Annotated in this window: 51 protein-coding genes, 6 tRNA genes and 1 other RNA gene (2 of these 58 cut by a window edge); 31 read left to right on the top strand and 27 right to left on the bottom strand. The window is 44.6% G+C overall.

Annotated features, from left to right (window positions below; all coding sequences use genetic code 11):
• From HFN16_RS15830 to ilvN, 6 genes are all read left to right on the top strand, one after another.
• Positions 1–2,081: the 3' portion of an EAL domain-containing protein gene (locus HFN16_RS15830; RefSeq protein ID WP_247648359.1), read on the top strand. Its footprint begins 34 nt before the window's first position; 2,081 of the gene's 2,115 nt are visible here — the last part of the coding sequence; its start codon lies off the left edge, out of view; its stop codon occupies positions 2,079–2,081.
• Positions 2,082–2,114: 33 nt separating this feature from the next.
• Positions 2,115–2,297, top strand: coding sequence for a hypothetical protein (locus HFN16_RS15825; protein ID WP_168891675.1), 183 nt, complete (start codon positions 2,115–2,117; stop codon positions 2,295–2,297).
• Between the two features lie 197 nt (positions 2,298–2,494).
• Positions 2,495–2,911, top strand: a complete 417-nt coding sequence (locus tag HFN16_RS15820) for an Hsp20/alpha crystallin family protein (protein ID WP_168891674.1) — start codon at positions 2,495–2,497, stop codon at positions 2,909–2,911.
• 16 nt (positions 2,912–2,927) lie between these two features.
• Positions 2,928–5,411 carry an ATP-binding protein gene (locus HFN16_RS15815; RefSeq protein WP_168891673.1) on the top strand — a complete coding sequence of 828 codons (2,484 nt, stop codon included), beginning with the start codon at positions 2,928–2,930 and terminating at the stop codon, positions 5,409–5,411.
• A 695-nt stretch (positions 5,412–6,106) separates the two neighbouring features.
• On the top strand, positions 6,107–7,783 hold the full coding sequence (gene ilvB, locus HFN16_RS15810; protein WP_168891672.1) for an acetolactate synthase large subunit: 1,677 nt from the start codon (positions 6,107–6,109) through the stop codon (positions 7,781–7,783).
• Positions 7,776–8,054: an acetolactate synthase small subunit gene (gene ilvN / locus HFN16_RS15805; protein ID WP_168891671.1), complete on the top strand. Its 279-nt coding sequence runs from the start codon at positions 7,776–7,778 to the stop codon at positions 8,052–8,054. Before ilvB ends, ilvN begins: the two co-directional genes overlap by 8 nt.
• Before the next feature lie 88 nt (positions 8,055–8,142).
• On the opposite strand, the gene HFN16_RS15800 is transcribed toward ilvN, so the two are convergent.
• On the bottom strand, positions 8,143–9,168 hold the full coding sequence (locus HFN16_RS15800) for a glycosyltransferase (RefSeq protein ID WP_168891670.1): 1,026 nt from the start codon (positions 9,166–9,168) through the stop codon (positions 8,143–8,145).
• Between the two features lie 162 nt (positions 9,169–9,330).
• Between HFN16_RS15800 and HFN16_RS15795 the strand changes: the two genes are divergently transcribed.
• Positions 9,331–10,170 carry a flagellin gene (locus tag HFN16_RS15795; RefSeq protein WP_168891669.1) on the top strand — a complete coding sequence of 280 codons (840 nt, stop codon included), beginning with the start codon at positions 9,331–9,333 and terminating at the stop codon, positions 10,168–10,170.
• A 66-nt stretch (positions 10,171–10,236) separates the two neighbouring features.
• Here the strand turns inward: HFN16_RS15795 and HFN16_RS15790 are convergent.
• From HFN16_RS15790 to HFN16_RS15770, 5 genes are all read right to left on the bottom strand, one after another.
• Positions 10,237–10,312 (bottom strand) — tRNA-Thr (locus HFN16_RS15790).
• Positions 10,313–10,380: 68 nt separating this feature from the next.
• Positions 10,381–10,457 (bottom strand) — tRNA-Pro (locus HFN16_RS15785).
• Positions 10,458–10,566: 109 nt separating this feature from the next.
• Positions 10,567–10,642 (bottom strand) — tRNA-Thr (locus HFN16_RS15780).
• Between the two features lie 239 nt (positions 10,643–10,881).
• Positions 10,882–10,957: transfer RNA gene (locus tag HFN16_RS15775), tRNA-Thr, on the bottom strand.
• Between the two features lie 68 nt (positions 10,958–11,025).
• Positions 11,026–11,102: transfer RNA gene (locus HFN16_RS15770), tRNA-Pro, on the bottom strand.
• A 297-nt stretch (positions 11,103–11,399) separates the two neighbouring features.
• Here HFN16_RS15770 and HFN16_RS15765 point away from each other — a divergent pair.
• Entirely contained in the window at positions 11,400–11,942 is a 543-nt protein-coding gene (locus HFN16_RS15765; RefSeq protein WP_168891668.1) for a chemotaxis protein CheW, read from the top strand.
• A 70-nt stretch (positions 11,943–12,012) separates the two neighbouring features.
• Here HFN16_RS15765 and HFN16_RS15760 read toward each other — a convergent pair whose 3' ends face one another.
• Positions 12,013–12,741 carry a Smr/MutS family protein gene (locus HFN16_RS15760; RefSeq protein WP_168891667.1) on the bottom strand — a complete coding sequence of 243 codons (729 nt, stop codon included), beginning with the start codon at positions 12,739–12,741 and terminating at the stop codon, positions 12,013–12,015.
• 161 nt (positions 12,742–12,902) lie between these two features.
• Between HFN16_RS15760 and HFN16_RS15755 the strand changes: the two genes are divergently transcribed.
• From HFN16_RS15755 to HFN16_RS15740, 4 genes are all read left to right on the top strand, one after another.
• Positions 12,903–13,661, top strand: a complete 759-nt coding sequence (locus HFN16_RS15755) for an ABC transporter ATP-binding protein (protein WP_168891666.1) — start codon at positions 12,903–12,905, stop codon at positions 13,659–13,661.
• Between the two features lie 17 nt (positions 13,662–13,678).
• Positions 13,679–14,839, top strand: coding sequence for a SufD family Fe-S cluster assembly protein (locus tag HFN16_RS15750; RefSeq protein WP_168891665.1), 1,161 nt, complete (start codon positions 13,679–13,681; stop codon positions 14,837–14,839).
• A 200-nt stretch (positions 14,840–15,039) separates the two neighbouring features.
• Complete coding sequence (locus HFN16_RS15745; protein ID WP_168891664.1) at positions 15,040–15,627, top strand: TetR/AcrR family transcriptional regulator; 588 nt, start codon at positions 15,040–15,042, stop codon at positions 15,625–15,627.
• A gap of 16 nt (positions 15,628–15,643) precedes the next feature.
• The gene (locus tag HFN16_RS15740) at positions 15,644–16,099 is read left to right on the top strand and encodes a metal-dependent hydrolase (RefSeq protein ID WP_168891663.1); all 456 of its coding nucleotides are present in this window, start codon (positions 15,644–15,646) and stop codon (positions 16,097–16,099) included.
• 119 nt (positions 16,100–16,218) lie between these two features.
• Here the strand turns inward: HFN16_RS15740 and HFN16_RS15735 are convergent, their stop codons facing one another.
• Complete coding sequence (locus HFN16_RS15735; RefSeq protein WP_168891662.1) at positions 16,219–17,277, bottom strand: glycosyltransferase family 4 protein; 1,059 nt, start codon at positions 17,275–17,277, stop codon at positions 16,219–16,221.
• Between the two features lie 12 nt (positions 17,278–17,289).
• Positions 17,290–19,368: a succinate--CoA ligase subunit alpha gene (sucD, locus tag HFN16_RS15730; RefSeq protein ID WP_168891661.1), complete on the bottom strand. Its 2,079-nt coding sequence runs from the start codon at positions 19,366–19,368 to the stop codon at positions 17,290–17,292.
• A 143-nt stretch (positions 19,369–19,511) separates the two neighbouring features.
• On the opposite strand from sucD, the gene HFN16_RS15725 reads away from it, so the two are divergent.
• On the top strand, positions 19,512–20,285 hold the full coding sequence (locus HFN16_RS15725) for a hypothetical protein (protein WP_168891660.1): 774 nt from the start codon (positions 19,512–19,514) through the stop codon (positions 20,283–20,285).
• 8 nt (positions 20,286–20,293) lie between these two features.
• On the opposite strand, the gene HFN16_RS15720 is transcribed toward HFN16_RS15725, so the two are convergent.
• The 3 genes from HFN16_RS15720 to HFN16_RS15710 form a co-directional block, all read right to left on the bottom strand.
• Positions 20,294–20,695 carry a response regulator gene (locus HFN16_RS15720; RefSeq protein ID WP_168891659.1) on the bottom strand — a complete coding sequence of 134 codons (402 nt, stop codon included), beginning with the start codon at positions 20,693–20,695 and terminating at the stop codon, positions 20,294–20,296.
• Between the two features lie 18 nt (positions 20,696–20,713).
• On the bottom strand, positions 20,714–21,625 hold the full coding sequence (locus HFN16_RS15715; protein ID WP_168891658.1) for an exopolyphosphatase: 912 nt from the start codon (positions 21,623–21,625) through the stop codon (positions 20,714–20,716).
• A 114-nt stretch (positions 21,626–21,739) separates the two neighbouring features.
• Positions 21,740–22,849 (bottom strand): tRNA nucleotidyltransferase, encoded by a 1,110-nt coding sequence (locus tag HFN16_RS15710; protein ID WP_168891657.1) that lies wholly within the window; start codon positions 22,847–22,849, stop codon positions 21,740–21,742.
• 27 nt (positions 22,850–22,876) lie between these two features.
• Here HFN16_RS15710 and HFN16_RS15705 point away from each other — a divergent pair, with 27 nt between their 5' ends.
• From HFN16_RS15705 to HFN16_RS15695, 3 genes are all read left to right on the top strand, one after another.
• Positions 22,877–23,791, top strand: a complete 915-nt coding sequence (locus tag HFN16_RS15705) for a biotin--[acetyl-CoA-carboxylase] ligase (RefSeq protein ID WP_168891656.1) — start codon at positions 22,877–22,879, stop codon at positions 23,789–23,791.
• A gap of 82 nt (positions 23,792–23,873) precedes the next feature.
• Entirely contained in the window at positions 23,874–27,575 is a 3,702-nt protein-coding gene (locus tag HFN16_RS15700) for a pyruvate carboxylase (RefSeq protein ID WP_168892391.1), read from the top strand.
• A 361-nt stretch (positions 27,576–27,936) separates the two neighbouring features.
• Positions 27,937–31,539: a PEP/pyruvate-binding domain-containing protein gene (locus tag HFN16_RS15695; protein ID WP_168891655.1), complete on the top strand. Its 3,603-nt coding sequence runs from the start codon at positions 27,937–27,939 to the stop codon at positions 31,537–31,539.
• 66 nt (positions 31,540–31,605) lie between these two features.
• Here the strand turns inward: HFN16_RS15695 and HFN16_RS15690 are convergent, their stop codons facing one another.
• From HFN16_RS15690 to HFN16_RS15680, 3 genes are all read right to left on the bottom strand, one after another.
• Positions 31,606–32,223 carry an NAD(P)H-dependent oxidoreductase gene (locus tag HFN16_RS15690; protein ID WP_168891654.1) on the bottom strand — a complete coding sequence of 206 codons (618 nt, stop codon included), beginning with the start codon at positions 32,221–32,223 and terminating at the stop codon, positions 31,606–31,608.
• A 13-nt stretch (positions 32,224–32,236) separates the two neighbouring features.
• Entirely contained in the window at positions 32,237–32,533 is a 297-nt protein-coding gene (locus HFN16_RS15685) for a hypothetical protein (protein ID WP_168891653.1), read from the bottom strand.
• Positions 32,534–32,681: 148 nt separating this feature from the next.
• The gene (locus tag HFN16_RS15680) at positions 32,682–33,077 is read right to left on the bottom strand and encodes a flagellar protein FlaG (RefSeq protein WP_168891652.1); all 396 of its coding nucleotides are present in this window, start codon (positions 33,075–33,077) and stop codon (positions 32,682–32,684) included.
• A 271-nt stretch (positions 33,078–33,348) separates the two neighbouring features.
• On the opposite strand from HFN16_RS15680, the gene HFN16_RS15675 reads away from it, so the two are divergent.
• Genes HFN16_RS15675 through HFN16_RS15660 form a run of 4 tightly spaced genes read left to right on the top strand, consistent with a single transcriptional unit; the run spans position 33,349 to position 36,779 of the window.
• Positions 33,349–34,470 (top strand): FapA family protein, encoded by a 1,122-nt coding sequence (locus HFN16_RS15675; RefSeq protein WP_168891651.1) that lies wholly within the window; start codon positions 33,349–33,351, stop codon positions 34,468–34,470.
• Positions 34,471–34,473: 3 nt separating this feature from the next.
• Positions 34,474–35,229, top strand: a complete 756-nt coding sequence (locus HFN16_RS15670; RefSeq protein ID WP_168891650.1) for a MotA/TolQ/ExbB proton channel family protein — start codon at positions 34,474–34,476, stop codon at positions 35,227–35,229.
• 23 nt (positions 35,230–35,252) lie between these two features.
• Entirely contained in the window at positions 35,253–36,017 is a 765-nt protein-coding gene (locus HFN16_RS15665; RefSeq protein WP_168891649.1) for a flagellar motor protein MotB, read from the top strand.
• A 12-nt stretch (positions 36,018–36,029) separates the two neighbouring features.
• Positions 36,030–36,779, top strand: a complete 750-nt coding sequence (locus HFN16_RS15660; RefSeq protein ID WP_168891648.1) for an OmpA family protein — start codon at positions 36,030–36,032, stop codon at positions 36,777–36,779.
• A 97-nt stretch (positions 36,780–36,876) separates the two neighbouring features.
• Here the strand turns inward: HFN16_RS15660 and HFN16_RS15655 are convergent, their stop codons facing one another.
• The 6 genes from HFN16_RS15655 to HFN16_RS15630 all read right to left on the bottom strand — a co-directional run bounded on the left by HFN16_RS15655 (position 36,877) and on the right by HFN16_RS15630 (position 43,032).
• Positions 36,877–39,459, bottom strand: coding sequence for a response regulator (locus HFN16_RS15655; protein WP_168891647.1), 2,583 nt, complete (start codon positions 39,457–39,459; stop codon positions 36,877–36,879).
• A gap of 40 nt (positions 39,460–39,499) precedes the next feature.
• The gene (locus tag HFN16_RS15650; RefSeq protein WP_168891646.1) at positions 39,500–40,507 is read right to left on the bottom strand and encodes an ABC transporter substrate-binding protein; all 1,008 of its coding nucleotides are present in this window, start codon (positions 40,505–40,507) and stop codon (positions 39,500–39,502) included.
• 503 nt (positions 40,508–41,010) lie between these two features.
• Positions 41,011–41,394, bottom strand: a transfer-messenger RNA (tmRNA) gene (gene ssrA, locus HFN16_RS15645).
• Positions 41,395–41,517: 123 nt separating this feature from the next.
• Positions 41,518–41,982: a Cys-tRNA(Pro) deacylase gene (ybaK, locus tag HFN16_RS15640; RefSeq protein ID WP_168891645.1), complete on the bottom strand. Its 465-nt coding sequence runs from the start codon at positions 41,980–41,982 to the stop codon at positions 41,518–41,520.
• Between the two features lie 88 nt (positions 41,983–42,070).
• Positions 42,071–42,147 (bottom strand) — tRNA-Met (locus HFN16_RS15635).
• 93 nt (positions 42,148–42,240) lie between these two features.
• A complete protein-coding gene (locus tag HFN16_RS15630; protein WP_168891644.1) occupies positions 42,241–43,032 on the bottom strand; it encodes an undecaprenyl-diphosphate phosphatase in 792 nt (263 codons plus the stop codon).
• Between the two features lie 126 nt (positions 43,033–43,158).
• On the opposite strand from HFN16_RS15630, the gene HFN16_RS15625 reads away from it, so the two are divergent.
• The 3 genes from HFN16_RS15625 to HFN16_RS15615 are packed head-to-tail and all read left to right on the top strand — an operon-like array spanning position 43,159 to position 45,654.
• Positions 43,159–43,365, top strand: a complete 207-nt coding sequence (locus tag HFN16_RS15625; protein ID WP_168891643.1) for a hypothetical protein — start codon at positions 43,159–43,161, stop codon at positions 43,363–43,365.
• Positions 43,349–44,524, top strand: a complete 1,176-nt coding sequence (lptF, locus tag HFN16_RS15620) for an LPS export ABC transporter permease LptF (protein ID WP_168891642.1) — start codon at positions 43,349–43,351, stop codon at positions 44,522–44,524. The genes HFN16_RS15625 and lptF overlap by 17 nt, the downstream gene beginning before the upstream one ends.
• A complete protein-coding gene (locus HFN16_RS15615; RefSeq protein WP_168891641.1) occupies positions 44,521–45,654 on the top strand; it encodes an LptF/LptG family permease in 1,134 nt (377 codons plus the stop codon). The genes lptF and HFN16_RS15615 overlap by 4 nt, the downstream gene beginning before the upstream one ends.
• A gap of 18 nt (positions 45,655–45,672) precedes the next feature.
• Here HFN16_RS15615 and yihA read toward each other — a convergent pair whose 3' ends face one another.
• Entirely contained in the window at positions 45,673–46,323 is a 651-nt protein-coding gene (yihA, locus tag HFN16_RS15610) for a ribosome biogenesis GTP-binding protein YihA/YsxC (RefSeq protein ID WP_168891640.1), read from the bottom strand.
• 39 nt (positions 46,324–46,362) lie between these two features.
• On the opposite strand from yihA, the gene HFN16_RS15605 reads away from it, so the two are divergent.
• The 4 genes from HFN16_RS15605 to HFN16_RS15590 all read left to right on the top strand — a co-directional run bounded on the left by HFN16_RS15605 (position 46,363) and on the right by HFN16_RS15590 (position 50,461).
• A complete protein-coding gene (locus tag HFN16_RS15605) occupies positions 46,363–46,824 on the top strand; it encodes a type II 3-dehydroquinate dehydratase (protein ID WP_168891639.1) in 462 nt (153 codons plus the stop codon).
• A 44-nt stretch (positions 46,825–46,868) separates the two neighbouring features.
• A complete protein-coding gene (gene efp / locus HFN16_RS15600; protein ID WP_168891638.1) occupies positions 46,869–47,426 on the top strand; it encodes an elongation factor P in 558 nt (185 codons plus the stop codon).
• A gap of 88 nt (positions 47,427–47,514) precedes the next feature.
• Complete coding sequence (locus HFN16_RS15595; protein ID WP_168891637.1) at positions 47,515–49,755, top strand: DNA translocase FtsK; 2,241 nt, start codon at positions 47,515–47,517, stop codon at positions 49,753–49,755.
• Positions 49,756–49,768: 13 nt separating this feature from the next.
• Positions 49,769–50,461, top strand: a complete 693-nt coding sequence (locus HFN16_RS15590) for an outer membrane lipoprotein carrier protein LolA (RefSeq protein ID WP_168891636.1) — start codon at positions 49,769–49,771, stop codon at positions 50,459–50,461.
• On the opposite strand, the gene HFN16_RS15585 is transcribed toward HFN16_RS15590, so the two are convergent.
• Positions 50,458–51,213 (bottom strand): pseudouridine synthase, encoded by a 756-nt coding sequence (locus HFN16_RS15585; protein ID WP_168891635.1) that lies wholly within the window; start codon positions 51,211–51,213, stop codon positions 50,458–50,460. The two genes, HFN16_RS15590 and HFN16_RS15585, sit on opposite strands and share 4 nt — an antisense overlap.
• A gap of 75 nt (positions 51,214–51,288) precedes the next feature.
• Positions 51,289–51,909 (bottom strand): sulfurtransferase-like selenium metabolism protein YedF, encoded by a 621-nt coding sequence (yedF, locus tag HFN16_RS15580; protein WP_168891634.1) that lies wholly within the window; start codon positions 51,907–51,909, stop codon positions 51,289–51,291.
• Positions 51,910–52,068: 159 nt separating this feature from the next.
• Here yedF and HFN16_RS15575 point away from each other — a divergent pair, with 159 nt between their 5' ends.
• Positions 52,069–52,713, top strand: coding sequence for a lysophospholipid acyltransferase family protein (locus tag HFN16_RS15575; RefSeq protein WP_168891633.1), 645 nt, complete (start codon positions 52,069–52,071; stop codon positions 52,711–52,713).
• A 77-nt stretch (positions 52,714–52,790) separates the two neighbouring features.
• Here the strand turns inward: HFN16_RS15575 and gcvT are convergent, their stop codons facing one another.
• Positions 52,791–53,876, bottom strand: a complete 1,086-nt coding sequence (gene gcvT / locus HFN16_RS15570) for a glycine cleavage system aminomethyltransferase GcvT (protein ID WP_168891632.1) — start codon at positions 53,874–53,876, stop codon at positions 52,791–52,793.
• A 20-nt stretch (positions 53,877–53,896) separates the two neighbouring features.
• Complete coding sequence (locus HFN16_RS15565) at positions 53,897–55,645, bottom strand: hypothetical protein (protein ID WP_210772208.1); 1,749 nt, start codon at positions 55,643–55,645, stop codon at positions 53,897–53,899.
• 262 nt (positions 55,646–55,907) lie between these two features.
• Between HFN16_RS15565 and HFN16_RS18935 the strand changes: the two genes are divergently transcribed.
• On the top strand, positions 55,908–56,111 hold the full coding sequence (locus tag HFN16_RS18935; RefSeq protein WP_247648358.1) for a DUF6485 family protein: 204 nt from the start codon (positions 55,908–55,910) through the stop codon (positions 56,109–56,111).
• A gap of 59 nt (positions 56,112–56,170) precedes the next feature.
• Positions 56,171–56,962, top strand: coding sequence for an inositol monophosphatase family protein (locus HFN16_RS15560; protein WP_168891631.1), 792 nt, complete (start codon positions 56,171–56,173; stop codon positions 56,960–56,962).
• On the opposite strand, the gene HFN16_RS15555 is transcribed toward HFN16_RS15560, so the two are convergent.
• Positions 56,959–57,498 carry an NUDIX domain-containing protein gene (locus HFN16_RS15555; protein ID WP_168891630.1) on the bottom strand — a complete coding sequence of 180 codons (540 nt, stop codon included), beginning with the start codon at positions 57,496–57,498 and terminating at the stop codon, positions 56,959–56,961. The genes HFN16_RS15560 and HFN16_RS15555 overlap by 4 nt on opposite strands.
• 89 nt (positions 57,499–57,587) lie before the next feature.
• Here HFN16_RS15555 and rimI point away from each other — a divergent pair, with 89 nt between their 5' ends.
• Positions 57,588–57,671: the 5' end (the start) of a ribosomal protein S18-alanine N-acetyltransferase gene (rimI, locus tag HFN16_RS15550; protein WP_168891629.1), read on the top strand. Its footprint extends 366 nt past the window's final position; the window shows 84 of its 450 coding nt (coding positions 1–84); its start codon is at positions 57,588–57,590; its stop codon lies off the right edge, out of view.

The following is a 57,671-nucleotide window of genomic DNA, read 5'->3' as shown; positions in this document are numbered from 1 at the left end:
TAGAAGGAATATTACGGGACAACGACCTCAATTTGGTGATGGCCGAATCGGGGCGAGAGGCCCTGGATTTTGTCGAGAAGTACGATTTTGGAGTCGCTTTACTTGATGTAATGATGCCTGGGATGGATGGGTTTGCTCTCGCTGAGCATTTACGAGAAATAGATTATACCAAGAATCTGCCGATCATTTTTATTACGGCAATCAGCAAAGAACAAAGGCATGTTTTTAGAGGCTATGAGCTTGGGGCGGTAGACTATCTTTTTAAGCCCGTGGAGCCTGAGATTTTACGTAGTAAAGTTCATACTTTTTCTGAACTCCATCGAAATAAGCGTGGCTTGGAAGAAACAACCAAGAGACTGGAACGGACTATTAGAGAGCTTGAAGCTTCAAAGACTGCTTTGGAAGATTCAGAGCAGCGATATCGCATGGTCGCTGATTACAATTATGATTGGGAGAGTTGGATCGGATCGGATGGGAAACCAATATACATCTCTCCGTCATGTGAAAGAATCAGCGGTTATCCTCCGGATCGTTTCATTAAGGACTCCTGTTTTCTCGAGCGAATAATTCATCATGATGATATTCTTGCTTGGCAGAATTATATGTCCGACACTTTATCAGGCGAAGGGCGAGCTGTTGATTTCCGCATTAATCGTGCTGATGCAAAAGTGAAATGGGTCAGTTTGGTAAAACACTCAATTGCCGATGAGAATGGTAATTCGCTTGGCGTAAGGACAAGTATTCGTGATGTGAGTAACAGGAAGCGGATGGAGGAGCAGCTCAAGCATAACTCGCTTCATGATCCATTAACAGGTTTGCCTAATCGAGTCCTCTTTCATGACCGGGTGGGAAGAGCAATTAAACGTTCTCTTGGTCAGGGAAAGCACTATGGTATTTTATTTATAAATCTCGATCGATTTCAAGTCATCAATGATCATTACGGCCATAGAGTAGGAGATAAGGTCCTTAAAAGAGTGGGCTCAAGACTTTCATCTGTTTTGAGGAATGCGGATACCTTGGCTCGATTTGGTGGGGATGAGTTTATTGTTTTGTTTGAAGAAGATTGTTGTAAGGATGACATCAGGACGATGGTTGAAAAGGTTCGTGCCTGTTTTGACGATCCGTTTGTGATTGATGACACTGAGTTTCCTCTGACGGCAAGTCTCGGACTCGATATGGCTGTTAATGGAGAGGCGGATCGCGACAATCTCATTCATAACTCACAGTTAGCGATGTTTAAGGCAAAAAGACGTGGCAAAAATCGTTACGTCGAATACTCACCAGAGATGCGGGAAGGCGTTGTTAATGTCATTGAATTAGAGAGTGATCTAAAGCGTGCATTGGACAACAAAGAGTTTGAAGTTTTTTATCAACCGATAGTTAATCTTTCTGATGGCAAACTCTACGGTTTTGAGGCGTTAGCGAGATGGATTCATCCTGAGCGTGGCATGGTCAATCCTGGCGAGTTTATTCCTGTAGCTGAAGAAACTGGTTTGATTGTAGATTTAGGTGCTCATATATTAGAGGAAGCCTGCCTTAGTCTTAGCAATTGGCGAAAAGTAGATCAAAGAGCGGAGAATCTTACTATCGCTGTCAATATTTCAGCAAAGCAATTTGGCGTTTCATCTTTGGTGGCAGACGTGGAGCAGATTCTAGAAAAGTCTGGTTTGCCGCCGCATCGGTTGAAGCTTGAAATAACAGAGACAGTGGTTATGACTGACGCAATGGAATCGACCGGTCGTCTCAATGCTTTGAAGTCCCTTGGCATTATGTTATCAATTGACGACTTTGGTACAGGGTATTCTTCTATGAGTTATCTTCAGCGTTTTCCAATGGATCAGTTGAAGATTGATTTGAGCTTTGTAAGGCGCATGGAGAAGTCGCCTGAGAATATTGAAATAGTTCGGGCTATCGTTAATATGGCGCATAGTTTACGGCTTAAAGTTGTGGCTGAAGGCATAGAGACAGAGCGTCAACGAGATTTGTTGTATTCCTTGCAATGTGACTATGGGCAAGGGTATCTCTATTCGAAACCTGTTCCAAAGAGTGAAGCTTTTGAGTTGTTGAAATCATTGTCATGATTATTTGTCGATTGAATGTCTGGAGTCTTTTTCATGAATTTAAGTGCACCGCAACTTCTTACCTGGATGCTCGGCGTTATAGTCGGTTTGCTGGGTATTTTTATTCATCTTGATGTTATGTCTGTTCCTGCTTTGGAAGAGTTGGTCCAACCATTTTGGCTTGTTTCTAGTGGCTTTGTTGTTCTTGCTGTATCGAGTTTGTTCAAGCGACTGTGAGATGTACGCTAGTTAATAGTTATCCATGTTTTCTAAAAGGCCTGCCGTATTACGACAGGCCTTTTATTTTTGTGTGGTGAAACTCACAAAAGATCTTGAGTTCACTTGTCGTAGATTTATAATTTGTGATATTTATAATAATTATATGGCCTATTCTTTATTTTTCCCCGATGCGAAAGGACAGGAGGTTTGTTTCCATGGCCGATCTGAAGCGTTGGAGCAAGGACGAAATCAGCCGGATGCGCCACGAGATGGACAGGCTTTTTGATGACTTGTGTTCGGATTTTGATTTACCCGTTATGGTCTGCCGAATTGCGGGCGATCTGGATATTAGTGAAGAGGGCGGCACACTTGTTGCGCGAATGGAACTTGGAAATGTCAATCCAGATGATGTAGATGTTTCAGTATTTGACAGACGTTTGATTATTGCTGCTGAGACAGTTGAACCAATAGGTAACAAGACTAAAACACAGACATTCCGCAAAGAAGTAAAGCTACCTTGTGTTATTAAAACTGAAGATGTGAAGGCTGAGTTCAAGAATGGAGTGTTAGAAGTCCGCTTACCCAAGTGCCCAACACAACTTGGTCAGACAATTCAAATCGAGAAGAAATAACTACGGAGAAAGCGATATGCCTACCAAGAAGTCAACTACGGTGGTTCCTGTTGAGAAGCTGAAGTGGACGCTGAATCCGGATCAGTTGGGGTTCAATACTACAGATGATTTGGAGCCGCAGAGCGGTATTATCGGTCAGAAGCGCGGTGTAGAAGCCTTTCGTTTTGGTATGGGGATGCAGAAGAAGGGGTACAATATTTTTGTTACAGGAGAGCCCGGAACTGGGCGTCTTTCGTCTGTCAAGAAGTTGCTGGCTGACATGGGCAATGAGCGGGGGATATCATGTGATCTTTGCTATGTGAATAATTTCAAGCGGCGCGAAGCCCCAATTCAACTTCGTTTTAAGGCAGGACAAGGAAGCCGTTTCAAGAAGGAGATGCAAGACTTCCTTGATAGTGTGAAGCGTGAGGTTCCCCAGCTTTTTGAAAGCGAAGAATATATAGCTCGAAAGAATGCAATTGCTGAAGCTCATGAAAAGAAGGTGATGAGTTTCTACAAGGCTATTGAGGATCAGGTTAAGGATACTGGGTTAGTGGTTGTACGTATGCAGATGGGTCCAATCCAACGTCCAGATGTGGTGCCACTGATAGATGGTGAACCTAAGCGCATTATTGAGTTGGAAGAAATGGTCGAGAATGGTCGATTTCCTCGCGATGAGTTTGAACGCTTGCGTGACAAGCGTATGGAACTCAAGGAAGAAATAGATATTATAGTTCAGGAGCTTAAGAGCTTACAGAAGGAAGTGGTTAAGAAGCATGAGGAAGTCGATCGCCTTATGTTTTCTGCTCTTGCGCAGGAATTTATGAAGCCTTTGCGCGAAAATTATCCAGATGAAAAGGTGTTGAAGTATCTAGATGCGGTATTAGAGCACATGGCTGATTCGCTGGACAACATCAAGGCTTTGGGAGGTGGTCCAAAGCAAGGTCCAATTCCTGGATTGATAATGGGAGGGCCGAGTCCAGAAGTTGTGTTTCAACCTTATCAGGTCAATTTGCTGGTAGATAATTCTGAACTGGAAGGACCTCCGGTAATTTTTGAGTCTTACCCCACTTATCGTAATCTTTTCGGTAGTATTGAGCGTGTTCAAGATCATTCAGGCGGTTGGCATGCTGATTATACAAAGATTAAGGCTGGTTCGTTTGTTAAAGCGAATGGCGGTTATCTCGTTATCAACCTTATGGACGCAATAATGGAGCCAGGGGTTTGGCAGACTCTCAAGAGGGCTTTGAAGACCTCTAATATCGAGATTGAAACATTTGACCCTTATTATTTTATTAGTGCAACAGGGCTAAAGCCAGAACCCATTGAAATGGAAGTAAAGGTAGTTGTTCTTGGTAGTCCTTATCTTTATACGCTTTTGAAGCACTATGATGAAGATGTCGCCAAGATCTTCAAGGTTCGAGTGGATTATGAGTCTAGCATGGAGCGCAGCTTTGAAGCTGTTGAGCAGGTGGCACGATTCATCAGGGCAGAAACTGAAAAGAATGAGTTAAGACCATTTGATGCAACTGGTGTGGCAGCTATTATGGAAGAGGCTGTTCGTTGGGCTGGTCGGCAGGAGAAGATATCTACTGCATTTCCAATTATGTCAGATTTGCTGAGTGAAGCTGAGTATTTTGCGAGCCAGGCAAAGTCTGAGGTGGTTACTGGGGCCCACGTCAAGGATGCTGTGGAGGCGAAGCGATATCGGTCTAACCAGGTTGAGGAACGAATTCAGGAAATGATCGATCGAGGTTCTTTGTTTGTTGATACAGATGGAGAAGTTGTTGGTCAGGTTAATGGGTTAGCTGTTTATTCTATGGGGGACTATTCATTTGGAAAGCCCGCACGTATTACAGCAGTCACTTCGCTGGGTAAGGAAGGGATTATTAATATTGAACGTGAAGCCGACATGTCTGGCCCAACGCACAACAAGGGTATGTTGATCCTTTCTGGTTTTCTACGCAATCGCTTTGCTCAAGATAAGCCTTTGTCTTTAGCAGCAAGTATTGCCTTTGAACAGTCCTACGGGGGAATAGATGGAGATTCTGCGTCATCCACAGAGTTGTACGCCTTACTTTCTAGTCTGTCAGATAAGCCTATTCGGCAGTATGTTGCCGTTACAGGGTCTGTGAATCAGTACGGAGAAGTGCAACCAATCGGAGGTGTAAACCAGAAGATAGAGGGGTTTTACCTTACCTGTAAGCACACAGGTCTCACTGGTAAGCAAGGTGTTTTGATTCCGTATCCGAATGTTAAGGATTTAATGTTGCGTGACGAAGTTATTGATGCTGTTAAGGAGGGAAAGTTTCATATCTGGGCTGTTAAAAACATAGATGAAGGTATTGAAATTTTAACAGGTATCAAGGCTGGTGTTCGTGGAAAGACCGGCAAGTTCCCAACGAATACAATTAACGCATTGGTGGATTCTAAGTTGAGGCGTCTCGTTGACGAACTAATGGCTTACGGAAAGGATGATGAGGACAAGGATAATAAGCCAAAGAAGTCTAGAAAGAAGTAATGATTATTAGTTGACACTGTTAATCTTTAAATGAAAGGGTTGCGGAAGAAATCGCAACCCTTTTTTATTGGAGAATAAATCAATGAATGTGTTAAGATTAAACATTTGGCGTAAGTTTATTCTTGTTGGTTTTTTTGTGGCTTTGGTGGCTATGTTTGGGCTTGACTGGGGATATCATTTTCACGTTGGACATATAGTCAGGTTGGCTGTTGGGGCTGGTGCATTTTGGTTGGCGGTAGATAGATTGTGATAAAAATAATAATATTAGTATAATAATTAGTAATTGAGTGGCTGGGGGAATCAATTTTTGAAGGGTGCGGTGAAACTATTTTGAGGGAAATGATCTATTCCATCAACAAATGCATTTAGTAGATAATAATTTTTGATTTGGTAAGAGACTAGTTTGTCTAAAAAAAATAGCTTGACCAATTAGTGGGTTCTGAATATATATTTTCCAGAAACGAAAAGGTTTTTTTAAATATGCGTACTTTCGACATCAATTTCCACTCTTCCGCTGTCCTACTAGAGGACGTGGTATTCTGCGTAGTAGTAGACGTAGTAGTAGGTGATGTCGATTGGCACGCACCCTAGTGGGATTGCAGAGTTTTGCAGACTTACAACCCCCGTCGGTGCAACCGGCGGGGGTTTTTCATTCCGGGCCCCGCTGGACAAGACGGGAAGAGAGGAGGCTCGAAATGAAACTTACAGGCGCTGAGATTATTATTAAACTGTTGGAGAGGCAGGGCATTAAAACGATCGCTGGGATTCCCGGCGGTGCCAATCTCCCTATGTACGACGCTTTGGGGCAGACTGACGCCATCAAGCATGTCCTCACCAGACATGAGCAAGGGGCTGGCTTTATAGCTCAAGGTATGGCTCGGGTTACGGGAAAGCCCGCAGTATTCTTTGCGACATCCGGCCCGGGTGCCACGAATACTTTGACAGCAATTGCTGATGCTAAGCTTGATTCCATTCCAATCATTTGTATTACCGGTCAGGTACCACAGAGCATGATCGGTACGGATGCCTTTCAGGAGGTCGATACCTACGGCCTCACGGTTCCCATTACCAAACATAATTTTCTGGTCCGTTCTGTTGAAGAGTTAATGGATGTTATTCCAAACGCATTCAGAATTGCTTGTTCCGGTCGCCCTGGCCCAGTTGTTGTCGATGTTCCAAAAGATGTGCAGATGGCGGTTCTGGAGTTCGAGGAATGGCCCGAGCCTGGAATTCGCGACGCAGGACCTGAACTTTTCGTCCAAGAAGTGGAACATGCTGCGAAGATGATTAATGAGTCTCGAAAGCCAATTTTATATTTGGGCGGCGGTATCATTCAGTCTTGTTGCTCAGAGGTTGCCAGGGATTTTGCTGAGAAGTCATCAATTCCTACAGCTCTGACCCTTATGGGGTTAGGAGTTATTCCTTTTGATCATCCGCTGAATTTGGGAATGCTCGGTATGCATGCCGCTCGCTACACCAATATGGCACTTGAGGAGTGTGATCTTCTTATTGCCGCAGGAGTTCGTTTTGATGATCGTGCTACTGGTAAGGTCGCAGAATTCTGTCCTAATGCGAAAATAGTACATATTGATATAGATCCTAGTGAACTAGATAAAATCAAAACAGCTCATGCATCCGTCACCGGTGATGTGTGCGATGCTCTACAGGCTATGATTCCGTATATTACCCAAGCGGATCGAAGTGAATGGCTTGCTGACATTGGTAGATTGAAACAAGACAATCCCATGGTTATTCCTGAAGCAGATAACCCTGCTTCCCCTTATGGTGTTATTCTTAAGGCTGCTGAGTTGGCTGGTGAGAACGCGATAGTTTGTACTGATGTTGGGCAGCATCAGATGAGAACAGCTCAGGCCTATCCATTTTCACAGCCTCGTCAGTGGTTGACCTCTGGGGGGCTCGGTACCATGGGATTTGGTATGCCCGCAGCCATTGGGGCAGCCTTTGCCGCTCCTGAACGCCAAGTTCTTTGCTTTAGTGGTGACGGTTCCATCATGATGAATATTCAGGATTTGGCTACTGCTATGGAGAATGATGTTAACGTTAAGATTATTCTTACAAATAACAACGCACTTGGTTTGGTTCGCCAGCAGCAGGACTTGTTTTATGGAAAGCGTTACTTTGCTTCTGACTATGTAAAGAGAGTTGATTTTATCAAGATTGCCGAAGGGTTCGGCATAAGAACATATGATTTTGCGTCTGCCGAGGACCCAGGGGAAATGTTAGCGGAAGCTCTGGCTCAGCCAGGGCCTGCTTTGATTCATGTGCCGATTAGTTTCGATGAGCCCGTGTATCCAATGGTTCCTCCTGGAGCAGCAAATTCCGAGATGATTGGAGGTGAATCCAATGTGTAAGCAGACAGTCATTGAATTAACTGTGAATAACCATCCTGGGGTCATGTCTCATATTTGTGGCTTATTTGCTCGTCGAGCATACAATGTCGAAGGGATTGCATGCATGCCTGTGAATGGCGGCTCTACAAGTAAGATTTGGTTGTTGGTAAAGGTTGAAGAACGATTAGATCAGATGATTAAGCAGGTTGATAAACTCGAAGATGTGCTTGGCGTCGAGCGACATGACAGTGGACATGATGTATTTGGAACCATGGCTCAATATGTTCAATAAATGATTATTAGTTAACTCTTCCAATACGAAGGGCCGATCTTGTGATCGGCCCTTTTTTTTTGTGTAATTACTGAGGTTTGTTGTTTAGTTATATCGAAGCGGCCTGCATTTGCTTGCCAACTTGAATGTAAAATTCACGATGGTCCTCGGTTAGAGGCAGGGCTTCGTCTACTGCAAGCATGTTGCATGTATTAGCCATATATTTTCGTATGATAGATTGGTTCTGCAGCCTCCATGTTGGCCCGGAGTTAGCCAATTCATGTACTTTACTCAAAATGTACTTCGCCCGGACTGTAGATGAATGGTATGCCATTACCTCTCTACGGCCACGGCAGGCTATTGCATTCAATTCATCAGGGCTCGACAGGGCTGTTTTAGCGATTGTTGCGGCCGCCATGGGGTTGCCTCTTGGGTAGAGGAGGATGTTCTTACCGTTTGTGAAAAGGTCGTGTAGTCCATTATTTGTGTCTTCTGTGAGCACTACTGCACCGCAGGCCATGGCTTCAAAGATACGAAAATTCAACTCTCCAACGGCGCTTTGGTTCAAAACTATTTGGGAGCGGTTGTAAATCGGCACATAATTGCCTTGTGTAATTATTAATGGATGTCCTTTTTTGAAGGCATTCAGAAATGATCTTCGTGCCTTGTTGATTGAGCCTTCAACCGTTCCTACAAAGCTTGAAGGGATGTCTCGTTCCTGATTCAAGTTCTTATCTTTGTGGGGATTACAAAAGAGGGGAGCCCATTCATATTTATTGTGCAATTGCTTATCTTCGAACATGGGGAGGTAGTCTTTTTGGGCCACCAACATCAGGTCGAAAGCTGCTCTATAAGGAGCATGCCATGGGTTGCAGTATTGATCGATTGAATAACCAACTGTGATTGCAGGAAGAGCCTCAAAGCCAAGTACTGATGGGGGTTTGCATATGTCACTCCAAACAACCAGGTCGGGGTGAAAGTTGTGCTTTTCGAGAATTCTCAATAATCCTCTTAGAGAAATGGCCTTGCTAAGCACGATATCGCTATTGCTGCGTGGACCAATGGTCAGCACATCATGCCCCATTTTGCGGAATGGCTTTACGAAGTAATGTCCGTCAATGTTGAGTATTCGCATATATTTCTTCCATTTTCACACTGTGTACATGACTTGGTTTAATGAAATCAAGAGGGAGTGCGTTGAAATCCGGTTTTTAAAAAATGTTCCTCCTCCTCTAAAGAAACATCTTGATTGGCCGATATAATAGACGGAAAAGCATAAGTTTCGTCAGGAGAATATATGGCTCTTACCGATGTGGAAAAGAATTTCATAGTGAATTATTCCCAGCAGCTTCTTCAGCAAGATTTATTAACAAATCAGTTGTTTGGAGCATCTCGAGTCGGGCAAGATTTGCGGAGCATGGTGCTCGGCGAAGCTGTGAAAGCTAAGACGTTTACCAATCCGTTTGAGCAGGCAATCTCAGGTTCTCTTCGTGCTGATGCAGATTCAACACGTCAGGCAGGTCGTAATGTCGGTGAAGCCGCTTCAATGATGGGTGTAGCCAAGAATGCTATGGCTGATATTGTAGATTCTCTGGAAGCTATGGAAAAGATTATCGAAGATATAGAAGCTGGAGATTTAGACGCATCTAGCAGTGTCGTCCAAGCCGATTATAATGCCCTTAAAGATAAGATTACCGGTACGATAAGCTCCACTGATTTCAATGGAATTTATATGCTGGATAGTTCTCAATGGGGAACCGACCAAATTTCAGCTGGTGGGCAAGTGTACATCCAGTCTAGTACGAATGGAGGTTTCAATATTTCTTTTCATGCCGTTGACGCAGGGAGCTCCTCGGTCAATTGGTCTGATCTTAGTGGGGCAGCGTTAGATGGTTCGTTGGCGACCCAAAAGAGCTATGTTGACAATCTGAAGTCGTTTTCTTCCACTGTTGAAGATATGTATGAGAGTAAGACCGACACTTTGGAGTCTCAGAAAATTCAGCTTGAAGGGCAGGCGCAATTATTAGATCAAGCTGTTCAGTACAGGATGCCATCTAGTCCTGATTACTCTTTGGAAAAGTTGCTGGCTGATCTCATTGCCCGAAATACTGGCGGAGTTATCGATACTAACGGATAGGGGGCTTTGTGTTTTGGTCAGCTCCATATTTAAAGGCCACTAGGATTACCTAGTGGCCTTTAAATATGGAGCTGACGAGCAGGATTGAACTGCCTACCTCATCCTTACCAAGGATGCGCTCTACCGATTGAGCTACGTCAGCGTTATGGTCTTTTTTCGAAGAAATGGTGAGCCGAAGATTTCGTCGGCTCACCGGGGTACTTCTTCGTTTGGTCGGGATGAGAGGATTTGAACCTCCGACCCCTTGAACCCCATTCAAGTGCGCTCCCAGGCTGCGCTACATCCCGACGCGAGGAGTGTTTCTAAGTGAGAGTTGGACAGATGTCAACCCCCTGAAAAGCCAAATAAAAAGAAAAATAAAAAAAACGCCATCAGGAGAGATGGCGTTGTTATTTCTGGAGCTGACGAGCAGGATTGAACTGCCTACCTCATCCTTACCAAGGATGCGCTCTACCGATTGAGCTACGTCAGCATTCTTGATGGCAAAGCAGATATATGGACTCCTCTCTGCCGGAAAAAGTAGCTACATAAACTGGCTTGAAAAGGCAACTTAAAATTTATAGAAAATCAATTTGGCTCTCCTTTGATAGTGGCGAAGTAGAAGAGTTGTTGACTCGTATTATACTGAATTGTGTCGCGTGAATTCTTACTAGTGTTCTCTGTGGGGGCTTCACATAAAAGAAGGCCATCTGATTACAGATGGCCTGAAAATGGAGCTGACGAGCAGGATTGAACTGCCTACCTCATCCTTACCAAGGATGCGCTCTACCGATTGAGCTACGTCAGCATTATGGTCTTTTTTCGAAGAAATGGTGAGCCGAATATCTCGTCGGCTCACCGGGGTACTTCTTCGTTTGGTCGGGATGAGAGGATTTGAACCTCCGACCCCTTGAACCCCATTCAAGTGCGCTCCCAGGCTGCGCTACATCCCGACGCGAGGAGTGTTTCTACGTGTGACCTCATGAGATGTCAACTGGTTTTTTAGAAAAAAAGTCAAATTGTCTTAATTTATTGTTGATATTCATGCTATTGGACCATGGCATGCGTGCTTCAATTGAGTTAAAAAATGTTTTTAACTCACATTTATAATGGTTTTTTTCGAAATTGAAGTATATCTGAAGGATAACGATATGATCGTTTTTTTAGTAAAGGGTGCCCGTCAGAGTCAATGTCCGGAAGGGCGGACGGGAGACACGTTGAAAAATCCTCAATAACTCGGGGGAATGAAAATGACTGATGAAGCCCTGAAAGATATCAACCAGTTTTTGACGTTTACGCTTGGCAAGGAAATCTTCGCCTTGGATATCGGCACTGTTAGGGAAGTTTTGGAACTTACTTCCATTACTAAGATCCCTCGTACGCCGGAATTTATGCGTGGTGTTATCAACTTGCGTGGTCATGCTGTGCCGGTAGTAGATATGCGGATGAAACTGGGTATGTCGAAGGGCGAAGACACTGTTGATACTTGTATTATAATTGTAGAAATAGAGTTCGACGGTGAATTTACTGTAATGGGCGCGTTGGTTGATTCTGTGCGTGAAGTGTTTGAGATGACACCTGATACCATTGAGCCTGCACCGAAGATGGGTGCGGCTATCAATGCTGAATACATCAAGGGCATGGGACGTCAGAATGAACAGTTCATCATCATTATTGATATTAATAAAATCTTCTCTGCTGACGAGCTTGCTATGGCTAAAGAAATGGCAGGCCTTGGCGGTGGAGCAGAGCAGGCTCCCGCAGAAGAAGCTCTTGCAGCAACTCCTGCGTAATAGCAGATCAAACAAGAAAGGCCCTCATCCTATCGGATGGGGGCCTTTCTTGTTTGATCGAAAAATGGCTTTAAACTTCTTCCCATGTGTGCATTTTGTCCCAAATAATCTTCCCTTCAGCCTTCTTTTGTTTTCTTAAGAGTACATATATCGCACCAGCACCACCATCTTTAGGTTGTGCGGTACAGAAAGCAAGGACAGCCCGTTTTAGAGGGTCTCGAGTCAACCATGATTCTGTTTCACGGCGAAGAATGGATTGTCCTCCAGGAGAGTTGACACCTCGCCCTGTTACAACCAGTACACAGCGGTGTCCCTGCATATAGCTCTCCCGAATAAAGAATAGAAGGCTCTCGTGAGCCTGTTCAGATGTCATGCCATGCAAATCAAGGTGAGAGGCTACACTAAGAGCTCCTGCTTTGAGCTGCTGAAAGGTCTTGATATCTAATCCCCGCACATAGCCGTACATGTATTCGTCGGTGTATTCGAGTTCAAATTCCACATCGCCACGAAGAAAGCGTTGTAGATCTTTTTTTGCACGTTCTTCTGGGTCGATTGTAAGGGGTGCAGGGGCGGTCTTGGCCTTAGGGCTCACTTGTCGTCCACTGCCGCTAATATTTTTTACTCCATGCATAGCGGCCATGAATATTTCTTCGTCGTCAGGTTGGGCACGGTCTTCTTCGAGTTTATGACTTGCCTTTTTTTCATAAGGTAAAGTGTAGGCGTCTTTTTTCTTTTCTTTTTTGTTGAACGACAATGATTTGAGGTCGCCGAGATTTTTGATGCGTTTCTTTTTTCCCATATATCTGCTCCGGTGGAGTTGCGTTTTACTTTTCAGTGCTTACGTTTTAGCGGGCGTCCGACTGTATTGGACGAGCATTCGTAACAATATCAATCACTGGACTTCCTGTGCAGGCTCCAGTAAAGAGCCTGTTTGCACATCGACTCAAAGTGAGGAAATACATGCTGACCATAGAAGACTTGCATGTCAACATTGGTGATAAAGAGGTTCTGAAAGGAATCAATCTCCAGATAAACGAAGGGGAGACCTTTATCCTGTTCGGCCCTAATGGCTCGGGCAAGACCTCCCTGCTTATGTCCCTGATGGGCTTCTCCGGTTATGAAGTCACCAAGGGAAGGATTCTGTTCAAGGGTGAGGATATTACCTACGCTCCTATGTATGAGCGGGCCCGTTTGGGTGTTGGCATGTCTTTCCAGCGGCCGCCAACTATTCACGGGTTACGCACTCGTCATTTGGTACAGCGTTGCGCTCGTAAGGGAAATGTGAATCCCGAGTTGCTGGCAGAAACCGTGAATATGACTGAGTTCTTGGATCGAGACATCAATGCAGGTTTCTCTGGTGGTGAGATTAAGCGTTCAGAATTGTTGCAGCTCATGGCTCAGCAGCCTGATTTAGTGCTTTTTGATGAGCCAGAATCTGGCGTAGACATGGAGAATATGCAGCTTGTCGGCAAAGTTGCTCGTGATGTTTTGGATGGCAATTTTAACATTGCTCCGGACCTTAGTCTTAAAGAACGCAAGGAACAGACCAAGACTGCAGGCCTGATCATTACTCATACGGGGTATATTCTTGATTACGTCAACGCTGACCGTGGCCAGGTCCTCTACAAGGGCCATCTTTGCTGTGAAGGTCGTCCTCGTGACATTCTCGACCATATCCGCGAGCACGGCTATCAGGAATGCGTGCGTTGCATGAACTAGCCGTTCGGAGCCATATCATGAAAAATGTAGATCTTAACGATTTTCAGTTTGAGGGCCTTCATCAAGAGGCCATTTCCGATCTGACCGACCTTTCTCAAGAAGATAAAGATCAGCTGCTTATGGCTGGTGTTGTTTCTGATTTGGGAACTCGTTCTGCTTCGTTTCTTCAGATGGACCAGTCCAGTGTGCACTGCAAGTCAATGGATGAGAACGTAGAAATCATGGACATCAAGGATGCCATGAAGAAGTACGATGGTCTCAAAGAGTATATGTGGACTCTTGTAGACAAGGATAAAGATGAATTTACCAAGTCCGCCCATGACAATCTTCATGGCGGTTATTTTATCCGTGTAAAAGCTGGAGCAAAGATTAAGGATCCGATCCAGTCTTGCTTAATGCTTAAATCTGAAAATGTCGGGCAGAACGTCCATAACATTGTTATCATAGAAGAGGGCGCAGAAGCTCACATTATTACCGGTTGTTCTGTCGCTCATGGAACCAAAGCTGGTGCACATTTGGGGATATCTGAGTTCTTTGTCAAAAAGAATGCTTCCCTGACCTTCACTATGGTTCACAATTGGGGTGAAGACGTTGCTGTTCGTCCTCGTTCTTCTGGAATTGTCGAGGAGGGAGGAAAGTTCCTTTCTAATTATGTTTTGCTCAAGCCGGTTAAAGATCTTCAGATGTACCCGACCATTAAGATGACGGGTGAGAATTCTGTAGCTCGATTCAATTCCGTGGTTGTGGCGCCTAAAGGTTCTCATTTGGATATGGGCAATCGTGTGATCATGGATGCTCCGAATACTCGTTGTGAGATCATTGCTAGGACTATTGCAGCAGGCGGGACTATTATTAATCGCGGACATATCGGAGCGTATCATATTCCAAGTAAGGGGCATCTTGAGTGTCAGGGACTGATTCTTGGTGATGGGCGTATATGGGCTATTCCAGAATTGGATGGCACAGCAGAGGGTGTAGAGCTTTCTCATGAAGCGTCTGTCGGTAAGATTGCTCAGGATGAGATTGAATACCTTATGGCTCGTGGCATGGATGAAGAAGAAGCCACTTCCACAATTGTTCGTGGTTTTCTAAATACGGATATTATGGGATTGCCTGAGCGTTTGCAGAAAGAAATTGATAAGCAGATCGAAGAGCTTCAGGCGTCAGACGCTATGTAATCGGTTTGCAATAGACGTTTTCAAGGGCGAGACCTGACTGGTCTCGCCCTTTTATTGTCTGAGCCTTTATCGTCCTTTTTAGATAGAACTTGAATTAAGACGAGTGTCGTACTAATGATTCTTTGATATTCAGGGGAATCGGCGATGTGGCAATTGTCCGATCTATATTGTTCAATGAGAAGTGCAGAGGGGATTGATTGATGTCGAAAAAGGATATGATACTGGTCGCAGCTCAGGAGTTGTTTGCCCGATATGGGTATGCAGGAACAACCATGAAGATGGTTGCTCAGCATGCTGAAGTGGCGTCAGGGCTAGTATTTCATTATTTCGACAGCAAAGAAAACTTGTTTATGGTGGCAGGAAGCGAACTGATCGATACAATGATCATTGTATTGCGTGATAAAATTGCACAGTCTACTAATGGGTGTGATGCCTTGGGTCTTTTCGTTAAGGCTTATTTAGATTTTACTATTGAGAATGAGAAGACTTTCCCTACTATTATCCGATGCTCACCATTTAGCGATGATAATCCTGATCTTGATCGTCAGAAGATAGGGGCAAAATTTAAGGAACTCATCGATATGGTCGAAGAGATTCTTGAACGTGGCATAAATGATGGTTCTATTGTTGAGCTACCGGTTACTCAGACTGCATTTATGGTCTATGCAAATATTGTTGGTGCAGTTCGAACTCGGTTTCTGACGCCATATGAAATTCCTGGTCTTTATGACGAGGCGTGTGATTTTATCATGCGTAGCGTCTGTACGCCTAAGGGCTTTACTCTTTAATTATTATATTTAAATTATGCCTGGATATAAAGGTCATTTGACCGGCGGTTTTTTCTTTGCCGTAATGGGACTTATTGGTTCGGTTATGCTTGGTTGGTTGGCTCTAAATCCACTAATCGCTTTGGGTTTAATAGGATTTTGCCTTCTTGGAGCAATGTTTCCTGATGTTGACACAGATTCTAAAGGGCAGAATCTATTCTATGTTGTTTTCGCAGCCGTTGATCTGGGGTTGATCTTTCAAAAACAATATATTTGGGCTGCTTGGCTTGGATTCTTTGCCATGTTGCCCGCAATTGGATCACATCGTGGTTGGACACATACATGGTGGGCCATGTTGCTGGTGCCTGTCCCAATTTTGGCAGTTCCAGCCGTTACAATGAGTGTAGAGTTTGCAAAGGATTTTGTTCCCTTTTATGTAGCATTTGCTACAGGTTATTTTTCGCATCTACTTCTTGATGGGGAGTTTGCTTGATCTTTTGAGCATTTGGTAAGAGCTAGGAGATCGGAAATTTCGTTCCTAGCAGACAGCTTCGAGGACATAATGAAAAAGCCTGACATCGTTATTTGTGTCAGGCTTTATTATGTTGTCGTTTATACAGTTAAATTCCGATACAGTGCCATGTATTTGTCGGCCATTGTCTTGTCTGTGAATCGTTGCACTGTGTTTGCACCTTTGCGAACAAGGGATTGGGCTAGTTTCCCATCGGTGGCAACACGCGCAAGGCAGTTTGCTAATTCGCTAGCATTGCGATTGCGGAAAACAAGACCGTCCTGTTCGTGAGTTACCAGTTCTAAATTGGAAGGAAGATCAGATGTGATCACAGGTGTTGCGGAGGCCCATCCTTCCTTGATCACGGCGTTTGAGCCTTCTCCATCTACTGAAGGTACGGCCAGAATGTCTATTTCTGGCAGAACTTCTCGACTGTCTTTATAGCCAAGAAATAAAATAGAGTCCGCTAAGCCTAGTTGGTCAGCCTTATCTTTGAGTTCTTGAAGAAGAGGGCCATCTCCAGCAATGAGACATTGCCAGTCAGGTAGTTCTGAGTGTTTCTTCAGTTCCCTAAGTGATTCGATGAGAACTTCAAAGCCTTTTTGTGTACTCAGGGCGCCAACTGCGCCAATAGTTAGTTTTTGATGTTCGTGTTTATCCGTAGAATAAAGATCTGCATTAATACCACTATGTACCGTGCTAGTCTTTGTTGTGGGCACGCCACATTTTTCCAGTACTTCTTGAATTTCTTGACTAACAGCTACCGTCGCATCACCCAGAAGATATTTGTTGCGGCTCCATCCGGGTTTGAGGGGATAGGAAACGCGGCGACTATGAACGAGCTTGAATTCGCCAAGACATTTTTTGGTTAGTGCTGCTAGGGAAGCTCCTTTTGCGTCGTTGGTATGCACGATTGCTGGCTGAAATGTAGCTACAATGCGCATGAAACGAAAGATCGTCAATGGATTGAAATCACTTGCAAATGGGAGTGTCGTATATGGTATTCCCTCCTCCTCCAAGTTGGAACGGAGAAGGGCTTTTCTTGGTATGACTACCAGTGGCTCAAAGCCTGGTGTTTGGGCAAGGCGGCGGGCCAGGTAGAATACCTGTCGTTGGCCTCCACGGATAATTTTACCTAAATCAAGAAGCAGTACTTTCAAGAGAGAGTCCTGTTATTTGAGAGCGTTGGCAGTTTCTTCTGCAATAACTTCGAGGCTCGGACAGACGATGAATCCTGCCTGTCGCATGGTTTCTAGTTTGTGTTCGATGCCGCCTCCTTTCTCTAATATAGCACCTGCATGTCCAAGGCGTTTGCCTGGAGGGGCTGTTCGGCCCGCGATAAACGATACAACAGGCTTATCGAAGCCGGTACGAACAACATATTCCGCCAAATCTTCTTCGGCTTGTCCGCCGATTTCTCCAAGCACTACAACTGCTTTAGTTTGATCGTGATTGCGGATCATTTCAAACATATCAACGAAGCTTGTTCCAATGAAAGGATCTCCACCAATTCCTACACTTAAGGACTGGCCGATGCCTGCATTTGTTAACCGGGCTGCGACTTCGTAGGTGAGAGTGCCACTGCGAGAGAGAACGGCCACGGGACCTGGGATAAACGGAATAGTAGGTAAAATACCGATCTTGGTCTGGCCAGGAACAATGATACCTGGTGTGTTGGGGCCGATTACCCGGGTAGGGGAGTCTTGAATCTGTTCGAAGGTTGTCAGCATATCGTGTTGAGTTATGCCTTCGGTAATGCAGATTACCCATGGAATATCATTAGATGCAGCCTCTAGCACAGCATCGGCAGCCATACGGGGCGGAACGAAAATGATGGATGCTTCGATATCATGGGTGCGTTTGGCTTCGGCTATGGAGTTGTAAACTGGGACCCCTAGTATCTCCTGGCCTCCTTTGAAAGGAGTGACACCTGCTACAATGTTTGCACCGTACTCCTTCATTAGGCGAGTGTGGAGTTGCCCTTCGCGGCCGGTAATACCTTGAACAAGAATAGGCGTATTTTTGTCGATGCTGAATTTAGCGTGAGATGTGTATCCATTTGACGCCGGGTAGGATTCTGCGGCCTTTGTTTTAGGTTCAGGGAAATCTAGAATTATTGCGTTTTCAGGTTTGAGGGTGTCGAGAATATCAATGGCTGATTTCATGTCTGCGGCGATATGGAGATTTTCCACCTCAAGACTTTTAAGGATTTCCAAACCAGACTCTGCGTCCTTACCAGACATACGTGCTACAATGGGCTTGGCAGGGGCTTTGCCGCCCAAAGCTCCTTTCATAGCGAGAGCTACTTTTTCACAGGAGAGGATTCCACCGAATAAATTAATGAAAATAGCTTTGACCTGATCATCTCCAAAAAGCAGTTCCAGAGCAGTTTGCATTCGTTCCTGGTCTGCCGCACCTCCAAGATCAAGGAAGTTGCTTGCAGGGAGTTTTGAGAAGTTGAGGAGGTCCATTGTTGCCATGGCGAGCCCTGCTCCATTTACCATGAGGCCTACCCAACCCGGGAGTTTGACAAAGGAAAGTCCTGCATCGCGCGCAATATTTTCCTCATGGGTGGCGTGCTCACGTTGATAGTACTCTTCCATGTCAGTATTGATATCGGCAAAATTGTCGTCAATTTCTACTTTGCCATCAAGAGCGATGAACTCTTTGTCACCAGTAACAACGAGCGGATTGATCTCTGCCATGAGCATGCCATTGGCCAGCATGCCATTGAAGAGATTTTTCAGAAGGGCAGCAAATCCGGCTAGGTACTCTTTTTCTAAGTCTAGATGGAAGAAGGCTGCACGAATTTGATTAGGAGCTAAGCCGCCAGGCAAACGTATTTCTTGAACAAGAAGGTTGTCAGTGCCAAGGTTTTCGATTTCAACACCGCCTTCACGTCCTACGGTGAGCAGAATACACTTGCGTTCACGGGATACAGTCAGGGAAAGGTAGAATTCGCGTTGGATGTCAGCGGCAGGTTCAACACGAATGAAAGGTACTGAGTGCCCTTTGATATCGAGGTTGAACAGTTTTTGCGCTGTGTTAGCAAATTGTGCTTTGTCGTCTACGCGTAGAATACCGCCAGCCTTGCCACGACCACCTGTCAGGACTTGGGATTTTAGAAACCAAGGCAGAGGGAACTTTGGTGAGAATTCGTTTTCCTGGCCTGGATAAACGGCTTCACCGGATGGGACCGGAATGCCCGCCTTGGCAAACAATACCTTACTTTTATGTTCGTTCAGCAGCATGGCTGTCCTTTTTGCAATTATTAAAATGTGTTATGTGGCGTATCTTGTGACGGTCATAACCGTCTAATATACCTCTCCACAATTGCGGTCAAAAAGATTAGGGGGTATATATATAATAATCCAGCGATAGGCTAGGAGTTCTAATGACTGATTTTAGAGATATTGCCGACCAGTTGCAGCAGGAAGTTGTCACAGATATGGCTGAGACCTATTTTGGGACTCGTAGGGAGCTTGATGATAAGATTAGGGGATTTGAGCTCATGGTGGACGAGTTCAGAGGTTTGGTCCCACGGTTGAGTCAGGCTGCTGCTAGGCTAAACCTACTGCTTCTTGATGCTCCTACAGCAAGAGACTTCTATATTGCTCTCGATATTGTGCCTTCATGCATTCCTGTGCCTTCAGAGTACGTAAGACCTTTTTTTGATAAGCTGCCTTGGGCCTTTACCGGCGGAGGGCGATATGCAAGGTGTGTATGCCGTGCTTACGACTTGTTACAAAAAGCTGCTGATGATTATTTAAATGGGCATTATTATCCGGATCCAGATGTTCCAGGTAGGAAGCGTTTAACAGTTCACTACTTACGCCTCAGAGCTCTAGCAGAACATATCAATGATGAGGTCGAGCGAGTGAACACCGAGCTGTCTCCTAGCAGTACGCTTCGCTACGTGAAGAGGATGGATACCGAACAAAGTGAACGTGAAGATGTCATCGGGCTGGCGTGCCTTACTGATGGGTGCGGATTAGATAATGATTTGAAGTTCGATGGAATCGATTTCAATGGATTGAATCTGCCAGTCGTTCAAGATTTGCCTAGGATCTCTTCTGTCAAAGAAGCTATTAAGGACTTTTGCAAGGAAATATACCCAGCACGCAAGCAAGATATTACAATTGCAATGAATGCTCTGCGAGAAGAGTAAGGGGCAAGTTATATGATCTTATTCGCCTGAAGTTCCGGGATTAGCTTTTCATGTAAATTGGATTTACAGATGTAGGTTTCTGCATGGCCTTTAAAAAAGGACTTACTGACGTTCTTTACATCGTCATGCGCGGTAAGCATGATAAGTTTGAAAGCGTTTCTTGGATCAATCTTGTTGTTGTTCTCAATACTTCTCATTCTTTCAATGGCCTCATGGCCATCCATTTGAGGCATTTCAATATCCATGAAGACAGCATAAAAGGGTGTTCCCTCCCTCATGTGATGTTCAAATTGCAACAGTGCATCGTCTCCTCTATTGGAGACGACACATTGCGCGTATTCAGATAATTTCTTGGCGACTAAAGCTGTAAATCGCTCATCGTCGTCGACAATTAGGAATTTTTTTAACATCTGTCTCTTTTCGTTAGGTTAGCCGTCATTGTTGAGCTGGTCGATTATCTTTTTCAGTGTCTCCGAGACTTCACTTTCAGAGACTTGGCAGGTTCCTACTGCTTCATGGCCTCCGCCGCCGAAAGAGAGCATGAGCTTACCAATATCAGTTTTACTTGTTCGGTTGGTAATAGATTTGCCAACAGTGAAAACGACATTTTGCTTTTTGAAACCCCAAATGACGCGGATGCTTACATTGCAATCAGGAAATAGAGAGTAAATCATGAATCGGTTGCCGCAGTAAATTGGATCTTGACCACGCAAATCTATCACAAGGGCATTGTCATAAACTGTTGTGTTGTCTTTAAGCATTTGGATGAATTTAGGTTCATCTTCTTTGTATTTATCAATGCGCTCTTTGACGTCTTCAATTTCCATGATTTCTTCGGCTGTGTGAATACGACAGTATTCAATCATGTCGAGCATTAGTTGATAATTGCTTATTCGGTAGTCGCGGTAGCGTCCTAGGCCTGTGCGGGGATCCATTATGTAACCTAAAAGAATCCATCCTGTTGGATTGACTATTTCTTCAGCGCTCAGATTGGCCGAATCAACTTTGTCAACCGCATCCATCATTTCTTGGAAGCTTGCTGGGAATTTGTCTGCACCATAATATTCATAAATGACACTGGCACAACTTGGCAGAGGCTTGCTCATGCCTTCGAATTCAATGTCTCCTAGCCGTTCCTGTTCGCTTGTGTGGTGGTCAAACCAGAGGCCACACCCTTCGACATAGGGGACATTTGCAAGAATATCTTTTTTAGTGACTTCAACTTTGCCGTCTTGGAGATCCTTAGGGTGGGCAAAGAGGTAGTCGTCAATTTCGCCAAGGTGTTTGAGCAATGTTGCGCAAACCAAGCCGTCGAAGTCGGAGCGGGTAACAAGCCTCATGGGATAATCTCCAGTCTATTCGAATAATTTGCTCAGTTCATCGAGGTCGATGAATATTCCTGATTCAATGCTTAATTCTTATACGTTCCATATTTTTTTGTCAAAACAGAGGCATTATTTTTTTGTCTGAACGGCCAACTTCTTTGCGCGCATAGCTCTGAGTATTTCACCTGATTTCGGACCAAGATTTCTATCTCGTGACTTAAGGTTGACTGTAAGAATAGTTTCAAGGTCAGTGTGAGCCCGTTTATGAAAAAAAATATTATTATCAGCGGCAACGAGGTCAAATGACTCATCAAGAATTCCTGCTAAATGAAGGTCGATGAGAAGGTCCACACGTGTGTCTGCGGGGAGTCTGTCGTAGTGTGATGCGGCCATATGCCACCGGGTAGCTTTGGCGCCTGCAATAGACAATGCATTGGACAATCTGATTCTACTGGCGAGTTCTTTTGCTACAGCCTCTCTATTTATGTCGTGTGTATGGAGAAAGGGAGTCTTGCTGTCACCATGTCTTTTTCCGATGCCGTGACATAGTCCCATCCAAACTGCTTTGGCGTTGCCGCTGAGTTTGTCCATTAGTTGAGCTGTATGCTCAACAATATTGTTTGAAAGAAAGTCCGTAGACTCTGTGGACGATTGAGAGATACAATTGAGTGCATCGAACCAAGGAGATAGGCATCCAGTTTGTGTGAGAAGTCGAATATAATTGCCTGGCTTTATTGTGTTAAGGGCTTTGATCGTTTCTTGGCCAATTCGATCTGCAGGTAAGATATCTAGATGGCCGTTTTGGGAAACGGAGTGCATTGTTTCCAGTAAACTCGCGTGAGGTGTGAAATCTGGAAACTTGGCCCAGAACCGAGCGGCTCGAAAAACACGCAGTGGGTCATCAATAAACGATTGCTTTGAGGCGGGACGGAGAACTTTGTTTTTTAAGTCCTCAAGTGAACGAGGGTGACAGATTAGGTCCCCTTGCGAGTTGAGTAGTAGTGCATTGACAGTTAGGTCTCTGGATTTTACTTCCTCGTCTAGTGAGTTTCCTCGAGGGAAAGAGAACTCCATTTTGTTGATCAAAAAAATCGGAAACGTTCGACCAACTTGCTGTGCATTAGGGAAGCGCTTAACGAATTCTTCACGTGATGTGTTGGTGACTAAATAGTCACGATCAGTAATTGAGTGCCCTAAGATAAGGTCGCGGACGGCTCCGCCAGCAAGATAGATATCCATTAAGTATTTACTATCAGAAGGTAAACCATGCTGCCACAAGGAATTTACTACTGGGAAAGCGGTGCTGAAGGAGTGGTGCCTGCGACCCGGAGAAGCCAAATTGTCGTGTCTAAATCATGGAGCAATGAGTTTGATCGTTTAGGTGTATGGCAACCTTATGAGCTTGAAGGTGTTGGTTCTTTTCAACGAAGTGTTGTTGAGTCGTCCTGTACGGTCGTAGTTGTTAACGAATGCACCAGTACAATGGAGGTGGCGCGTTATTTGGCTGAGAAGGGGGCGTTAGGGGCGTGGGGAGCTGTTATAGCCGTTAATCAGACCCATGGGCGAGGGCAGTTGCGGCGTCATTGGATATCGCCTGCGGGCAATCTTCATGTGTCCGTCGTGTTGCCGAATCAGCCAGAGGACGGACCGTGGCTTGAGCTATGGAGCCATCTGTTGCCGTTAGTGTGTGGCTATGTTTTTGCTGAAGCTTTTGCAGAATTAGGAACGCACATTGAGTTGAAATGGCCCAACGATTTTCTTCAGCAAGATAGGAAGGTTGGTGGGATGCTGCTTGAAGAAAAGGGGTCTCTCGTTATTCTCGGAATGGGCGTCAATCTTGAGGAGTCTCCGCCTGATGATAAAATGCGCGAAGATCGTTCTGTTCCTGCGGCCATTTTGAAAACAGACAAGGCTTCTGGTGGCCCTTTAGCCTTGTGGGAAATTCTTGTAAATCGTGGAGAATCCGTGTATGTAGGCTTGCTCGACGAGTTGGAACCAGAAGAGTTCCTATCAGCCATGACCAGCCGACTTGCTTGGCTGGGGCATCGCGTCCGAATCCATGAGAGGGAGAGTGACGTATACTACGCAGATATCGTAGGGGTTTCACCTCTAGGCGGACTCGTCATACGCCGTGAAGGGAAAGAGTCTGTCCTCTTTTCCGGTTCGATAGCGCCTTTGTGATCGTCGCATTTTTGTATGGCAGGCGGTGATTCAATAAGAAAGGTGCATGTTCCCATTTATGTCCAAGGAGTCAGTGAAATCCATGCAGCCGAAGTCCTTTGAAAAGGTACTTGAAGAGGTCAAGGGTAAGCGGATTCTGGTTGCCAACCGGGGTATCCCGGCTAGGCGTATTTGCCGATCCATTACCGAGATGTTCAACGCAAAGGCGATCATGACCGCCACCGACGTGGACAAAACCTCACCTGCTACCTCCGGTGCCAACGAGCTTTTGATGCTCGGTGCCGATCCCCGTGCGTATCTTGATCTGGACCGTGTTATTCGAGAAGCCAAAGCCAATGACATCGTGGCTATTCACCCCGGTTGGGGCTTCGGTTCCGAAGACGATACTTTCCCGGCCCGATGTGAAGAAGCGGGTATTATCTTTATTGGTCCTCCGCAGGGCCCTATGCGCACCCTCGGTAACAAAGTAGCTGTCCGTCAGCTTGCCATTGAGGAAGGTGTGCCGGTTGTCCCCGGTTCAGAAGGGGCTGTTTCAATTCCCGAAGCTCGTGAAATTGCCAAAGAAATTGGCCTTCCCATTATGCTTAAGGCAGAAGGTGGCGGCGGTGGGCGCGGTATTTACGAGGTTTACAAAGAAGAAGATCTGGAAAATGCTTTCTCTAAGGCTTCGGCCTTGGCCCAGGCTTCTTTCGGCAATCCGCGTCTTTACGTTGAAAAGTTACTGACCTCGGTTCGTCATATCGAAATTCAGGTCATTGCTGACAAGTACGGTAATGTGTTTTGCTTCGATGAGCGTGATTGTTCCGTTCAACGCAACCACCAAAAGCTGGTGGAAATTACGCCATCTCCTTGGCCGAAATATTCTGAAGCGCTTCGCGCTAAGCTTAAGGATTACTCCAAAAAGCTTATTAAAGCTTCCGGATATTACTCACTGGCCACTGTTGAGTTTTTGGTGGATGCCAAAGGTGAGCCTTATCTTATTGAAGTGAACACTCGTCTTCAGGTTGAGCACGGTATTACCGAATGCCGCTACGGCATTGACTTGGTGGAAGAGCAAATCGCCATTGCGTTTGGTGCAGAACTTCGTTTTAACGAAGAGAACACTAAGCCGTTTCAGTGGGCGTTTCAGTGTCGCATCAATTGTGAAGATCCGCAGAAGAACTTTGAGCCTAATTCTGCACGAATCACCCGTTATGTTTCGCCGGGTGGTCAAGGTATCCGTATCGACTCCTGTATTGGTGATGGCTACCGCTTTCCGTCCAACTATGATTCAGCAGCTTCGTTGCTGATTGCATATGGTAATTCCTGGTTGAAAGTTGTGGCTCTGATGAGCCGTGCGTTGCGCGAGTATATGATTGGCGGTCTGAAAACGACTATTCCTTTCCATCGTAAAATCATTGATCATCCGAAGTTTATTGAAGGTGATTATGATACGAACTTCGTACGTCATAATTATGCTGAGCTCATGGATTACTCAGATAGAGAGCCAGATTCTTTACGTATGACCCGTCTTGTGGCTGAAGTTTCTGCGCTCGGTTACAATAAATACGTTCAACTCGGTGAGTATCGTGGGCGTGAGGATAAGCGGGTCGGGCGTTTTGAATTAGCTGAACCTCCTGAAGTATCTTCTTGGTTTGAGCCGAGCATTACTCGTGGTATGGATCGCGATGCCATTCTTGATACCCTTCGTTCTGACCGTGAATCTGGTATGATCCATATGACGGATACAACCACACGCGATATCACACAGTCCAATTCAGGTAACCGTTTCCGTTTGGCCGAAGACCGCATCGTTGGGCCCTCTTTGGATAAATGCGGATTTTTCTCTTTGGAGAATGGCGGTGGCGCTCATTTCCATGTGGCTATGTTGGCGAACATGACTTATCCGTTTGCCGAAGCTGCTGAATGGAACAAGTTTGCTCCCAATACACTAAAGCAGATTCTCATTCGTTCTACAAATGTACTTGGTTACAAACCGCAGCCAAAGAATGTGATGCGGCTGACAGGTGAGATGATCAATGAGCATTACGATGTAATCCGTTGTTTTGACTTCCTGAACCACATCGAAAACATGCGTCCTTTTGCTGAAGTGGCGCTGAACTCCACGAAGAACATCTTCGAACCTGCCATTTCTTTGTCTTGGGCGAAGGGATTCGATGTGGAACGCTATATGGATGTTACTGCGGAAATCATTCGTATGTGCGCTGATGTAGCTGGTGTTTCGGAGAAGCAGGCTGAGCGCATGATCATTCTCGGCCTTAAAGATATGGCCGGAGTATGTCCTCCCAGATTCATGAAGGAACTGATTGGTTCTCTTACTTCGAAATATCCTGAACTGGTCATTCATTCCCATCGTCATTACACTGACGGTTTGTTTGTTCCGACCATGGGCGCCGCAGCAGAAGCCGGTGCGCACATTGTGGATGTGGCTGTGGGGGCTTCCGTTCGTTGGTACGGGCAGGGCGAAGTTCTTTCCACTGCCGCCTACATAGAGGATGAGATCGGTCTCAAGACTCATCTTGATAAGGATATGATCCGAGCTACTAATTTCCAGCTCAAGCAGATCATGCCGTATTATGACAAATACACCGCTCCTTACTTTCAGGGGATTGATCATGACGTGGTGCGCCATGGCATGCCGGGAGGTGCGACTTCTTCTTCTCAGGAAGGTGCGCTTAAGCAGGGCTACATCAAGCTTCTGCCCTATATGCTCAAATTCCTTGAAGGAACCCGTAAGATCGTTCGTTATCATGACGTGACCCCTGGTTCACAAATTACATGGAATACGGCCTTTCTAGGTGTAACCGGTGCGTACAAGCGTGGTGGCGAGCGTGAAGTTCGACGTTTGCTTAACATGCTTGATATCGTGAATCTTTGTAAGGAAGAGGATCTGACAGACCTTGAGCGTGAGGCTCGGTTGGATATCTATCGTGATTCCAATGATGCCTTCCGTAACCTTTTGCTTGGCAAGTTTGGCAAACTGCCTCTTGGGTTCCCCGAAGACTGGGTTTATCAGTCTGCTTTTGGCAAAGGTTGGGAAACCGCTATTGCAGAACGCACCGAGGAGTCTCCGCTCCAAACTCTTGTCGATGTGGATTTGGCGGCAGAGAAGGAAGCACTACAGAAACGTTTGCATCGTCAGCCCACCGATGAAGAATTCGTCATGTACCTCAACCATCCTGGTGATGCTATCACCACCATCGAATTCTGCGAACAATTTGGTAACATCAACAATTTGCCTGTTGATGTTTGGTTCGAAGGCCTGGAAAAGGGCGAGGTGTTGCACTTTCAGGGTAATTGTAAGAAGCCGCACGTCATGCGTATTCTTGACATTTCTGAACCTGATGAGAATGGCATGGTCGTTGTTCGCTACATCCTTGACTCAGAGGTACTTAGCCATCAGGTCAAGGTTGCTGAGCCGGAAGCTGGTTCGAAAGAATCCCTCGAAATGGCCGATCCAAACAATGAGTACCACGTAGGTTCTCCCAGCAATGGTGATCTTTGGGTTACTCATGTGCGTCCGGGCGACAAGGTTAAGGCTGGTGAGGAGCTGTTCAACATCTCCATCATGAAGCAGGAGAAGTCGGTTCTAGCGCCTGTTGACGGTACAGTTTGTCGAGTCCTCAAGGCAGGCAACTACACCGAAGACAAGAAGATGATTCCTGTCGTCGAAGGCGAACTCATTGTTGAGCTTGGTCCTGCAGGCGGAATTTGTCCTACTTGTAAGTTGGAAGTTCCTGTCCAGGATGTCAATTTCTGCCCCAACTGCGGCCAGAAAATGTAAAAAATAATGCTGTTAGGCAAATTGGTTTAATATAGATATTACGCTTAAATCAACTAGCTGGAAATAGTAACTAAAGGCTGATGTGCTGTAAATGCATGTCAGCCTTTCTTTTTTTTTCATTTTTAAAGTGCTTGTTTTGGATTAATTAAGAAGTGATGGATGAAATATATTGGTATATTTGTTCACTGGTTGGACCAATTGTTTCATTGACGAACAGTTAAATTTACCTGTAATCGAGGTTTTGATGGTTAGTCGGGATTGATTCTTATGAATCGTATTACCTTATATAACTTCGTGGGCCACGGTAGAATTTGGATTAAAACGTCACAATATGCCGCACGAATCATCCAGGAGGAGAGAGATGGCCAAGACCCAGACCAAAACCGCAGAACAGGTCGAGCCCAAGGCCGAAACTGGTAAAGCCAAAAAGGCGGGGGCGAAAGTAGAGCGTCTTAAACAGAAGATGATTCTAGACGGTGCTGATATCAAGGGTATCGGCGAAGAAGCTGAACTGCTTGTCGGCGGCAAGAACTATAATACTGCCATCATCAGCCAGGTCTCTGGCATCCGCGCCCCGGAATTTAGGGCAATTTCCTCTCACGCATTTCATCAAATCCTGGACGAAACCAAGGTGAATGCTGCCGTGGTTCGTGCTACAGTAGACAAAGAGTATAAAAGGGTCGACTGGAATTCTGACGAGGTCAATCAGGATTCAGAATACTTACAGCATTTTGTTCGTGAAGTTGGTAAGCGTGTTGCTGAGGAGTCTGCAAAGAAATCGGGTACGCTTATCAAGCTTCGTACTTTCATCAATAATGTTGTTGATGGTTTTGCTACTTCTCCTGAGGGTATTGACCAGCTCCGTATGCGCTCCGTACTTGTGCAGTCTGCCATCCTTTCCGTGACAGTTCCTGAAAATATCGCCAAGGAAGTCAAAGGTGCTTACCTCTCCATCTGCAAGGAAGCAGGAATGGACGACGTTCCTGTCGCAGTTCGTTCCTCCGCAGCTGGTGAAGATAGTCGTAAAAAGGCTTTTGCAGGTCTCCAAGATACTTACCTTAATATAGTTGGCGCTGACACTTGTTTGGAAGCTTATCATTGGGATTGTGCTTCCGCATACAACCTGCGCTCTATGACTTATCGTCGTGAGGCCATTCTTGACGCCATTACTAGGGCTGAGGAAACCGGTGATGATTCCATTGCCGAGATTGCTAAGAAAGAGTGGGCCATCGAGCATACTTCCCTGTCAGTTTGCCTCATGCGTATGATCAATCCGGTTATCTCCGGAACCGCTTTCAGTGCCGATACCGCCACCGGTTGTCGTGGTACCGATCGTAATGATCTCGTTTCCATTGATGCCAGCTATGGTCTGGGCGAAGCTGTTGTCGGTGGTATGGTTACTCCTGATAAATTTTATGTTTTCCAGCGCGATAGCGGAAGCGAAGTTGTCATCCGCTACATGGGCTGCAAAGAGAAGAAGATCGTATACAAGGAAGATGGCAGCGGCACTCATGTGGTTAAGGTGCCGGAAAACGAAGTCAATCGTTGGGCTCTGTCTATTGCTCAGGCAGAGACCGTTGCTCAGGGGGTTCGTGCCATTTCTAAGGCCTACGAAGGCATGATCATGGACACTGAGTTCTGCATCGATAAGACTGATCGTCTTTGGTTTGTGCAGGCTCGTCCCGAAACCCGTTGGAACGAAGATTTCGAGCAGCATCCTGATACCATTTTTATGCGTCGTCTCGAAGTGGACAAAGATGCATTGGATTCCGCTGAAGTTATTCTGGAAGGTAATGGCGCATCTCGTGGTGCAGGGCAGGGAACGGTTAAATATCTCCGTTCAGCTCTGGAGCTGAACAAAATTGATAAGGGTGATATCCTTGCGGCCGAGCGTACTGATCCGGATATGGTTCCCGGTATGCGTATCGCATCTGCTATCCTCGCAGACGTGGGCGGAGACACTAGCCACGCGGCCATCACCTCTCGCGAACTTGGTATTCCTGCAATTATTGGTATCCAGCGCCTTGAGGCTCTTCGCTCTCTGGAAGGTCAACAGGTCACTGTTGATGGCTCTCGCGGCAAAGTTTATCGCGGGGAGCTGCCTCTGGTGGAAGTAGGCGGCGAAATCAATGTTGCCGAACTGCCGGCTACCAAGACAAAGGTTGGTTTGATCCTTGCTGATGTTGGTCAGGCTCTGTTCCTGTCTCGGTTGCGTAATGTGCCAGATTTCGAGGTTGGCCTTCTGCGTGCTGAGTTTATGCTTGGTAACATCGGTGTTCACCCCATGGCACTGGAAGCTTACGACAAAGACACTTTGAATGATCTGGTGGATCAGAAGCTTCAGGAAATGGACACCCGTTTGACTAAGGTCATGAAGCAGCAGCTTGATGATGGCCTGATTCGTATGCCGCTTAAGCTTCGCGAGTATGTTGGACTCATCACCGGTCTTTCCAAAGAAATGGATTCTCTGGCAGAGCAAGAAGGCTCCCGCAGCACTGATGAAGTGCTGGCCATGCATCGCAAGCTGCGTGAAATGGACCACAAACTTGACGAACACATTAATCACGCTACGGAGCGTTTAGATGTGCTCAAGACTTCCATAGATCTTGATGCTCATGTGGCCGTCATTCTTGGCTTCCATGATATGCTTGAGCCTATGCCCCAACCTCGTACCGAGACTTGGAAGATTCGTCAGCAGCACGAAAAGATTGTGGCCGGTTATATTGAGCGTCTTAAGGAAGAGCCTGAGGTTGTAGAATACATTGATCAGGTTACCGCGCTTCGTGAAGAAGTCGCTTTGAAGATGGGACTTAAGTCTGAGATGGACGAGGTAGCAACCTTGCCCGATCGTATTCGTGGTATTCTTGAAGCCCGTGGTTATACCACTGGTAAAGAAAATTATATCCAAACTCTGTCTCAGGGCTTGGCCCTATTCGCAATGGCTTTCTATGGTAGTAATATCGTTTACCGTACCACTGATTTCAAGTCGAATGAGTATCGCAATCTGTTGGGCGGATCCTTGTTCGAAGCCCATGAAGATAATCCTATGATTGGTTATCGCGGTGTCTCTCGTAATATTCACGACTGGGAACTCGAAGCGTTCAAGCTGGCCCGTGGTATCTATGGTGGAAAGAATCTGTCCATTATGTTCCCGTTTGTCCGTACTTTGGAAGAAGCTCGTTCAATGAAGCGTTACCTTAAGCAGGTTCACAATCTTGAATCTGGTCGCGATGAACTTAAAGTTATTCTTATGGCCGAGATTCCGAGTAATGCCGTACTCTGCAAAGAGTTTCTTAAGGAAGTCGATGGATTCTCTATCGGCTCAAACGACATGACCCAGATGGTACTGGCTACCGATCGAGACAACGCTAGCCTTCAGCATATCTATGATGAAGAAGATCCTGCCGTTGTTTGGGCTATACTGTCTGCGATTTTTGCCGGACAGAAAGTTGGTAAGAAGGTTGGCTTCTGTGGCCAGGGTGTCAGTAACTCTGTTATTTTGCGTGGCTTGGTGGCTATCGCGGGCATTGTTTCCGCTTCGGTCGTACCTGATACCTACCATCAGACCAAGATTGATATGGCGGCAGTAGAAGCCGAGAATATCAAAACTCGTGATTTGGGCGAGTGGTTGAAGAAGCAGCACATGGTTAAGCTCTGTGCTTTGTTGGAAGAGAATAGCTATGGTCACATTCTCAAGAAATATAAGTCTCCTGAGGACTTCATGGAATGGTACGAAGGAGAGTTGGATCGATTCAGTGAACAGCTCCGTGAGCACATGGAGACTCCTAAGGAAGAATTCTATCGTCAGGAGATGGAGCAGTTCCGTGCCATGTTCCACAAACCGGTCATTTACGCTAGTTGGGACTGGCATTACACGGTGGAAGACGCCATGCGGCATGCCGGTTTCGAGTCTTTTGACGAGCAGGAATCTGCTTTAGAAGCTCAACGCAAGAAGCAATGGTAGGCTTTCAGAATAATAAGCAAGAGCCCCGTCCTTGGACGGGGCTCTTTTATTTTGATTCCATCAATTTTAAAAGACCTTGGCTAGTTCGAGAGCTTTATTGATAGCCGTTGTCTTTGCCTTATCGCGCCCTCTAGGGCCACCTGCAAGTGTGGGTTGTACGGCAACACTTTTCACATCTTTTATGCCAATAAAACTAAGATAATGGTTCATGTAGGATGCTTGGAAATTATAAGGCGAATCATCACTGTAGTCTCCACCTCTTGAGTAAGCAATAAAAGCCTTTGCATTTATCAATCCTTTGTATCCATCGGGCCCCACGGAAAATGTGTAGGTCGGTTGGGCTACTACGTCCATGAAATGCTTGAGGCGGTAGGGAAGTGAGAAGTTCCACATTGGGATTGCAAAAACATATTTGTCTGCTGTTTTGAAATCTTCAATAATTTTTTCAACCTCGCTCCATAGGCCTCTTTCTTCATCTGTGAAGTCGCGTCCATGCATTATGTTATACTTTCCAGTGAGCATCTTTTCGTCAAGTATTGGCAATTTCATGTCGAATACGTTTCGGATGATAACTTTCGTTTCTGGATGGATATTTGTGTAAGATTTGATGAAAGCATTCGCTAGCGCAATGGAGTGAGAGCGGCTTCCTCTTGGGGAAGCTTGAATGAACATTAACGTGCTCATATAAGACTCCTTTTTATACGACCTTGTCGGTGATTGTTCCAGTTCCCTCTAAAAGAGTCGAACTGATCGCTTGGGCCACGTCAATATCGGTTCCTGTCGAACCTAAGTCTGTGCCATTTCCAAAGAATTCCGTGGTACGTGATGCTACTTCTGCACCAGCTACGGCGTTTTCCTGGGAGTCAGCCCCTTCTTGGTTGATACCGGACATAATTGTACTGCTGGCAATATCTACAGAATTCTCAAAGGATGCCGCTTGATTCTCTGATGCCATTGACGACATGGTCATAGCAGAAATGCTGAAGTCGGACATGATTTCCTCCTAGTATTCAAGGCCTTCCATTTTCAATATGCAACAGCAGTAGGGGCTTGGCAAGTGTATTGGGCCGTAGAACGGGCTTTAGCCCCCCCGGCATTGTCAGCTCGGGGGGGCTTGAAAGCCTGCATACTGAAGTTCGTGGCTAGGAAACCTTATCTATGAAACCGCGTTCTAGACTCTTCAGTGACTGTGAAAGCTTAACAAGCTCATCGCCTGGGATCTTTCGAATAGTCTTTCCTTCGGCGTCGACAATTTCGACTTGAATGGTGTCGTCTTCTTCAAGGATATTGAACTTTAATTGGATATCCTTAGCTTCCAACTGTTCTTCTGCATCCTTGATAAAGGAGTTCATCTCTTCTCGTGAAAATTCACGAGGATTTTGGTTTTCCTTGTTCAGCGCATTCTGCTTTTGGACAGCGTCAGGAGCCGCCCTGACGCTACCGTCGCGGCTGTATGGTCTTTCCACCGACTGCGCTGGATGCACGTTCTCCGAACGTGCGACCTGCTTCACTTCATTGGTAATTTCGGGGATATTCATGGGCTCCCTCCCTGGTGTTGCACGAATCATCCCAACCGGACTTGCCTCTTACGCTTATTTTATCGGCAACTTCGAGTTCAACTTTAGGCTCTAAAATAAAAACTTTGATTATTCCGACTTGTTCTAATCAAAATTTCAAACTAATTGACTGTATTACCATTTTTTAATAAGATTTCTGTCGTTTAAAATGTAATGAAATTCTAGAGGGTTCTGCTATTTAAGCCTTCGAAGTATTATATCGCGAGGGTTATCCTAGGAAAGTTGAGGGACAATGCCCTTTTTTTTGAAGCACCATTTTGATCCTACTTTAGATCTGAATCATCTTAAGCCTGAATTACAAGATGACGGTAGTGTCGACCACTATGAGTTGAATTATGTTCAAAATGTGGAGGCCGGCAGCGTTATTGCAGAATGGGTTGAATTTAACGGTGCAGATGGCGTTGAAGTCGATTCTCGCTTTGTCCATGAAGAAAAACGCTTTCCTGCAGGACGTGGTACAGGGATTAAGCGAAAACAGCCTAATAAGTTATATGCAGCTGTCAATGGCTGTGTCAGATATGAAAACGATAAGATCATTGTTGAAGAGGACATCGTCGTTCCTAAAGATATTGATTTTCATACAGGCAATATTGATTTTATTGGCAATGTTACGGTTGGCGGAGCAGTTAGAACTGGTTTTTCTCTCAGTGGACGAGATGTCACTGTTAATGGTCAAATAGAAGGTGCTCATATTGAAGCATTGCGAAATTTGAATTGCCGCGGTGGAATCAAGGGAGGCAAAGAGGCTTATCTTGAAGCTGGCAAGACTATTAAGACTGCTTTTTGCGAATTTGGTACACTTAAGGCTGGAGAAGATGTTCTCGTTAAAGGGGCTTTAATGCATACTGATGTGTATGCAGGTAAGCGTCTTGCGGTAGGAGGACGTTTGACCGGTGGCAACTATTATTGTCATGACTATATTTATGTTGGCGAGCAATTGGGCGGAGGGCTTGGGACCGATACCTTAATTGTCCTTGGTTATAATCCTACCCTGTTATTCGCTGATGAAGAGTATAATATTCGTATCAAGAGATTACATGCTGATATCTCCCTATATAAAAAGGCGATTGATCGAAACGAAGATGATGCTACCGAAATAAAAGAAAAACTTGCGTCTGCTGAAAAGGAAATAGAGCTAGTCAAGCTCTTAAAACAGAAGTTGTGGGATGGCATAGAGGCTACTGAGGTTCTTGATGAGTGCAAAGTGTTGGTTACGGGAGTAGTTAAGCCAGGAGTGGAAATTGCCATCGGATCCGCATACTTAAAAGTTGATGACTTTTTGGAAGATGTTTATTTTTATTATGATAATGGTGAAGTAAAAATTGGCGCTGCCGCTAAAAAAATGAAAAGATAGCTTATGGATATTGCAACCCTTATCGGTCTTGCCGGCTCGTTCGGTCTTGTTTTAACTACCATATTTATGGGTGGTAACGCTGCTGGGTTTCTCGATATACCCTCCGTTGTCGTTGTCATTGGTGGCACCTTTGCTGTTACTTTTGTAATGTTTCCTATGAACGTTGTTATTGGAACTATTAAAGTTGGTTTAAAGACTTTGCTGTTCAAATCCAATGATCCACAGGAAATAATACGTTTGATTACGTCGTTGGCTGACACTGCACGAAAGGAGAGCCTTGTCGCTTTAGAAAAAGTCGCGATTGATGATCCCTTTCTAAAAAAAGGTGTGATGTTGGTTGTTGACGGGTCAAGTGAGGCTTTAGTTCGTTCTGTCATGGAAATTGAATTGGAATTCATGAAGCAACGTCATCGTCAAGGTCAGGCCGTTTTCAAAGGGATGGGAGCGATGGCCCCTGCATTTGGAATGATCGGTACCTTGATTGGTTTGGTGAACATGCTTTCCAACCTTTCCGATCCATCATCAATCGGTCCGGCTATGGCTGTTGCTCTTCTCACAACTTTTTATGGGGCGGTTATGGCAAACTGTGTGTTTTTGCCTATGGCTACTAAATTGGAAGAGCGGTCTGCAGAAGATGCCTTGTTTATGCAGATTATGGTGGAAGGTGTTTCATCTCTTCAGAGAGGCGACCATCCTTCTGTCGTCAAAGAAAAGCTTCAGGCTTTCTTGGCTCCAGCAATGCGTGAAGAGTCCGCATAGTATTAATCAAGTGAGTCAGGTTTATGGCTGAACAAGCCGAAGAGCAAATACAGCGTAAGCCGCCTGAAGAACCTCCAGGCGATGAAGGGTTGCCGGGGTGGATGGCGACATTCGCCGACATGGTGACTCTTTTATTGTGTTTCTTTGTACTCTTGCTTTCTTTTGCTGAACAAAGTGAAGAGAAGTATCGTGACGCTCTAGGGTCGATTAAGGGAGCATTCGGGGTTAAAGAGCTTCGCGCTGTTTCAGATGATATGGCTCTTTTTAATACCAGTTCCACTGCCAAAGATCTCACAGCAAAGATTTCACATGATGAGCGTCTTCTGTTGGGGGTCATCATGCGCATCAAATCTCTTCTGGAAGATGAAGATGTGGAGTTGAAGGAAGGCACTGGTGTTACAGCAGATCGCGATGGGGTTATTTTTAGTGCCAATTCAGCATCAATGTTTAAGCCTGGGTCTGCAGAGTTGTCTAATAGTGCTGATAGAATATTAGACAATGTCATTAGAGTCTTGAAAGATTACAAGTTGCACCTTGTTGTTCGAGGACATACGGATGACCGACCAATATCAACTAAAAAATTTCCATCCAATTGGGAGTTGTCTGCAGCAAGGGCAGCTGTCGCGTTAGACTATATCGTAAATAAAGGAAATATTGAGATAAGCCGAGCAAAGGCTGTTGGGTATGCAGATACGCGACCCGCTGCCCCCAATGATACTCCGGAAAATAGAGCTAAAAATCAGCGGGTTGAATTTTATCTTCATATGCCACAGCGAGATGCGTGGTAGCAGGTATTCTTAATGGCGGAAGACGTAGTAGAAGAGCAGCAATCGGGTGCTAAGTCCGATCCTCCTAAGCCTGAAGCAGGTATTCCGGCATGGATGGCGACGTTTGCTGATATGGTAACGTTGCTTTTGTGTTTTTTTGTACTTTTGCTCTCCTTCACCAATCAGGACGTTACGAACTTTAAAATGATGATGGGGTCTATACAAGAAGCTATGGGTGTGCAAATGGAGGACAAATCTGCCTTGGCTACCCCATATGCTGAATCTAGTTTTAAAGAGCGTAGAAGTGTTCGTGAGAATAGAGAGATTGTTGAATTGGGGGCTCGATTGAAGAAATTTATTCGGGCCAAAGATTTGTCTGCAATGGCTCGTGTCAGCAGTGACAAGTCCGGAGTAATGCTTCGTTTCGATAGCAATGCTATGTTTGCGAAAGGATCTGCACAGTTGACGCCTCAATCTAAGGATGCTCTCAATGTCGTTATTGAAGGAATGGCTAACAAGAGTTTTAACTTGGTTATTCGTGGACATACTGATGGAGAGAGGGCAGAGAGCCAGCTTTATTCTTCTAACTGGGAGCTTTCTGCCGCTAGAGCTGCCTCATGTCTACGTTATATTCTTTCCAATTCAACAATACCAGCCAATAGAATGAAGGCTGTCGGCTACGCGAGTGCAAAACCAATTCTTCCCAGTACAACTGAAGCAAATAAACGAGCTAACAGAAGGGTTGAATTCTTCTACCTTCCAGTGGGCAGATCTAAGTGGTAAGTTAAATGAAGAATAAAGGTCTCTGACAGTTAGTGTTGTCAGGGACCTTTTTTATAGTAAGTATGTCGCCCTTTGCGAGCGTCATGTTGAAGAACGCTTAATCCATGATTCGTTTTAATGCGGATGTCAGTTGTTCAAATGACACAGGCTTTGAAATATAGTCGTTCATTCCCACCTCAAGGAAGTTCTTTCGATCTTCTGGCATTGCATGAGCAGTTAAAGCAACAATGGGGAGTTTTGAGACATTAATCATGTCATTTGATGTTCTTATGTATTTAGTTGCTTCAATTCCATCCATAATTGGCATTTGGATGTCCATGAAAACGCAATCAAATTTTTCTTCTTTAAGAATGTCGACCGCTTTTTGGCCATCATTAACACATGTCGCTGCATGTCCCATTTTTTGAAGCATTCTACTAATGGCGATCTGATTCACGCGATCATCTTCGACAACAAGAATATCGAGCGGCCTCAGTTGGGGTTCGAATACATCTATTTCAGGCTTTTCAGACATTTGTTCGCGAGTTGGAAGTCCTAGCTGTAAGGACACATAAATTGTCGTGCCTTTTCCTGTATCACTATCAACAGTGATGGAGCCATTCATATATTCTACCAAGCTTCGCACGATACCTAATCCTAATCCCGTGCCTTGGTAGCGACGTGTGTATGTTCCGTCAACCTGAGTAAATGATTCGAATACATAGTTTATTTTTTCTGCAGGTATACCTATGCCAGTGTCAGAAATCGTGAACAATATATTAATACTACCAGTTTTTTTCTGAATTGGGAGTGTCTGGGCATGCACATGTATTGTTCCTTCATCCGTGAACTTTACTGAGTTGCCAGCTAGATTGAATAATATTTGTCGGATTCGTACTTCGTCACCAATGAGGAAGGGAGGGAGTCCTGGTTCGACGTCCATACTGAGTTCAATGTTTTTTGATTCAGTGGAGTGTTTAAAAAAACGGAAAATAGTTTCCATTACTTCATGTGGAGAGAAGAGTTGTTCATGCAATGCAAGCTTGCCGGCTTCGATTTGTGCTATGTTAAGGATATCGTTAATAACATTGAGTAGCACTTTGCTCGAGCTAATTGCAGTTTCAATGTAGTCTGCTTGTTCAACGTTGAGTTTGGTGTCACGGGTCAGTTGCAGCATTCCTAGAATGCCATTGAGCGGGGTCCTTAATTCGTGACTCATGTTTGTGAGAAATTCTGTTTTAGCTTGGCTCGCTGTTTCCGCATCTTGTTTTGCTTTCATTAAAGCTGTTGAAATGGCCTTTCTTTCTGTAATGTCCTCAGCAACACCGACCATGCGAACGCGAACCCCTTCGTCGTCATATACTGGAAAGGCTTGCGCACGAATCCAACGAATTTTGCCATCAGGCATTATGATTCGAAATTCTTGATCAACAATCATGCCTTCATTTCTCAATGAGTTGAATGCATCAAGAACTGGAAGTCGATCGTCTTTGTCAATTGCAAGGAAAAATGATTCTGGATTTTCATATAATGATTCACGTGTGCGTCCCCAGATCATTTCGTATGAGGGGCTAACATATATAACTCTATTATCTGCAACGTCGTTAATCCAGTACGCCTCATGTATGTTTTCAACGAGTTGTCTGAAACGTTCTTCACTTTCTTTGATCTCTTGTTCTCGAATGTTGACCTGTTTAACCATGTCGTCAAATTCTTGTTCAATGATGGCAAGCTCGGAAAAGACTTCGTCATGTAAATCAGGGCGACTATAGTCTCCTTTTGCTGTCATTTCGATTGACTCGGTAAAGTGTGCAAGTGGTCTAACTATACTTTCGCGAAGCCTATGCTGCAGAAAATGGGCAAACATGAAGAAGAGAAGTAAAATTACACTCAGTAGTATAAGGAGAGGAGATATGATGGGGAGAAAAACTTCTCTGACGGGTTTCGATATAAGCAACAGCCAATCTGTTTGAGCCACCTTTGCTATTGTTCCAAAATGATAAATTCCTTCCTCTTTATAGAAGTTAGTATAGAGAGAGTCGTCTGTAAATTCTGTGAAAATGTCTAAGTTGCCAATATTCTCTTGAGTTATAACCCGATGGAAATCGGGATGAGATATGAGGTTGCCATAAGAATCTGTCAGGATGAGGATCCCTTCTCCTTTGGGGAGCAGGTTTTCAAGGTGGGTTTGCAATTTGCTTAAGCTAAGCTCGCCAATGATTATACTTCCATTGGGTAAACGAATTCCAAGATAGACAACGAGATTTTGAGTTGCAGGGGAGATTATAGGATCAGAGACAATGCTTGCTTGGTTTGAGACTTTGTCTATAAAGCGTTCCATGGACACCAACTCGTTGCCTTGGGGAGAGGTGGCTAGTATTTTGCCGTTGGCATCCAAATATATAAGGCGTTCAAAGTGAGGGTAGGCTTGAAGAAAATTGCTTAAAACCCAGTGAAACCAAAATGGGTCATATCTTGTGATGCTTGTCGAAAGTGATGTTAATGCTATTTTGGAGTCGTGAAGGTGAGCTGAGATGTGTTTACCAAGAGATTGAGTTAATACGGCATTTTTTGTCTCAAAACTCTGACTTTTTTCGTAAATTGTATAGGCTCCAAGCAACAAAATGAGGCAGATGCTTGGAATGAGCATCAGGTTAGTGAGGTTGCGCTGAACCAATTGTCTCAGTGAAATAGCTGCCATGAACTTATCGCTTTTCGTGTTTTCAAACCATCTGTTATTTCTATCGCATTTCGACTGTTCTAAACTGTCCTTCCTGCACAGTTACAATAAAAACGTTCCTTTCGACGTCACCAAACTCATTGAGCTTAAACGGACTAATTACCCCGTTGATTATATTACTTGGGGCCATTGCATCCGCGAGTCCTTCGGAGGAGCCATTTGTCTTTTCGAGAGCATTAGCAAGTGCCTGTACGGCTTCATAGCTAAAAGCAGAGGCAAAATTGGGATTGCGTCCAAAGCGATTTCTGTATGCCTCTCGAAATTTAATGAATTCTGGGTTTGGGTTGTCTGCAGCAAAATCTATGACAAATATAATACCTTCAGCGTATTGTCCTCCCCAATCCAATAAATTATCGGTGTAAGCCCAGGCTCCTGACAGAATGCGTGTTTTTAAGCCTGCGTCACGAATTCGTTGCACTATAGAAACAACATCCTGAGCGGGACAGGTAAGTAGTACCGCATCGGGATTCGTTTCAATGAGCATATCTGTGATTGTATCCCAATTGGGTGCATTGCTAGAAGAGTAGGTCGTTATTCCAGAAATAGTACCACCAACCTCTTTGAAGCGTTGAATAAAGCCATCTCGGAATGTAAAAGAATAGCTCTTGTTGTCGGCTTCTGCAACTGACACCACCGTTGCTATGTCTAGTGCAGATCTAGCATAATCTGCCAATTCCTTACTCTGGAGAGTGTTTTCTACCATAGTACGGAAAAAGGAGTCGGCTTTTCTTGAGAGGGCTGGGGTGGAGGTAGTGGGAGATATCATGACGATTCCTGTCTCATTGACAATCGGCATAACTGCCATAGTCTGTGAGCTCGTCATGTGTCCGACTATTGCAACAACACCTGTTTCAATTAATTTGGTGTCTGCATTCAGGGCCCCGTTTGGGGTATTTAGATCGTCCTCTGATAATAGTTTTAAAGGCCGACCATTAATGCCCCCATTTAAGTTAATTGTTTCGACGGCGAGTATCGCGCCATTGCGTGCATAAACTCCAAGGTCGGACATCTTGCCAGTAAGCTGTCCAGAAAAACCAATGAGTATCGGAGTAGAGTCCCCGCATGAACATAGAGTGACTATTATTGAAAGGAGGACAAATTTCCATTGATGCCAGGAAAATCTTAGTTTTGATGGTGGCACTCCGTTCACTCCTATTTTCGATTGGTCAAAACAACACAATTTATTATTGCTAGCTTATGTAGAGCGTTAGGGCAATTATAACAAATACCAGAGTTTGTTCTTTTAGACTTGGTGCAAATAAACTTGGAGGTCAGCAGGAACGTTTATGCGGAAACAGTATCCGTGTGACTGCTTAACGAGGTCGGTGGGGTGTCTGTGTGGCACTACAACAACTCCTATGTGTGTAGGAATGTGTGTAGAAGCCGGGAAAAGTGTGTAGCGTAGAACGAAAAAAACTGCTTGGCGCAACGAAATTAATTTTCATTGTAACAAGCAGTTTTTCTTACAGAAATAGAGCATATTGCTTCTTTCTGAAACACAAGCTCTAGAAATGGTGGAGGCGGGGAGAGTCGAACTCCCGTCCGAGAACGATCAGCGCAAAGCGTCTACAAGTTTAGGTCCGGAATAAAAATTCACCCAACGGATTGCTCCGGGCCAGACGGCCGTTGGACTAGTCCTTCTTTGTTTTCGCTTCGGTGGCAAAGAACAGACCGTCGAAACTAGCCCTATGAATTGACGATCCTGTCCGCTTATAAGGCGTCAGCGGGAGAATCGTGACATCTAGTGTGTCAAGGTGCAACTCTGCAATTAAGCAGCCATTGCGTAGTCGTAATTGTCGTTTGCAATTATCTTTTGGTCGATTTTTACGAGGCCATCGACCAACCTCGACTTGCAGCCTTGGCATCAACTATCCCCGTCGAAACCAATGCGCCCCCTTTCAAAGAACTCTTCGGCCAAAATCTATATAAGTTCACGTCTCCCTTTGGCAACCATTTTATTAGGATATAGTCTGAAAGATTGTCAGTAGATGAGTTTAATTGTCCCGATAGCAAAAGTGGTTAGCGAGATATATGGGAGAGTTTGCCTTTTGTTAGTTTTGCTAGGTCGCTTGGAGAAAGTTCTATGTCCAATCCTCTTCGGCCAGCGCTTACGTATATGGTGTCAAACCGTAGTGCCGATTCTTCGATTATGGTGGGAAGTAGCTTTTTTTGTCCCAGAGGACTAATCCCCCCCATTACATATCCTGTAACTCGTTCTACTTGTGTGATGTCCGCCATGGCTGTTTTTTTTGATCCAATAGCTTTTGCTAGTAATTTTAAATCGAGTGATTGGTCGACAGGAATAACTGCAACTATTAAATCTTTCCCTGCTGAAGTTACTAGCGTCTTGAAAACTTGTTTTGGGTCTAATTTTAGCTTTTCAGCAGCTTCAAGCCCATAGGATTTGGCGGATGGGTCATGATTGTATTCATGAACTGAGTATGAGATCTTGGCTTGCTTGGCTTTCTTGATTGCCGGTGTCATGAACTTCCCCTCCTATAATGGGTAAATTGCTCAAAATAAAAAAAGATCCGTAAAGCCAAATTGGATTTACGGATCTTCATTTAATTCGTGGTAGCGAGGAGAGGACTTGAACCTCCGACTCTGCGGATATGAGCCGCATGCTCTAACCAACTGAGCTACCTCGCCACGTTTTTGCCGTCGAAGCGGACAAGCTTATAGGCCTAACTTCCGATGCTTGGCAAGTGAAAAAATAAGAAATTTTTAAATTATTGAAAATCTCTAAAAAAACAAGAATATCAACGGAACCAAAATGAGTCGATAAACACCAAATGGACGTAATGTTAGCTTACCTAAAAGGTAGATGAATCCTTTAATTGCTAACCAGGCGGAAATGAAAGAAACTACAAAGCCAATGGCTAAGAATTGAAAGTCCTCTGTTGAGAACAGGTGATAGCTTTTAAGCATATCGTAGCCGGTAGCTGCAAACATGATAGGGACAGCAGCTATGAATGAGTATTCAGCAGCAACAGTTCGACGTGCACCAAGAATCATTCCACCCATGATTGTAGCAGCTGAGCGGGAGAATCCTGGCCAGAGAGCTAGGCATTGGAAGCAACCAATACCGAACGCAAGTTTGGGAGTAACTTCATCAAGGGATGTGGTCTTTTCGTTATTCTCGCGTCCTTCTACAACGAATATCATTATTGCCCCAACTGCTAATGCACATGCTACTGTGATGGGGTTAAATAAATGACTTTTGATGAATCCGTGTGCCAAAAGTCCGAGTAAAGATGCTGGAAGCGAGGTGAGGAAAAGGAGGTAAAGACCATAAAAACCAGAGAATTTACGATTGGGGTCGGTCTTTAATAGGCCGAGAAACCGTTCTCTGTACAATACTACCACAGCTAAGATCGCTCCGAGTTGAATGACAACATCAAAAGTTTCAGCTTTTGGCCCAGTGAAGTCGAGTATATAGCCAGCAATAATAAGGTGACCAGTACTGGAAACTGGAAGGAATTCTGTCAGGCCTTCAACTATGCCAAGTATGACGGCTACGTACCAAGGTGCCATTTGTACCTCTTGAAAGAAAAATGATTGATATGACTTGTGAGGGCTAACTCAGTAAACCGTGTCTTGCAACCCCCTGGAAGGTGGTGTATTTCTGACTTTGTACATCAGCAAATTGGAGGCGATTTCATGAGTACAATAATGCCTCAGAGTGAGTTGACGCGTAAAGCTATCGCTTGGATTAGTGAAATGGTAGAGAGGGATAGCGCTATAAATCTTGAAGTATTGCTTGAAGAAGCGTCAGTTCGTTACAATCTTAGCCCAAAGGAAATGGAATTCCTCCTACGGTTTTATGAGGAAAAAAAGGTAGCTCAAAAACTTGAAATTACTACATAAAAATATATTTACTGAACTGTGTAAATTGTTTGGTTTGACTGTATCCTGTCTATTGGGACTTATCCTGATTGGCAGGATGCTTCAGTTGCGTACGCTTTTTCTTTCGCAGAATATTGGCTTTATCAATATTCTGCAGTTGTTCTTCTTTCTGACGCCTTTTTTTCTTCTGCTAATCACGCCAATTTCCACGATGCTAAGTGTGTTTTTGACCTTTTTGCGCATGAGTACAGATAATGAACTCACTGCTCTCAAGGCCAACGGCGTTAGTCTTTATCGTATGCTGCCTGCTCCTATTGCGTTTTGTACAATTTGTACGCTGTTCACATTCTTCATTTCTTTTTGGGGTTTGGCTTGGGGTATGGATATGTTCAAAACGAAAATTTATGAATTTGCGCGATCTCATTCCAAGTTTGCCTTACAACCAGGAGTATTTAATAAAGAGTTTCCTGGGCTTACATTTTATGCCCATCAGGTAGACAATGAGAAGGGGGAGTTGAAATTTGCTTTTGTGCGCGATGAGTCGATCAAAGGCACCTCTGTTGTCGTTGTTGCTCCAGAAGCTCAAATTGTATCCTCACCTGAGACAGCTGAAGTCAATATTATTTTTAATAAAGGCAAGATTTTTCGACAAAGTGGCGAAGAGTTAAATGTCCTTAAATTTGGCAAGTATGCTGTACGACTTGATCTTGGAAAATTGCTTGGGGGCTTTGATTTTTCGGAGCAAAAGGCCAAAGATATGACATTTGCTCGTTTGTCTGAAATTAGAAACGATCCAGCGAAAGCTCCCACTGACTCTCCCCGGTTTTATCGGAAGGTAGATACTGAATATTTTAAGCGCCTGACCCTTCCGTTGGGGTGCATAATTCTTGGTATGTTTGCCATTCCTATTGCCTATGTTTTTCGTGGACTCAAGCAGCAGTATGGTTTGGTAATGTCAATGGGATTGTTTTTGGTATATTATTCTATGTTTTCCATTGGTGTAAGTATGGGAGAAGGGGGCTCTATTCCTCCCATTTATGGTATGTGGGCTCCAAATATTCTTTATATTTTAGTCGCTGTAATTGGCATGAAGTACGCGAATGAAGAACGTACTCTCCCTATTGTAGATTTGTTCGTTCATGTGCGTGACCGCTTGACTCGAAAAAAGGCGGCAGCATGATTGGTTTAGGTGTTCTCCATAGGTATCTAATTCGTCAGAATCTGTATCTTATGACCATTTGTTTGGCGGTAGGTACCTGTATCTATTTGCTTTCTGATGTCTTTGACAGGTTGGACGATTTTATTCGTGCTGGACTAGGAGCGGAGACAATTCTTTTTTATTTCTTCGTTAAAATTCCACTGATTGTATCTCAATTGATGCCTGCCATATTCTTGCTTGCAATGGTGATTCAACTAGGTGTCCTAACTCGAAGTAAGGAGATGCTTGCTCTCCGTGCAGGAGGAGTTTCTTTTGCATGGTTCATTCGTTTCTTTTTGATCTATGCTTTGGTGTGGAGTGGGGGGCAACTTGTTTTTTCTCAGTTCTTAGGTGTGTTTGGCGAGGTGGAAGCTAATCGTATCTGGAAAGAGGATGTTCGTAAGAAGCAATTGGATGAGTTAACCATTAAACAGCTTTGGTTTCGCGATGGTCCATTTATCGTGAGAGCTGACGAGGCTTTTCCTGGAAAGAGTCGTGCCACTGGCATTACTGTGTATGAGTTTGCGACTGATAGCCAAGAGTTGATACGAATTTTATCAGCGAAAAAAGCTTTGATTGATGATCATGGTTGGGGGTTATTAGATGTACATGAACTGGACACCCGTACCTTTGTTTCAGTGAACAGGTTGTCGCAGTTCTTGTCCGTGCGTCAAAATCTCAAAGCATATGCAGCCGTTGAACTAAAGGGAGATAAGGCTCAGTTGCCACTCGTTGAGCTTTCTAAAGCGATTAAAAAATTAGAGGAATCTGGTTCAAACGTGGAGATTCTTAAGACTGTTTGGCATGGAAAATGGTCTTATGCCTTTTCCATAGCTGTAATGGCCTTAATGGCGCTTACATTAGTTACATTCTCTGAAAATGTTTATGCCAATATCGGCTTGTCGCTTATACTTATATTCGTACAATATGGCATTCATGTCGTTGGTGCTACGGCAGGTGAGAAAGGAGTATTGCCGCCGATATTGGCCGCCTGGATGGGAAACATCATCATGGGCGGCCTAGCATCTTTACGGCTGGCATGGGTGGCTATGCCGGGGTTTCAAGCCACTCTAAAAGAGTGGCTAATGGGTTTGCGTATTAAGCGGGTATAGTGGTGTAGCAAGTGAAAACTATAGGGAGGCGTGCTCTGCGAAAATGTCCCAGAGTTTAGCTTCCCCCATTCCTGTTTTACTTGAAAAGCAAAGCGGTGCTCTGTCTTGTTGGAGGATGTCCTGCCACTGATTTTGAACCTTGGCTCTCTCTCTCTGTTTGGGCTTATCCGATTTGGTAAGAATAGGAATGAGTGGGATTCCCAAGCTGCGAATGTAGGATGTCAGTTCTAGATCAATTTTTTGTGGATTAAGGCGAGAATCGAGGAGAACTGCTACGGCCTTAAGCTGTTGGTTTTCGTGAATGTAGGCTTCAATGAGTTTAGCCCATTTAGCACGTTCTGTTTTGGAACACTTTGCATATCCATACCCAGGCAGATCAACAATGAAATAACCGTCGGGGTTGACGCGGTAGTAGTTTAGACTGCGGGTTTTACCAGGCTTGGAACTAATTTTGGCTAGCTTTTTACGTCCTGCTAATCGGTTCACTAAAGAGGATTTTCCAACGTTGGAGCGTCCTGCAAGGGCTATTTGTGCTTCTTCGAAGTCCTCAAGTTGCTTGATTTCGTATATTGTTTTAACTAATTCGATGGTGCGGTTCATATGAAGGTACCGTTTCCTGTTTTTTTTTTGATGAACGTGGGAAGTCAATGTTCTTCTTTTGCGTAACATAGTCAAGTAGACAGGGCTAATGAATGAGAGAGGATTGCTGTGGGAAAGCTCAATGTATTGATACTCAATGGCCCAAATCTGGGACATATCGGTAAACGTCAGCCCGAAATATATGGCTCGCAGACAATGGACGATATGCCTGAGATCATTAAAAGTCTTATGGGTAATAAGTCTAAGGATATCGTTATTAGTCATTTCCAGTCTAATAGCGAAGGGGCGTTGATTGATCGATTGGAAAATGCGCGCGAAGATAGGGTTGATGGAATTGTTTTTAATGCTGGAGCATTTACGCATACTAGTCTTGCCATATCTGATAGTCTTGCATGGATCGATATCCCATGCGTTGAGGTGCATATAAGTAATATTTGGGCGCGTACAGATCAGCCTCTTCGCCAACAGTCTATTATGGGCGGACAGTGTATCGGCGTGATTGCTGGTTTTGGAATTCTGAGTTATGCCCTTGCTGTTCAGGCGATCTATGAGCGTCTGCGTGGCGAATAAGAATACAAAAGCCTGATTCTATCAGGCAAGATAACGGAGTTGATATGATTTCTACCAAGGATTTCAGGACCGGACTTAAAATTGAAATTGACGGCAAGCCTTTTGAAATTGTCGAATTTCAACACTTCAAGCCTGGTAAAGGTGGTGCAATGATGCGCACCAAACTGCGCCAGATGAAGACCGGTCAGGTGCTTGATAAAACTTTTCGTTCTGGTGAAAAAGTCAAGAAGCCCGATATGGCTGTCGTAGATCAGCAGTTTATCTACAAGGACGGTGAGGACTTCGTCTTTATGGATTTGGAGAGCTACGAACAGACCAACGTCCCTGCTGAGAATGTCGGATCGAAAGGTGGTTACATCAAGGAAGGAGATACTGTAAAAGTGCTTCTGTATAATGGCGAACTCATCGGTGTAGACCTGCCTGCAAATGTTAACCTGACTGTAGCCCAGACTGATCCAGGCGTGCAGGGTGACCGAGTCTCTAACGCCACAAAGCCTGCCACTATGGAAACCGGACTGCTTGTTCAGGTTCCTCTGTTTATTAACGAGGGTGATGTCATTAAAGTTGACACTCGTAGCGGCGAATACCTTGGTCGAGAATAACGAGACTTGCAACTCGTTGTGAAAATTGCGTAAAAAGGTCGTGGACAGTTCGCTGTCCAGGGCCTTTTTATTGTAAGAGAGGAAACACATGGCACCCAAAAAGATCAAGTCAAACCAACCTAAGCCAAAAGGACGTGGCAGAGAGTTTCTCGGCCTATTTTTCTTGTTTTTGGCGGCATTCTTGTTTTTAAGTCTACTGTCATTTCATCCGAAGGATCCTAGCTTTAATCAAGCGGTCACCAAGGGGTGGGAAGTGCAGAATGTGGTAGGTGTAGCCGGATCTTATTGTGCGGGATTCCTTGTTGAGATATTCGGCTTGGGAGCCATGATCTGGCCTTTCTATTTTCTATATCTTTCGCTGTCCCGGTTCGTTTCTCGTATTCGCATGTCCAAAACTCGTTGGTTGGGATTCATAGGATTATTTGTTGCCTTTGAAGCTTGGGCCAATCATCCATGGGTTTGTGCGGTGCCTCCTGATAGCTACGGTCTTCTCGGAGGAGGATTCTTTGGACAGGATATTATTTCCAAATATACGTTGCCATACCTTCGCCCTTTAGGTGCAGCTCTGCTGTGGACATTCGTAACTGTTGTTTCATTTCAAATGGTAGTGGGTTTTACTTGGGCAACTATTTGGGAACGCATTGTCGCATTGTGGTCGGTTTGGCGTGAAGGGGCAGAAGAACGGAGTGAACTCAGGCGCGAACGAAAAGAAGCAAAAGCGGCCAAGAAGGCAGCCCGTGAAGTTGAGAAGGCAGCAAAGAAATCGCATGAAGATGACGATGAAGGTGAGTTGGACCTTCAATTTGTCGATTTAGGTGACAGTGAAAAAAGCAAGCCGAAACCTGTCAACAGGCCGCAAAAAGACAAATCGATAAAGCCAAAAGTTCAGCCAGTTGGAGGAGGTTCGTTACCAAGTACTGAGTTATTAACTCTTCCCGCAGATCAGAAAACAACCCAGACGCCTGAAGTTTTGCAGCCTTTGGCGGATCGTTTAAAAGAATGTCTCAACGATTTTAACGTACAAGGTGAAATCCAGCGTGTTGTTCCTGGGCCTGTTGTTACAATGTTTGAATTTAAGCCTGCTCCAGGTATTAAGGTTAGTAAAATTGAAAATTTAACTGATGACATAGCTTTGGCTTTGAAGGCTGAGTCAGTTCGTATTGAAGCCCCTATTCCAGGCAAGGATAGTGTGGGGATCGAGATACCAAATATTGATCGTGAAACGGTTTTTCTTCGTGAAGTATTAGAGTCAAAGGAATTTACCAAGAGCGGCTCACCGTTAACTCTGGCTTTAGGTAAGGATATCCATGGCGCTACACGAGTGGCAGATCTTGCCAAAATGCCTCATCTCCTTGTCGCAGGGGCAACTGGCGCAGGTAAATCTGTAGGGATTAACGGTTTTTTGTTGAGCCTTTTATACAAAGCTGGTCCAGATCAAGTAAAGTTGTTGTTAGTTGACCCCAAGCGTATCGAACTAGCCCCATATGCAAAGCTTCCTCATTTAGTACACCCTGTTGTTACTGAGATGAATCTGGCCAAGTCTGCGCTGGAATGGGCTGTGTTCGAAATGGATTGCCGTTATGAGAAGATGGCCAAACTTGGTGTTCGTAATATTGAAGGGTACAATAAGAAACTTTCTGAATATGGTGAGAATATCCCAGAGGACTTTGAGTCCTTTAAACCTATGCCTTATCTTGTAATCATCATTGATGAATTGGCAGATTTGATGATGACAGCAGCCAAAGACGTAGAGCAGTGTATCGTACGTTTGGCGCAGCTTGCTCGTGCAGCGGGTATTCATATGGTTTTGGCGACTCAGCGTCCTAGTGTCGATGTTGTCACAGGTCTTATTAAGGCGAACTTCCCTACTCGTATCTCATTCTTTGTTACATCCAAGTTCGATTCTCGTACCATTCTTGATGCGGTTGGTGCTGAGAGGTTGTTGGGGCGTGGTGACATGCTCTTTAAACCGAGTGGTGGCAAGCTGAAGAGAATGCACGGCGCGTACGTAGATGAGACGGAAATTGCACACGTTGTTAATTTTTGGAAGGATGCCATACCTCAGGATTTCGATCTCGATTTTTCAGATTGGAAAAAAGATTCAGGAGGAGCGGGTGGTTCTGGCCCTGCAGGAAATTCTGATGACCCTGTGTATGATGAAGCGGTACAGTTTGTGATAACTCAGGGTAAGGCTTCCATTTCATTGCTACAACGTCGGTTTCGAATTGGCTTCAACCGTTCTGCGAGATATATTGAACAAATGGAAGCCGAAGGTATTCTCGGTCCTCAGGATGGCAGCAAGCCGCGTAAGGTTTTAATTAAGGAATAATTTGGGTTACATAATGTCTAGGATACATATTGCCATTATAATTTGTTTCTTCATGTCGTTTGTCTCAAGTGTAGCAAACTCTGCAGAAGCTACTACCACTGATGAAATGCCTGACTTGATTCAGCAACGATACGAAACTCTGAAGACATTTCAAGCTGGGTTTATTCAAGAGTTGACCAATGTAGCCAGTGGGGAAGTGGATGTCCGTGAAGGGCGTATCTGGTTTAAGCAGCCTTCTCAAGTTCGTTGGGAAACTTCTAAGCCAGAAAAGGAGTTGCTGGTAGTAGGCCCTGAATTTGCTTGGGATTATATCCCTGACGAAGAACTCGCCATTAAGTATAGCGTGGCAACTCTTTTAGATTCAAAAACTGTTCTCCGTTTTCTATCTGGTCAGGCCAACCTCAAGGAAGATTTTATTGTTAAGACCGAGTGGGCGGGGGCTGATGAGGTCCGTGAAAAGTGGGGCAAGGGATTCACTGTTCTCCAACTTGTACCCAAGGAAGCAGAGCCCGGTTTGGTGCTCGCGTACATCGGGGTTGAGCCGAAAAGTGGTTTGTTACGTCAAGTTATGATTGTAGATTTCTACGGAAACGGTAACGAAGTGCGTCTGTCTGATGTGGAGCTGAATGTGGAACTTGAGCCTGATATGTTTAGTTTTTCTCCGCCCGAAGGCACTCAGGTGGAAGACAACACTGTCGGCTATTAATCCAACTTAACCGCTTTTTTCAATGATGCGAGTTCTCTCTTAGAGAGCTCGCGCCATTCTCCCCGTTTGAGTTTACCCAAATCGATGGGGCCTTGTTTGATTCGTTTAAGTCTCAAAATAGTTAGACCATTTTCAGCGCACATACGTCTAATTTGTCTATTAACACCTTGAATTAAAGTCATTTCCAATACTTGTGTTCCAGCAATTGGTTTCTTTGCCTCCACCGTGACCGGGGCCAGTATGGTGCCGTCTTCTAGCGTCATGCCAATTCGCATCGATTTGATGACTCTTTCCGGAACGGTGCCGCGAATAGTTACGGCGTAAACTTTTGCGAGGTGATATTTGGGATGAGTAAGGCGGTAGCAGAGATCGCCGTCTGTGGTAAGCAAGAGTAGCCCTTCCGAAAAAAAATCGAGACGGCCAACAGGAAATGGTCGCATTTCTTTAATTTTGGAGGGGAGCATATCGAGTACAGTTTTGCGTCCCTGAGGGTCTTTGGCCGTGGTTACGATTTCGATAGGCTTGTGAAGAAGTAGGGTTATGTCTCCCTTGCCGCCAGGGAGCTTAGCCGGTCTGCCGTTGACCTTGACCACATCATTGGCTGGATTAACCTTGATGCCGGGTGAATCGGCCACGGTTCCGTTGATGGTGACTTTTCCGGAAAAAACGAGTTCGTCGGCTCCGCGGCGGGATGAAATGCCGCATTGGGCGATGAATTTATTGAGGCGTATGGCAGTGGTGTCTTGAGACATGACCATTTCTCCGTTTAAATGATGAAATAAACGGCACAAGGGCAAGGCTTTACCCCTGTGCCGTGGTGCACATCTTTAAACGCGAATGGTCTTAGTGGCAAGCTGGAAGCTTGTAACGATGTCGAGCATATTGGTCACTTCGCCTGCACCGCGCTTGGGGGTCAAGCCAAAGTGCTCAAGGCAGGTGCCGCAGACAAGAATAGAGACGCCACTTTGTTCGAGTTCTTTGAGAACTTCCAAGGAGGGAGCATCTTCTACGGCCAGTTTAACACCGCCGTTGACCATGACAATTCGCCACAGGTCCTTTCCCATTTCCTTGAGCGTTAGCAAAAAATTGTACATGAGCTTGCCGCCTAGTTCATCATCGCCGGATCCGATGACATCTGAGGCGATGAAGATGAGGTTCTTTGGCTGTCCGACGGCAGCTATTTCTGCCTCACTCATCTCTTGACATACTTCACAATGTCCATTGGATTCGGGACCACGAGCCCCCTTGATTACAAAATAGTCACCGTCATTGCTGACAGTTGCGTCGTACCCCTGTGTGGTGAGAAAACGAGTAACATTCTCTTTTGCAGCCTCATTATCAACAGTAATAGAGATAATGTCCGGCATATTCTCTTCAATTGCCTCTTTGCATTTGATGACAGGTTGCGGGCAAGGCAGTCCTTGGCATTCAATTTGTATTTGCGTCATTATCGCTCCTTAAAAAATATAAAAAGCATAGGCAGTCCCTGTAGGTCAAATAGATATAGCTTATGAATTCGTTTAAGCCGAATTGTGATATCAATAGTTGCAGTCACTTGCCGAAATTAGTCTTCATCTATATGAAGTGATATCAACATTGAGGTCGATATGAAAATTCGGATTGATCCACTTATATTCACGCCAGTTGTTACCCGATTGCTTCGCTGGTGGTCCAAGACCATTCGCTTTGAAGTACATGGAGACTGGAAAAGGGTGATTGAGGGTAATGCGGCAGGGGATTCGTTTGTTGTTGCTCTGTGGCATGGCGAACTCTTCCCAGTAATAAATTTTGGAGTTGATTGGGCGAATCAGTTCGTCATTGTGGTGAGTCAGAGCAAGGATGGTGAGTTCATTGCCCAAGTGCTCGAAAAGCTTGGAACCAAGACTGTCCGTGGGTCCAGCAGCAGGGGTGGCCTTAAGGCACTCTTGCAATCTGCTAGGATCATGAAAAAAGAGAATCGAATAGCAGTCTTTACGATAGATGGGCCGCGCGGCCCTCGGCACAAGGCAAAAGATGGTGCTATTTTTATGGCTCAGCGAGCGGGAGCCAAAGTTGTGCCAATCAGAATGTTTCCGAGAACAAGGAAAGTTTTTGATTCTTGGGATAAATTTGTTCTGCCAATGCCTTTTACCAAATGCCGTGCTTATATCGGTGAGCCCATGAAAGTGACTGAAGAGAAATTGGAAAAGGATGTTTTGGCCCGTGAGCGGGAGCGTCTTGAAAAGCGAATGCAGGTGCTTGGATCAGAATAAAACGAATTTTGAATTTCAAAAGAAGAGCCTCGTAGGATGATCCTGCGAGGCTCTCATTTTAGGTTATTACATAGTCTTTAATCAACTTTCATACGTGCAGAGCCTTCGGTGTAGAAGGGCAGGGACACTTTCTTTGCTTCCAGTTCAGTTCGAGCTGTTTTAATGATGAATGTATCGTTATCCGCATCATTGGCTTTGACGTAAGCTAAAGCAACGCAGTGCCCAAGGCTAGGAGCGAAAGAGCCGCTAGTAATTGTGCCTGTCTTTTCCCCTGATGAGAGCAGAACTTCGTCGTGATGGCGTGGGGTTCGGCGGCCTTCGATGGAAAGGGCAATAAGAGATTCTTTTACTTCAGCCAAGCCAGCCTTGCCTATGTAGTCAGTTTCCTTCTTAAGGAAGAATCCCGCACCAGCTTCTTTGGGAGTGTGTTTTTCATCAAGGTCCTGGCCGTAAAGAGGATAGCCTATTTCAAGGCGCAAAGTATCACGTGCACCTAAACCAATAGGTTCGGTCCTTTCGTCAGTCGCGAGTTTTTCCCAAATCTCGAGGGCATTATCTGCGGGGAGGTACAGCTCATATCCCAATTCTCCAGTGTAGCCTGTTCGACTGATAATCATGGAGAAGCCGAGTTTTTCGGTTGTTTCAAAGTTAAAGTATTTTAAGTGATTCCATTTTTCATTCATGAGGTCGTTGATCACGTCGAGGCTTTCAGGACCTTGCACATCGATCTTGGCAGTCTGATCACTGATGTCAGTGAGCAGGATTGATTCAGGTAAGTTTGCCTGAATATGTTTGAAATCTTTTTCGCGACATGCACCGTTTACCACGAGCATGTATTCATCTTGTGCTAAACAATAGATGATGAGATCGTCGTTAATGCCACCGGATTCGTTGAGCAGAAAGCCGTATCGGCATTTGCCAGGAGCTAACGTTTCGAGGTCATGGCTAACAATTTTATTTAGCGCGTCTTTAGCCCCTTCTCCTGCAAGAGCGAACTCCCCCATGTGGGAGATGTCGAAGATTCCGGCTTTGGTGCGAGTATGTTTGTGCTCAACTATGATGCCTTTGTACTGCACAGGCATATCGAATCCAGCGAAAGGAGCCATTTTGGCACCATTATCACGATGCCATTGAGTCAGAGGTGTTATTTCCAGATCAGTCATATTTCCTCCTAGGAGTGGTGCTAAAACATGCCCGGCTCGAGAGTGCCGGACGTTCTTGATTTTCTTATTGATCGAAACTCGTCAAGGAGCGTTACCAGCTGGCTGTAGCGTTGTCGAATTCTACGTCCATATGGAGATAGTTTTTTCTGGTCTATGTTTACGTATTTTCTAAGTAGATAAGGATCAGAAATGACATCGTTGCCGATGATCAATACTTTGACAACCAACTTGTCAAAGTAGTTAACTATTTCAAATTTAAGTTCATTCATGATTTCCGTCATGAGTTCAAGCATCTTTTCGTATGTAACAGGTTCACCTTTATATTTTCTGTAACGAAGATCTTCAAGGATGCGTACCTTTCGTGCCTGTTGAATATGACCGTATCGAGACCATACTTCTTGATGCAACGAGTAGTGTTCATTGAAAACATTATAATGCTCTGGGGCGAGAAGGTAACCATCTAATACTCTAACGAGTTGAGAGTAGTATTCGTCAGTGTAGTCAACAATGCGATGCATATGTTTTGAAAGCCATGTGTAGAGAACTTTAAGGCGATTTTCAGGGGTATCTGTGTTTCTGATGATTTCGTTGCGTTTGTAGTTGATCGGCATGCGATATTCGCCACGTACGATATCGTTGAGTTGCAGAATCATGTTTTGGATATTCTGGATAATATTGAGTGAGTCAATGACTTCGCCTGTGATCGGATGAATGACTTCTTGCCGAAGAACAGAGAGTGCACGATCTTCACGAACGTTTTTGGGGCTATACTCATGTTGTTGGTATATGACACGTAGAATTACGACCCGTTTTTTAGGGTCGACTAAAAAGCCTCGTTCTTTGAGTAGAGTAATAGTATCTTTTTGATTCTCATTAACTTGAACTAGTGCGATTTTTTCAATGCGAGGATACTTCTTGATCCTTTTGGGGGTATCAGGAGGCGGTGTCATCATAGTTGTGATTGTTCTGTCGCTCTGCCCAAGTACTCGAACAATAAAGCGTTCGCCAGATCGCAATAAACGGATGGCAAACATGGCAGATGATGTCCGACGTTCAGAAACAATAGGGAATCCATGCAATTCCATCATGAACTGATACACAAACAAGCGATTGCACTCATACATCAAGCTGTTGCCGGGCTTAAATTTTCCGATTCTAAGCCCAAATTGTTTAAGTTCGCTGTCCAAGTTTGATGGCAGTGATGCGTACATCCCTTGAAGTGTGAATTTACCGTTTGGATCAAGGGCCAGAACGTGAGCGCGCTCAAGTTCTAAAAGAAATTCAAGCATCTCTCCGTAGTTGTCCATTGTCGTGATGTCTGAGCTATCAAATTCTTTAAGAAAATCTGTATGATGGCGCTTGGGGAGTCGGCTTTGAAATGTTCGAATATTAGTAGCGATAACGTTTTCTTCAACACCACACGCCTCGCTCCCTTTGTCGTGCATGTCTTCCCACTCAGAAAGGGCATGTAGCGCATCATACTGAAACACTTCTTGAAATGAATTGAGTTGTCTTTCAAATACAACCAAACTCATTCCCGGAAGAGCCTTGTATTCATAAAGGTCTACTTCGAATGAAGGAAGTAATTCACGAGCCTCTACAAGTGGGTAGTCATCGACTTCAAAGTACGGTTTTAATAGGCAGTATTTGATGTGGCAGAAGTCAAGAAATTTCTTGAGCTTTTCTATTGTGCTCACATTTGTTGCCGGGGAATTTTTTTTGCCGTATTTTTCAAAGTCAGGCGCTTTACTGAACGCTTTTTTCCACATGCCACTAATCCGTATTCCTGTTGGAGTTCACTCCAATCAAAACAATGTACCTATAATCTTAACCATATATACTCATCTTGGTCGGATTACAACGATTATAACACGATAGAGATGTTGTGAAAAAGTGAACCTCATTTGTGATAACGAGATAAAGGCGTAGTATTCTTTTAACAATCAGCCTGAATAATTGACACTATAAGGGCGATTGGCTAATGTTTTCTGGCTTACTATTTGATCTGTGGCAAAGATACGAGGGGGTGCGATGAAAAAGAAGGATCAGTGTCCTAGGGCGAAAATCAACGAGCAATACTGTACCTGTACTTACAGTTGCGATAAGCACGGCATTTGCTGTGAGTGTCTTCATTACCATCGTCAGCGTGGTGAATTGCCGGGGTGTTATTTTACAAAAGAAGAAGAACGGACCTACAATCGATCTGTTGAGTTCTTTATTCAGCGGAGGGCTTAGTATCTCAGGTCAGTTTAAGAAATAAAGGCGGTTTTACCGCCTTTTTTCATGGAGGCAACATGGCTTTATACAATGAGAAAAAGTTCTGTGATGATCTTGTATATATATTAGGTAAAGCAGGAAATATTGTAATCGATGCATCCACGCAGGCTAAGAAAGTTAGGCATAAGGGAAGAATCGATCTAGTTACTGAGACAGATATTGCTGTTGAAGAAATGCTTAAAGAAGAGTTGTCCCGCCTGTTGCCTGGCTCTGACTTTCTTGCAGAGGAGTCCGCCAAGGATACCCCCTTAGGAGAATTCACTTGGATTATAGACCCCGTTGATGGCACAACGAATTTTGCACATGGTCTACCCATGGTCGCCACTTCGGTAGGGCTATGGCACAACAATCGTGTAGTGTTAGGGCTTGTTAATTTGCCTCTGATGGGGGAGTTGTTTTTTGCAGTCGAAGGCCATGGAGCTTTTTTGAATGAAAAACCGATTCGGGTATCCCGAGTGACGACTATGGAGGAGGCTTTGTTGGCAACAGGGTTTCCGTATGCAATTGATGACCACCTAGACACGATTCTTAAGCAATTAAAATCGTTGCTTCCAATCACTCAGGGGATTCGTAGACCGGGGGCTGCGGCACTTGATTTGGCATACGTTGCATGTGGAAGGTATGATGGTTTTTACGAAAGTGCGCTTAATCCGTGGGACACTGCAGCAGGTATATTGCTAATTCAAGAAGCTGGAGGGATGGTTTCTGAGTATGAGTCGGGAGAGCCATACTCATTTGAATCTAAGTCCATCATGGCTACCAATGGATTAATTCATAAAGAACTCAGTTGTTTGCTTTGTAGGGTTTAAGCCGTCAGTAGGCCTGCTTCCCACAAAGTTACTAGGTTGGGCGTAAGTAATTCTCTAAATTCTTTGACAAGACAGGTTAGTTCCTCTCTTGAAAAGTAGTATCCTTCAGACACTTCGTTTTCATTAGGGATGATTGATTGAGTGTTTTTGGGAATTGAAAAAATAGTGACATGCTCGAAGCCTGTTTCAGGGCAAGCGGGAAGAGATCGGATTAATTGAGGGCTTTCAACTTCTAGTTGAAGTTTGGTTCGTAGAATACGTTGAGCTGCATCGAGAGAGGACTCTCCAATCAAGGGGTGAGTACGAGCTGACACATCCCAACGATTTGGGTAAAAGCTTTTATTTTTTGTTCTTTTTTGCAAGAAGATTTTTTTCTTTGGATTGAAGATAAGGATCTGTACAGACCTATGTTTCAGCATCTGGCGGTGAACCAGGTCTTTGGGAAGGACTGCCAAAGGGCGGTTGTTGTCGTCCACAATCTCAATGAACTCGGTGCTGTCAATTTTTTTTGAAGTATTTTTAGTAATAATAGTCATGTCAGCGGAAATCTTTGATTTGATTATAAAGAAAGTATACACTTATTGCTTATACATTTCCAGTGTGGGGAAATGATGAGAAGGATACTATGTCTGGTCAGGTGATACAACTGAAGGCTTCAGACTTGGATGATCTAATAAAACTGGAGAAATCTTGTTTTGATTACCATTGG

The sequence above is a fragment of the Pseudodesulfovibrio sp. zrk46 genome, assembly GCF_012516435.1.
Classification (GTDB): domain Bacteria; phylum Desulfobacterota; class Desulfovibrionia; order Desulfovibrionales; family Desulfovibrionaceae; genus Pseudodesulfovibrio.
This window is presented reverse-complemented; position numbering and strand designations above follow the sequence as displayed.

Excerpts from the sequence above, each read along its gene's own strand:
- HFN16_RS15670 (WP_168891650.1), top strand. The coding sequence starts at position 34,474 with ATGGATATTGCAACCCTTATCGGTCTTGCCGGCTCGTTCGGTCTTGTT.
- HFN16_RS15720 (WP_168891659.1), bottom strand. The coding sequence starts at position 20,695 with ATGTTAAAAAAATTCCTAATTGTCGACGACGATGAGCGATTTACAGCT.
- HFN16_RS15660 (WP_168891648.1), top strand. The coding sequence starts at position 36,030 with ATGGCGGAAGACGTAGTAGAAGAGCAGCAATCGGGTGCTAAGTCCGAT.
- HFN16_RS15650 (WP_168891646.1), bottom strand. The coding sequence starts at position 40,507 with ATGTCCGACCTTGGAGTTTATGCACGCAATGGCGCGATACTCGCCGTC.
- HFN16_RS15590 (WP_168891636.1), top strand. The coding sequence starts at position 49,769 with ATGTCTAGGATACATATTGCCATTATAATTTGTTTCTTCATGTCGTTT.
- HFN16_RS15665 (WP_168891649.1), top strand. The coding sequence starts at position 35,253 with ATGGCTGAACAAGCCGAAGAGCAAATACAGCGTAAGCCGCCTGAAGAA.
- HFN16_RS15655 (WP_168891647.1), bottom strand. The coding sequence starts at position 39,459 with ATGGCAGCTATTTCACTGAGACAATTGGTTCAGCGCAACCTCACTAAC.
- yihA (WP_168891640.1), bottom strand. The coding sequence starts at position 46,323 with ATGTTACGCAAAAGAAGAACATTGACTTCCCACGTTCATCAAAAAAAA.
- HFN16_RS15595 (WP_168891637.1), top strand. The coding sequence starts at position 47,515 with ATGGCACCCAAAAAGATCAAGTCAAACCAACCTAAGCCAAAAGGACGT.
- HFN16_RS15695 (WP_168891655.1), top strand. The coding sequence starts at position 27,937 with ATGGCCAAGACCCAGACCAAAACCGCAGAACAGGTCGAGCCCAAGGCC.
- HFN16_RS15740 (WP_168891663.1), top strand. The coding sequence starts at position 15,644 with ATGCCTGGATATAAAGGTCATTTGACCGGCGGTTTTTTCTTTGCCGTA.
- HFN16_RS15795 (WP_168891669.1), top strand. The coding sequence starts at position 9,331 with ATGGCTCTTACCGATGTGGAAAAGAATTTCATAGTGAATTATTCCCAG.
- sucD (WP_168891661.1), bottom strand. The coding sequence starts at position 19,368 with ATGCTGCTGAACGAACATAAAAGTAAGGTATTGTTTGCCAAGGCGGGC.
- HFN16_RS18935 (WP_247648358.1), top strand. The coding sequence starts at position 55,908 with ATGAAAAAGAAGGATCAGTGTCCTAGGGCGAAAATCAACGAGCAATAC.
- HFN16_RS15675 (WP_168891651.1), top strand. The coding sequence starts at position 33,349 with ATGCCCTTTTTTTTGAAGCACCATTTTGATCCTACTTTAGATCTGAAT.
- HFN16_RS15760 (WP_168891667.1), bottom strand. The coding sequence starts at position 12,741 with ATGGGAAAAAAGAAACGCATCAAAAATCTCGGCGACCTCAAATCATTG.
- HFN16_RS15710 (WP_168891657.1), bottom strand. The coding sequence starts at position 22,849 with ATGGATATCTATCTTGCTGGCGGAGCCGTCCGCGACCTTATCTTAGGG.
- HFN16_RS15825 (WP_168891675.1), top strand. The coding sequence starts at position 2,115 with ATGAATTTAAGTGCACCGCAACTTCTTACCTGGATGCTCGGCGTTATA.
- HFN16_RS15615 (WP_168891641.1), top strand. The coding sequence starts at position 44,521 with ATGATTGGTTTAGGTGTTCTCCATAGGTATCTAATTCGTCAGAATCTG.
- ybaK (WP_168891645.1), bottom strand. The coding sequence starts at position 41,982 with ATGACACCGGCAATCAAGAAAGCCAAGCAAGCCAAGATCTCATACTCA.
- HFN16_RS15575 (WP_168891633.1), top strand. The coding sequence starts at position 52,069 with ATGAAAATTCGGATTGATCCACTTATATTCACGCCAGTTGTTACCCGA.
- HFN16_RS15700 (WP_168892391.1), top strand. The coding sequence starts at position 23,874 with ATGCAGCCGAAGTCCTTTGAAAAGGTACTTGAAGAGGTCAAGGGTAAG.
- HFN16_RS15625 (WP_168891643.1), top strand. The coding sequence starts at position 43,159 with ATGAGTACAATAATGCCTCAGAGTGAGTTGACGCGTAAAGCTATCGCT.
- HFN16_RS15585 (WP_168891635.1), bottom strand. The coding sequence starts at position 51,213 with ATGTCTCAAGACACCACTGCCATACGCCTCAATAAATTCATCGCCCAA.
- HFN16_RS15685 (WP_168891653.1), bottom strand. The coding sequence starts at position 32,533 with ATGTCCGACTTCAGCATTTCTGCTATGACCATGTCGTCAATGGCATCA.
- HFN16_RS15820 (WP_168891674.1), top strand. The coding sequence starts at position 2,495 with ATGGCCGATCTGAAGCGTTGGAGCAAGGACGAAATCAGCCGGATGCGC.
- HFN16_RS15555 (WP_168891630.1), bottom strand. The coding sequence starts at position 57,498 with ATGACTATTATTACTAAAAATACTTCAAAAAAAATTGACAGCACCGAG.
- efp (WP_168891638.1), top strand. The coding sequence starts at position 46,869 with ATGATTTCTACCAAGGATTTCAGGACCGGACTTAAAATTGAAATTGAC.
- ilvB (WP_168891672.1), top strand. The coding sequence starts at position 6,107 with ATGAAACTTACAGGCGCTGAGATTATTATTAAACTGTTGGAGAGGCAG.
- ilvN (WP_168891671.1), top strand. The coding sequence starts at position 7,776 with ATGTGTAAGCAGACAGTCATTGAATTAACTGTGAATAACCATCCTGGG.
- HFN16_RS15800 (WP_168891670.1), bottom strand. The coding sequence starts at position 9,168 with ATGCGAATACTCAACATTGACGGACATTACTTCGTAAAGCCATTCCGC.
- HFN16_RS15565 (WP_210772208.1), bottom strand. The coding sequence starts at position 55,645 with ATGTGGAAAAAAGCGTTCAGTAAAGCGCCTGACTTTGAAAAATACGGC.
- HFN16_RS15690 (WP_168891654.1), bottom strand. The coding sequence starts at position 32,223 with ATGAGCACGTTAATGTTCATTCAAGCTTCCCCAAGAGGAAGCCGCTCT.
- HFN16_RS15755 (WP_168891666.1), top strand. The coding sequence starts at position 12,903 with ATGCTGACCATAGAAGACTTGCATGTCAACATTGGTGATAAAGAGGTT.
- HFN16_RS15745 (WP_168891664.1), top strand. The coding sequence starts at position 15,040 with ATGTCGAAAAAGGATATGATACTGGTCGCAGCTCAGGAGTTGTTTGCC.
- HFN16_RS15725 (WP_168891660.1), top strand. The coding sequence starts at position 19,512 with ATGACTGATTTTAGAGATATTGCCGACCAGTTGCAGCAGGAAGTTGTC.
- HFN16_RS15750 (WP_168891665.1), top strand. The coding sequence starts at position 13,679 with ATGAAAAATGTAGATCTTAACGATTTTCAGTTTGAGGGCCTTCATCAA.
- HFN16_RS15630 (WP_168891644.1), bottom strand. The coding sequence starts at position 43,032 with ATGGCACCTTGGTACGTAGCCGTCATACTTGGCATAGTTGAAGGCCTG.
- HFN16_RS15680 (WP_168891652.1), bottom strand. The coding sequence starts at position 33,077 with ATGAATATCCCCGAAATTACCAATGAAGTGAAGCAGGTCGCACGTTCG.
- HFN16_RS15560 (WP_168891631.1), top strand. The coding sequence starts at position 56,171 with ATGGCTTTATACAATGAGAAAAAGTTCTGTGATGATCTTGTATATATA.
- yedF (WP_168891634.1), bottom strand. The coding sequence starts at position 51,909 with ATGACGCAAATACAAATTGAATGCCAAGGACTGCCTTGCCCGCAACCT.
- HFN16_RS15765 (WP_168891668.1), top strand. The coding sequence starts at position 11,400 with ATGACTGATGAAGCCCTGAAAGATATCAACCAGTTTTTGACGTTTACG.
- HFN16_RS15715 (WP_168891658.1), bottom strand. The coding sequence starts at position 21,625 with ATGAGGCTTGTTACCCGCTCCGACTTCGACGGCTTGGTTTGCGCAACA.
- gcvT (WP_168891632.1), bottom strand. The coding sequence starts at position 53,876 with ATGACTGATCTGGAAATAACACCTCTGACTCAATGGCATCGTGATAAT.
- HFN16_RS15815 (WP_168891673.1), top strand. The coding sequence starts at position 2,928 with ATGCCTACCAAGAAGTCAACTACGGTGGTTCCTGTTGAGAAGCTGAAG.
- HFN16_RS15705 (WP_168891656.1), top strand. The coding sequence starts at position 22,877 with ATGCTGCCACAAGGAATTTACTACTGGGAAAGCGGTGCTGAAGGAGTG.